This window comes from Clostridium sp. AM58-1XD (genome assembly GCF_003464085.1).
Taxonomy (GTDB): domain Bacteria; phylum Bacillota; class Clostridia; order Lachnospirales; family Lachnospiraceae; genus Lachnoclostridium_A.
Genome location: NZ_QSDR01000035.1, coordinates 1 through 40,394, shown reverse-complemented (window position 1 = coordinate 40,394; position 40,394 = coordinate 1). Strand labels below are relative to the sequence as shown.

34 protein-coding genes and 4 pseudogenes are annotated in these 40,394 nt (G+C 46.2%); 16 read left to right on the top strand and 22 right to left on the bottom strand.

All coding sequences use genetic code 11. From position 1 onward, the window contains the following. The 5 genes from DXA13_RS17600 to DXA13_RS17580 all read right to left on the bottom strand — a co-directional run. Nucleotides 1-973, bottom strand: a 973-nt coding sequence (locus DXA13_RS17600) for an AlwI family type II restriction endonuclease (protein ID WP_118246379.1), incomplete at its 3' end; no start/stop codon positions are given. Next, on the bottom strand, nucleotides 957-1,187 hold the full coding sequence (locus DXA13_RS17595) for a hypothetical protein (RefSeq protein ID WP_118246378.1): 231 nt from the start codon (nucleotides 1,185-1,187) through the stop codon (nucleotides 957-959). The genes DXA13_RS17595 and DXA13_RS17600, both read right to left, overlap by 17 nt. A gap of 23 nt (nucleotides 1,188-1,210) precedes the next feature. Further along, nucleotides 1,211-3,178, bottom strand: a complete 1,968-nt coding sequence (locus tag DXA13_RS17590) for a Dam family site-specific DNA-(adenine-N6)-methyltransferase (protein WP_118246377.1) — start codon at nucleotides 3,176-3,178, stop codon at nucleotides 1,211-1,213. Between the two features lie 98 nt (nucleotides 3,179-3,276). After that, nucleotides 3,277-4,266 (bottom strand): hypothetical protein, encoded by a 990-nt coding sequence (locus DXA13_RS17585; protein ID WP_118246376.1) that lies wholly within the window; start codon nucleotides 4,264-4,266, stop codon nucleotides 3,277-3,279. A 389-nt stretch (nucleotides 4,267-4,655) separates the two neighbouring features. Beyond that, complete coding sequence (locus DXA13_RS17580) at nucleotides 4,656-5,201, bottom strand: HD domain-containing protein (protein WP_118246375.1); 546 nt, start codon at nucleotides 5,199-5,201, stop codon at nucleotides 4,656-4,658. Nucleotides 5,202-5,667: 466 nt separating this feature from the next. On the opposite strand from DXA13_RS17580, the gene DXA13_RS17570 reads away from it, so the two are divergent. Then, the gene (locus tag DXA13_RS17570) at nucleotides 5,668-6,414 is read left to right on the top strand and encodes a hypothetical protein (RefSeq protein ID WP_118246373.1); all 747 of its coding nucleotides are present in this window, start codon (nucleotides 5,668-5,670) and stop codon (nucleotides 6,412-6,414) included. A gap of 115 nt (nucleotides 6,415-6,529) precedes the next feature. On the opposite strand, the gene DXA13_RS17565 is transcribed toward DXA13_RS17570, so the two are convergent. From DXA13_RS17565 to DXA13_RS17545, 5 genes and pseudogenes are all read right to left on the bottom strand, one after another. Then, complete coding sequence (locus DXA13_RS17565) at nucleotides 6,530-8,578, bottom strand: diguanylate cyclase (protein WP_181995730.1); 2,049 nt, start codon at nucleotides 8,576-8,578, stop codon at nucleotides 6,530-6,532. Between the two features lie 228 nt (nucleotides 8,579-8,806). Then, a pseudogene (malQ, locus tag DXA13_RS17560) lies at nucleotides 8,807-10,278 on the bottom strand (4-alpha-glucanotransferase). A 127-nt stretch (nucleotides 10,279-10,405) separates the two neighbouring features. Continuing rightward, nucleotides 10,406-11,248, bottom strand: a complete 843-nt coding sequence (locus tag DXA13_RS17555) for a mechanosensitive ion channel family protein (protein WP_118246371.1) — start codon at nucleotides 11,246-11,248, stop codon at nucleotides 10,406-10,408. Nucleotides 11,249-11,300: 52 nt separating this feature from the next. Then, the gene (glgB, locus tag DXA13_RS17550) at nucleotides 11,301-13,922 is read right to left on the bottom strand and encodes a 1,4-alpha-glucan branching protein GlgB (RefSeq protein WP_118246370.1); all 2,622 of its coding nucleotides are present in this window, start codon (nucleotides 13,920-13,922) and stop codon (nucleotides 11,301-11,303) included. A gap of 69 nt (nucleotides 13,923-13,991) precedes the next feature. Beyond that, the gene (locus DXA13_RS17545) at nucleotides 13,992-15,050 is read right to left on the bottom strand and encodes a DUF3810 domain-containing protein (protein WP_118246380.1); all 1,059 of its coding nucleotides are present in this window, start codon (nucleotides 15,048-15,050) and stop codon (nucleotides 13,992-13,994) included. A 287-nt stretch (nucleotides 15,051-15,337) separates the two neighbouring features. Here DXA13_RS17545 and lepB point away from each other — a divergent pair, with 287 nt between their 5' ends. Next, nucleotides 15,338-15,889: a signal peptidase I gene (gene lepB, locus DXA13_RS17540; RefSeq protein WP_118246369.1), complete on the top strand. Its 552-nt coding sequence runs from the start codon at nucleotides 15,338-15,340 to the stop codon at nucleotides 15,887-15,889. 122 nt (nucleotides 15,890-16,011) lie between these two features. Here lepB and DXA13_RS17535 read toward each other — a convergent pair. The 4 genes and pseudogenes from DXA13_RS17535 to DXA13_RS17520 all read right to left on the bottom strand — a co-directional run bounded on the left by DXA13_RS17535 (nucleotide 16,012) and on the right by DXA13_RS17520 (nucleotide 19,705). Then, nucleotides 16,012-16,874, bottom strand: a pseudogene (locus DXA13_RS17535) (NAD(P)-dependent oxidoreductase). Between the two features lie 186 nt (nucleotides 16,875-17,060). Further along, a pseudogene (gene rpiB / locus DXA13_RS17530) lies at nucleotides 17,061-17,506 on the bottom strand (ribose 5-phosphate isomerase B). A 21-nt stretch (nucleotides 17,507-17,527) separates the two neighbouring features. Further along, entirely contained in the window at nucleotides 17,528-18,646 is a 1,119-nt protein-coding gene (aroC, locus tag DXA13_RS17525) for a chorismate synthase (protein ID WP_118246368.1), read from the bottom strand. Between the two features lie 3 nt (nucleotides 18,647-18,649). Beyond that, nucleotides 18,650-19,705, bottom strand: coding sequence for a beta-propeller fold lactonase family protein (locus DXA13_RS17520; protein ID WP_118246367.1), 1,056 nt, complete (start codon nucleotides 19,703-19,705; stop codon nucleotides 18,650-18,652). A gap of 408 nt (nucleotides 19,706-20,113) precedes the next feature. Here DXA13_RS17520 and DXA13_RS17515 point away from each other — a divergent pair, with 408 nt between their 5' ends. Genes DXA13_RS17515 through DXA13_RS17500 form a run of 4 tightly spaced genes read left to right on the top strand, consistent with a single transcriptional unit; the run spans nucleotide 20,114 to nucleotide 24,508 of the window. Further along, nucleotides 20,114-20,647 (top strand): helix-turn-helix domain-containing protein, encoded by a 534-nt coding sequence (locus DXA13_RS17515; protein WP_118246366.1) that lies wholly within the window; start codon nucleotides 20,114-20,116, stop codon nucleotides 20,645-20,647. A gap of 36 nt (nucleotides 20,648-20,683) precedes the next feature. Then, nucleotides 20,684-21,760, top strand: coding sequence for an ABC transporter ATP-binding protein (locus DXA13_RS17510; RefSeq protein ID WP_118246365.1), 1,077 nt, complete (start codon nucleotides 20,684-20,686; stop codon nucleotides 21,758-21,760). Further along, a complete protein-coding gene (locus DXA13_RS17505; protein WP_118246364.1) occupies nucleotides 21,753-22,574 on the top strand; it encodes an ABC transporter permease in 822 nt (273 codons plus the stop codon). The genes DXA13_RS17510 and DXA13_RS17505 overlap by 8 nt, the downstream gene beginning before the upstream one ends. Further along, nucleotides 22,574-24,508: an extracellular solute-binding protein gene (locus DXA13_RS17500; RefSeq protein ID WP_118246363.1), complete on the top strand. Its 1,935-nt coding sequence runs from the start codon at nucleotides 22,574-22,576 to the stop codon at nucleotides 24,506-24,508. The genes DXA13_RS17505 and DXA13_RS17500 overlap by 1 nt, the downstream gene beginning before the upstream one ends. A 129-nt stretch (nucleotides 24,509-24,637) precedes the next feature. On the opposite strand, the gene DXA13_RS17495 is transcribed toward DXA13_RS17500, so the two are convergent. Next, complete coding sequence (locus tag DXA13_RS17495; protein WP_118246362.1) at nucleotides 24,638-25,219, bottom strand: LysE family transporter; 582 nt, start codon at nucleotides 25,217-25,219, stop codon at nucleotides 24,638-24,640. Between the two features lie 174 nt (nucleotides 25,220-25,393). Between DXA13_RS17495 and DXA13_RS17490 the strand changes: the two genes are divergently transcribed. Further along, on the top strand, nucleotides 25,394-25,945 hold the full coding sequence (locus DXA13_RS17490) for an XRE family transcriptional regulator (RefSeq protein ID WP_118246361.1): 552 nt from the start codon (nucleotides 25,394-25,396) through the stop codon (nucleotides 25,943-25,945). Between the two features lie 124 nt (nucleotides 25,946-26,069). Here the strand turns inward: DXA13_RS17490 and DXA13_RS17485 are convergent, their stop codons facing one another. Further along, nucleotides 26,070-27,089 (bottom strand): winged helix-turn-helix domain-containing protein, encoded by a 1,020-nt coding sequence (locus DXA13_RS17485; protein WP_147348052.1) that lies wholly within the window; start codon nucleotides 27,087-27,089, stop codon nucleotides 26,070-26,072. A 240-nt stretch (nucleotides 27,090-27,329) separates the two neighbouring features. Between DXA13_RS17485 and DXA13_RS17480 the strand changes: the two genes are divergently transcribed. From DXA13_RS17480 to DXA13_RS17455, 6 genes are all read left to right on the top strand, one after another. Further along, nucleotides 27,330-27,524, top strand: a complete 195-nt coding sequence (locus tag DXA13_RS17480) for an Ldh family oxidoreductase (protein ID WP_118246359.1) — start codon at nucleotides 27,330-27,332, stop codon at nucleotides 27,522-27,524. Nucleotide 27,525: 1 nt separating this feature from the next. Continuing rightward, nucleotides 27,526-27,750, top strand: coding sequence for an Ldh family oxidoreductase (locus tag DXA13_RS17475; RefSeq protein ID WP_118246358.1), 225 nt, complete (start codon nucleotides 27,526-27,528; stop codon nucleotides 27,748-27,750). Further along, nucleotides 27,729-28,403, top strand: a complete 675-nt coding sequence (locus DXA13_RS17470; RefSeq protein ID WP_118246357.1) for an Ldh family oxidoreductase — start codon at nucleotides 27,729-27,731, stop codon at nucleotides 28,401-28,403. Before DXA13_RS17475 ends, DXA13_RS17470 begins: the two co-directional genes overlap by 22 nt. A gap of 15 nt (nucleotides 28,404-28,418) precedes the next feature. Continuing rightward, nucleotides 28,419-29,741, top strand: a complete 1,323-nt coding sequence (locus tag DXA13_RS17465) for a 2-hydroxycarboxylate transporter family protein (RefSeq protein ID WP_118246356.1) — start codon at nucleotides 28,419-28,421, stop codon at nucleotides 29,739-29,741. Then, a complete protein-coding gene (locus tag DXA13_RS17460) occupies nucleotides 29,708-30,220 on the top strand; it encodes a transcriptional repressor (RefSeq protein ID WP_347559902.1) in 513 nt (170 codons plus the stop codon). Before DXA13_RS17465 ends, DXA13_RS17460 begins: the two co-directional genes overlap by 34 nt. A 101-nt stretch (nucleotides 30,221-30,321) precedes the next feature. After that, nucleotides 30,322-30,888: a 6-carboxytetrahydropterin synthase gene (locus tag DXA13_RS17455; protein WP_118246354.1), complete on the top strand. Its 567-nt coding sequence runs from the start codon at nucleotides 30,322-30,324 to the stop codon at nucleotides 30,886-30,888. Between the two features lie 73 nt (nucleotides 30,889-30,961). Here the strand turns inward: DXA13_RS17455 and DXA13_RS17450 are convergent, their stop codons facing one another. From DXA13_RS17450 to DXA13_RS17435, 4 genes are read right to left on the bottom strand one after another with little or no spacing between them, the layout of a single operon-like run. Continuing rightward, a complete protein-coding gene (locus DXA13_RS17450; RefSeq protein ID WP_118246353.1) occupies nucleotides 30,962-31,153 on the bottom strand; it encodes a hypothetical protein in 192 nt (63 codons plus the stop codon). Between the two features lie 28 nt (nucleotides 31,154-31,181). Next, nucleotides 31,182-31,904: an amino acid ABC transporter ATP-binding protein gene (locus tag DXA13_RS17445; RefSeq protein ID WP_118246352.1), complete on the bottom strand. Its 723-nt coding sequence runs from the start codon at nucleotides 31,902-31,904 to the stop codon at nucleotides 31,182-31,184. Then, the gene (locus DXA13_RS17440; protein ID WP_118246351.1) at nucleotides 31,888-32,556 is read right to left on the bottom strand and encodes an amino acid ABC transporter permease; all 669 of its coding nucleotides are present in this window, start codon (nucleotides 32,554-32,556) and stop codon (nucleotides 31,888-31,890) included. Before DXA13_RS17440 ends, DXA13_RS17445 begins: the two co-directional genes overlap by 17 nt. An 18-nt stretch (nucleotides 32,557-32,574) precedes the next feature. After that, the gene (locus tag DXA13_RS17435) at nucleotides 32,575-33,468 is read right to left on the bottom strand and encodes an ABC transporter substrate-binding protein (RefSeq protein WP_118246350.1); all 894 of its coding nucleotides are present in this window, start codon (nucleotides 33,466-33,468) and stop codon (nucleotides 32,575-32,577) included. Nucleotides 33,469-33,713: 245 nt separating this feature from the next. On the opposite strand from DXA13_RS17435, the gene DXA13_RS17430 reads away from it, so the two are divergent. The 3 genes from DXA13_RS17430 to DXA13_RS17420 are packed head-to-tail and all read left to right on the top strand — an operon-like array spanning nucleotide 33,714 to nucleotide 35,907. Continuing rightward, nucleotides 33,714-34,625: a polysaccharide deacetylase gene (locus tag DXA13_RS17430; protein WP_118246349.1), complete on the top strand. Its 912-nt coding sequence runs from the start codon at nucleotides 33,714-33,716 to the stop codon at nucleotides 34,623-34,625. Between the two features lies 1 nt (nucleotide 34,626). Next, complete coding sequence (locus tag DXA13_RS17425; protein WP_118246348.1) at nucleotides 34,627-35,445, top strand: polysaccharide deacetylase family protein; 819 nt, start codon at nucleotides 34,627-34,629, stop codon at nucleotides 35,443-35,445. A 21-nt stretch (nucleotides 35,446-35,466) separates the two neighbouring features. Then, complete coding sequence (locus DXA13_RS17420; RefSeq protein ID WP_118246347.1) at nucleotides 35,467-35,907, top strand: hypothetical protein; 441 nt, start codon at nucleotides 35,467-35,469, stop codon at nucleotides 35,905-35,907. 156 nt (nucleotides 35,908-36,063) lie between these two features. On the opposite strand, the pseudogene mfd reads toward DXA13_RS17420, so the two are convergent. Together mfd and pth are read right to left on the bottom strand one after the other, a co-directional pair. Next, a pseudogene (mfd, locus tag DXA13_RS17415) lies at nucleotides 36,064-39,623 on the bottom strand (transcription-repair coupling factor). An 11-nt stretch (nucleotides 39,624-39,634) separates the two neighbouring features. After that, nucleotides 39,635-40,201, bottom strand: coding sequence for an aminoacyl-tRNA hydrolase (gene pth / locus DXA13_RS17410; protein ID WP_118246346.1), 567 nt, complete (start codon nucleotides 40,199-40,201; stop codon nucleotides 39,635-39,637). Between the last annotated feature and the right edge of the window lie 193 nt (nucleotides 40,202-40,394).

Sequence of the window (40,394 nt, the reverse complement as noted above, 5' to 3'; positions counted from 1 at the left end):
AGTTGAGGCTGACGACTGCCGCTTTCTCAAATGCCGGTGAAAACAGCCGGCTCATCCGCCCCCGGAAAAAATGCTTTGGTACAATGTCGAATTTAACCATACCATCCTCGAACAGGACGGTATCCGAATTTTTAATATACCGTTTATTCAGATCCTGATAGTCCGATAACGTTGATTTAGCCTTGAACAGATGCATAGTTCTGAAAAACAAATATTTGAATTCCCTTTCGTCGGCCGCCTCCTGGAAACCATTCCTTTTCACGTGGCGGGCCGGATCCTTCTCAATGGCTTTTGCCGATGTGGTATCAAACAGCAGACGCCTCCACTGGCCTCCGATTTTATTCTGGAATGACGTCGTACTTTTATAAAGTTCTCCTGCCGATTTCATCTTTCCCTCAAAGCAGACTTCATAAAGCTTTCTGTAAAGCGGTTCATATGCATCGTCGTATGAGCGGCTCTTTCTGTTCATTCCCACCGTACGCAGCAGTTCCCGGTCCACTTCATTTTCAAGGAAAAGGGCTTCCGCCTTTCTGTAATTATCCATGCTCATCAGCACACGCAGTATCATATCATCGATACCGGCCGTATCGGTCAGACGGCCGTCTCCGCTTCTGGAGCCAGCTATGTATTCCGCAATCTTTAAGGTGGTTTCTTTATCTATACAGAGCGGCAGCAGATACGTATATTCATCAAATGTCAGGTTTCCAAGCCTGTCCAGAAGATACGATAGGACCAAAAACGGCCTTACATTCTTTCCGTCCATACTGCATGACGTCTTTAAAAGCTGTTTAAAATAGACATAGCTGTCTTTTGGAAGCTGAAGTACATTATCAGGAGCAAAACTTCCGGACTTACTGATAGCAAGCAGCACTTTTCCAACTTCCGTCAGCAGCCTTTCGTCTGAGATCAGCCCGATGTCCACCAGACCGGAAGTCGTCTCCCTGGCATCCTTAGATTTATTTTTTCGCTTCACCGCTCACCACCCCACGCGCCTTTATAAAGTCGTGATACCGGCTCTGCAGATCATTGTTCTTTTTCCATTTCTGATCCTGATTTTCTTTTTCTTTCCAAAATTCAGTAAGATATTCCAGCTGTTTTTCAATATTCTGGCTGAAATTCTTCGTACGAAAGCTGGTCGTTCCCAGACTCCAGCAATAACTTTTATATGAAATATTCTCGTAAGCCATATGCGTATCGCTCCCCTGGTAAATTAGGATTTTTTCCGCCTGGGAGGCTTATAATTGACAATCAGAACCTCATCGGCATCCGTACTTCTGTTTCTTGTCTGATAATTGGAATTGGCATAATTATAGTCCAGATGAATGACACGGTAACGTCCCTTATTCGCTTTCGCCCACTCCATCAGTATCTTATTTTTCTTCCCCTTGCTTTTCATCACATTGGACAGGGCAAACCGGATACCTCTCTGATCAGCCCTGTCCAGGAATTCCAGCAAAGCCCGTTCATCCTTGTCTCCCCATCCGTCCCTCTCATTATATGTAGCGCATGTGATCAGATAAGGAGGATCTGCATAGATAAAGCCGCCCTTGTCCAGCCCGTCCAGATCAAAATCCCTGAAATCTCCATTCACAAATGTATAATCCATATTCTGAATCCGTTTAATAAACTTAGAAAGTTTCTTCTCCATCCTCGGATTAAAGTCTCTCTTTCCTACCGGAAGGTTAAACTCTCCCGCTTGATTAAAACGAATCTGGTTGTTAAAGGAAAACAGGATCAGAACGTACATCATCAGATAATAGTCCTCATCCTCCGGCGTTTTGCAGTTAAAATCCGCTCTTAACTGCAGGTATTTTTCCTTATTATATTTTCCCAGTCCTGAGCTGCTGTTGCAGCCGTACCTGTCGTACCCATATTCGCCCGTTTTTGAAAGGCAGTAATGGGATATTGTTCGTCCGATATAATCGAATATTTCTTTCTCGTCCAACTTTTTGAACGTCTCATACAATGCGATCAGCCGTTCGTCCCTGTCGTGGAAAACGGCTCTGCTGCAGTCCACATTGATGCCCACGTTGCAGCCGCCGCAGAACAGATCCACAAACAGTTCCATATCTTTGGGAAACAGCGGAAGAATCTGCGGAAGAAGCTTGTATTTTCCCCCAATGTAATTGAGAGGCGACTGAATAACTTCTTTTTTTTCCTGCCTGCACTCACACAAAAACAGCCTTTCCTTATTTCCAGCAATCTGAGATTTGCCTGTAGTAAAAGCTTTATAATCCTCTGAAAAAACTTTTACCTTTCCCTTTTTTCCCAGTATCCTCATAATATCCTTATCCGATATCTTGGCATTGGAACGATCATTCCCTTTCTCTGCCATATTGTTATAGGACAGCATGATATATCTGGAATGAATATTTTCGATAAGGTCTTCAAATGCTTTGGCAGCATTGGATGTACAGTAATCGCTCTTAAGGGCCGTTCTGTCCATTTTCCTGGCTACGCCTTCCACCTTCGGTTTTTCCCATCTCGCCACATTTTCCAGTAAGTGATAGGTGTCACAGTACTGACGTGAATTATAAGGCGGATCAATGTAAACCATATCCGCTTCAATTTCCCGGACCAGTTCGTTGGCATCGCGGTTAAAGCAGCGGTTGTTTTCATTATTATGAACTTCAGGGAGCGGTACGGCAAGTTCCAGACTCTTTTCGAACTCCACGCCCTTGCGGTAGGCATCATAATGGCCGCATGTATTGGCAATCTTATCCATAGCGTATAAAAGCGCCGTAATCAGAATCGCCCTCTCTCTGCCGTTGATCTCTCCCTGTTTATATTTTTTCTCTATATCTTCCCTGATATGACCTATTTTCGCACAGTCCTTCCTGCTGAAAAAGGTATTCGCAAAGTTCTCTGTCATATAATTAGTTTCATCGGTATCCAGACAATTATAGCCGGCTACGATTTCCATTACCTTATCCGGGTCATATCCCTCTGCACCAAACCATGCAAAATTACAGATATAATTGCTGTACAGGATATCGTTTGTAATCACCTTTTTTCCCGGAAAAGCGGAGGCCACTACACCTGTTCCTGAAAAAATATCAGCTACAATATGGATATTCTTACACTCTGATTCCACCACTCTTTCAATAAATGGCAGAAGCTTATATTTACTTCCAAGATATCGTCTGCTGCCGATTTTCAAAGTCTTACAGGCTGTCATGAAAAATCCTCCCTACACTTGCGCGGGTGCGCGCCCGCTCTGCGGACATTGTACCGCTCCCACTGTGTGGATATTGTACCATAAAAAAACTTTCTTTTCTACTTTTTCTTATGGCTGGCGCAAGAAATCGCCCACAGCAGAACAGCGGACAGAATAAGAGGAACGCCCATCGCCAGGGTAATGCTTACCGTCTCTTTTATAAACCGTACTGTCCCTTTTTTCTTATCCTGCCTGGTATTCGTCTCCACTGCCGGCCGGCTGACGGTTCCAGACTCCTGAGGCGGTTCTTCTGCACGTTCGGCCTGGTTCGCTGATTCTTCCGTTTTTATCCCATCAGATGTCTCTGGTCCTTCTTTTTCCAGTTCATATACCGCCCGGAATCGGTAGGATGGTATTTCAGGATATACCACTGTTCCCTCATATATTACCTGATAATCCCTCACCCGTTTTCTGCCCTCTGCCTGTACCATCCGGCAAAGATAGCCGTCCGAACTTTTAAACACTTCCCCTTCCCACGTAATACTGCTGATTTCATAGTCCTCATCTGATATTCCAAGTCTTCGCAGAATCTCACGGCACGCCTCTTCGGGTGGCTCCAGCTCGTTATAAATAACAGGCTCTCCGTCTGGCAGATTCCGTTCATCTCTGCACAGATAACAGATCAGAGGGACTTTCACCCCCTCCATCCACCGTTCCCCGACAGGATCCATCCGTACCCTCTGTCCTTTTGCTGTAACCGTTCTCCCTGTTCTCTCATCCGTCCCGCTGACCGGGTAGAACAGGTCTGCTTCTTCGGGACCGGAAATCTCGTGGTAGTATACGGTTTCTCTTATATTCTCCTGCCTGGCCTCTTCCTGCATCTCTTCAATCTCCCAGAATTTCAGCTTATATACCGTACCATCTTCCCCATGCCAGACTGATTCCGGATCATCCATCTGATCCATATCATATACCGTTTCAGATGTGATAACGATTTCATCCTCTACTTCGGAGCAGACCTCTGCCCGTACCTGGGGAACCTGAATAAAACAAACTGTGAATGCTACGGCTACTGACACTTTTATGTATGCCTTTCTCCTTTTCTTCATTCTTTCTCTTATCTCCTTCCTTCAATCTCATCCGGAACGTTAATCCGGTGCTGCTTGTCCTCTGGCTCCAGATTTCTCATACAGCATAATATGCAGCGGCGATCATAGCCCGTATTCAGTTGTCAACGTACATACTTCGGGAAATTTCTTTGATATACGAATGATATGAAAGAGGCACAGCCAGATTGAATGGTCAGCAATCAAAGGGATTGGAATTTCATAATAGAATAATTGGAATTTGAAAAAGATATTAGAGAAATAGAATTGAATGAAAGAGCAGACCTGCTCCCATTTTAATTTAATAATATTGAAAAAACTGCTGCCGGCACGCTCTGGCTTATGCAGCAGTTCTGCATGGCTCTGCCAGTACCTTGTGTTATTCCTTCCTGTCAATACTGCCTGTAATCACCGAACACCCGTCTGCAAAGCTCTACGTACTCCTGGTACGCAGGATAAGATGATAATTCTTCCAGCCCTCTTGCCATCTCCCAATAATACCAGGCATGGCTCGATTTTTTCTTTTCATTAAAGCGTTCCCATATTTCTTCGCCCATTGCCAGATAATCCCTGGCCGTGCTCCTCATATTGCTAAGTTTGTCACCGAGAGTAAGAATTTTGATATCATGGCAAGCTGTACGTATATGACTGACTTTCTCCTGCTTTCTTTCCCTCCAGGTCTTTGTCTTGTCTTCGCTCTCTGCGAGTACCAGCTCCGCCACCCTGTCTCCAAAATGCGCGCGGATCTCTTCACCCGTTACTTCCGTATCTTCTACAACATCGTGAAGGAGCGCTGCTGCGATCATCTCCTCATCATCGGTAATAAGCGAAACTATAATAGCTGTTTCAAGCGGGTGAACAATATAGGGTACAATTGTGCCTTTTCTCACCATTCCCTCATGGGCCTTTTTTGCAAACGCAACTGCTTCTTCTATCATCTGCAGACCTTTCCCGGATTAATACGGCAGCTTTCCGATCTGCCTGTTCCGCAATTGGGAATCCAGTTCCCCTTTTTCCATGTGCCTTGAATCCATTTTGTTTCTTCTTGGCCACAGACCTCCGGCGGATCCCAGCGCCTGGCTTTCTGCGGCTTACGCAGAAACCAGTATGCGCAGGTATAATGTCCGTCTTGCGGACATTATACCATATCCTCTCCGTGTATATGGTGCCTCCGGCGGATCCCAGCGCCTGGCTTTCTGCGGCTTGCGCAGAAACCAGTATGCGCAGGTATAATGTCCGTCTTGCGGACATTATACCATAGATACCTCGTTTGGGACAAGAGGTGCGGATACTTACAATTAAATTAAATTTACTGCCGATAACTTGTAAGAAGAAACATTTTCTGATATGCTATTAAAAGCGCAAAACGCAATTGATCACCATACAAACTTCAGGAGGATACTTATGAGACAAACCAGGCCTTACAGGCATGAGCATAAAAATTCAAACGACACTGTGAGGGTGCTGCTTTTCTATGTACTGCCCTTTATCATTTTTAATACGATCTTGTTTCTTCTGGTCACTTCCCGGCCCAGATTCGAAATCAGTGTAGGAGAAACGACCGACTATCAGAGCACCGTTGTAACGATCACTCAGAAATCGCTGATCCCCGTAACGGAGATGGTCACATCGATGGATGGAGAGGTTCTGGAGCTTCAGAAAGTAGGTTCCCGCCAGTATGCCGCTTCGATTCATAAGAACGGCGCTCTGGAGGTTACGATGAAAGGTATGAATGGAATGACAAGAACTACCTTTGAACACATCAGTATTCTGGACGATGCCCCACCTGCTGTCAGTGATTCTTCAATTGACCAGGGAATTCTGACGGTAACATTTGAAGATAGCCAGGCGGGCCTGGATTATCAGTCAATTTATGCGGTAGATTCCATGAATCAGCAGATCTATCCCATCTCCGTCGATAAGGTAACAAATTCCGCCACATTCGCCATGGACTCCAACGGACTTGTCGTACATGCTACCGACTTATCAGGCAATGAAATGCAGGCAACGTTCAAGTCTCACAAAGAAGGCGATAAGGAAGTTCTTACCGACGACACCATGGAGGATCATGAGGAAAGCGAAGCAAATACCGAAGCCTCCTCTGCCGGTGGAGAAAGTGCGGAAAGCTCTGCTGGGGAAAGTTCAAACTGATCTATAAAATTGCGGCATCTATATACAAAGGAGGGTATTCCAAAAAGGAATACCCTCTTTTTCTGTTATAACGGTCTGTCATCATACCAGCTTCTGAAACCAGACTGCCGTTTTGTCATTGATCTACCGGAGACAGCACAGAAAGAAGGCTCTGCATGGAATCATCATAAAAACAAAAATGCCGTTTTCCGTCGCGTTTCGCCGCATAAAGAGCCTGATCGGAATGATGGAACAGCTCTCTGTAATCCGTACCGTTTTCCGGAGAAAGCGCAACTCCCATACTGACGGAAATTTCAAAATCCTGATACTGTCCGCTTATTGCCTGGAAAATGCGTTCGACCAGCACATCAATGCTGCTCTTATATTCCATAAATATAAGGAACTCATCTCCGCCGATTCTCGCTACAATATCGGAATCCCTGACTCCGCATTTTACCCGCTGCGCTACATCCTGGAGTACTCTGTCTCCAAACAGGTGGCCGTACTGGTCGTTTGCATTCTTAAAGAAATCCAGATCAAAGAGCAGCATGGCAAATTTTTTATTTTTACCATCTTTTAAAGCCAGCTCTGCCGCTTTTCGCGCATAAGCACGGTTGTACAGGCCGGTAAGCGGATCATGTCTTGCCATCTGTTTCAACCTGTCCAGTTCCACCTGTTCTTCGTGAATATCAATAAATTTTCCGATAATACCGGTCAGCTCCTCTGTTTCTTCTCCAATCCACAAAGGCCGGGCTACCAGTTTGTACCACCGCTGGCTCCCGTGGACATTGAGGCAGTACGTACCGCTCACAATCGGATTGTCGGGACTGGCGTCACGCAGATGTTCCAGCAGATCAATCAGGTCTTCTCGAAAAAACAAGTTTTTAAATTCCCCGCATTCTAAGGGACGGGCAATGATTTCGCTGATTCCAAGCTGTGCAGCTCCCCATTCGGATATTGTAATAATATCAGAATGATAAACATACTCAAACTGAATCTCCTTGGACATGGAGGCGAAAAACTGGTATTTCGTCCTCTCCTGTTCCAGCAGTGCCAGCGTCCGGTTAGAAGTACTTCCGCTCTTAATCAGACTCCTGGTGATATCCTGGAATTCGGTCTTGGTAATTCCACCGGCAGAGCGCACTTTCATCTCTTTTTTCAGAAACGGAGCTGCTTCCGCCAGGCACTCAAGCAGAAGAGGACTGAATGCGCCACACTCTCCGTTTAAAATCATCTCGATCGATTTCTCGTGAGTATACGGAGGCTTATAGACACGCTCACTCGTCAAAGCGTCGTAGACATCGGCCAAAGCTACTACCTGGGCCGATATCGGAATCTGTTCACCTGCAAGGCCATCCGGATATCCGCCGCCGTCGTACCTCTCATGATGCCATCGGCAGATCTCATGAGCGACCAATACCAGTTCTTCATTCTGATAATAGGGAATATTCTCCAGCATCTGTGCGCCGATTGCGCTGTGCGTTTTCATGGTCTCATATTCTTCATCGGTCAATTTTCCCGGTTTATTGAGAATTTCTTCTGGAATCGATATCTTTCCGATATCATGAAGAGCGGATGCGTTAGCAATCAGAGAAATGCGCGACGGCGTCAGATTATACTGATCTGTCATCTTTGCAAGCTGTTTGAGCAGTGTTTCTGCCATAACGCGGATATGCAGGACATGAAGCCCGCTTTCTCCATTACGAAACTCCACAATATTGCTGAGTATATCGACCATGAGCTTGTTGTTCTTTTCCTTTGCAAGAATCTGCTCCGTAACCATGTTCTCCAGCATTTTCTGCTTGGAATAGAGAATAATCGTATTCTTAACACGGCGCTTTACCATTTTTTCTTCAAAAGGACGGCTTATGTATTCCACAGCCCCCAGATCATAGGCGTGGTCTATATAAATGGCTGAGGTTTCTGCCGAAATAATGATCACAGGGACGCTGTCAATCAAACCACTCTTGTTCATAGACGCCAGCACTTCGAAACCATCCATCTCCGGCATAATAATATCCAGAAGTAGCAGTGAAATCTCCGAATGATACCTGTTGAGCTGTGCAATTACCTCCAGGCCGTTCGCGGCCTCCAGTATCTCGTATTCTTCGGAAAGCATATCTGCTAACATGGAGCGGTTAATCTCCGAATCATCCGCAATCAATATTTTGTTTTTCTTCTTCACTCCAATCCCCGCTTTCATTTTTTGGCTGTCTGTCCAGCCTCTATCAACAGGAGGGGCTGTAAGGAACCATATTCTTGGTGTGGTTATCAGATAATTATTATATCATCACGTTTCTGGTAAATCAACAATCTCTTGTATACAAAAAACACCGCCCCGCAGCCAAAATTGGTTGCAGGGCGGCAGATTGTTCAAATCCGGCAGCACGGCTTAATCCTGCTGTTGTTCCTCTTATCTGCAGCGGCCGAATACCCACGCCATGTCACGGCATCTTCCTGCCAGATCATGGGTGAATTCCCCTGGAAGCAGCCTCCATTTCCAGTTCAGTCCCAACGTAGACGGCTCGTTCATTCTCGCCTCTCTTCCAAGACCGAGGTAATCCTGCATAGGGATTACCGCCAGCTTCGCAACACTTGCCATTGCAAGTCTGATGAAGTCCCAATGAATTTCTTTTCGTTCTGTACGCCCATTTCCCAGATAGCGGATGGAGAAGTCTCTGTCCCAGGAAGGCATGTTTTCATACCAGCTCTGAAGCGTATCATTGTCATGAGTGCCTGTATACACCACACAGTTTTCTTTATAATGATAGGGCAGATACGTACTCTGTCCGTCCGCTGAAAATGCAAATTCCAGCACCTTCATACCAGGAAATCCCGTATCTTCCACGAGTTTCAACACACTGGGCGTAAGGAAGCCAGGTCTTCCGCAATAATATTCAGCTGACCCAGTTTCTCCCTGATTACTTCAAACAGTTCCAGTCCCGGCCCTTTCTCCCATCTTCCGTTAACAGCCGTCTCTTCTCCATATGGGATTGCATAATATTCATCAAAACCACGGAAATGATCGACACGAACCACATCATACAGCTTAAAGCTGTATGCCATCCGCTCAATCCACCAGCTGTATTCCGACTTTCTGTGGTATTCCCAGTTGTAGAGAGGATTTCCCCAAAGCTGCCCTGTTTCAGAGAACCCATCCGGAGGACAGCCTGCTACGCCGATTGGCATACGTTCCTCATCAAACTGGAACAGTTCTGGATGAAACCAGCTGTCTGCACTGTCAAATGCAACATAAATCGGTATGTCTCCAATAATTTTAATCCCCTTTTTATTGGCGTATGACTTCAGTTTCTTCCATTGTTCCTGAAATTTAAGCTGCTGGAATTCATAAAAGCGGACGTCGTCATCCAGTTCCTTTTCATATCTTGTAACAGATGAAAGTTTGCGGACACGGATATCTTCATCCCACTCTGCCCAGCATTTCCCTTTAAAATGATTCTTAACCGCCATATAGAAACAGTATTCTTCCGTTTCTGCACTCAATTCCTCTTCTGAGATGCTTCCCTTTACTTTCCAACGTTCAAACGCCAGCCGCAGAATACGGAAACGAGCCTCGTATACCTTCTCAAAATCAATGAATCTCGGATTATCCCCGAAATCCATGGAATTACATTCATCGCTGGTAAGAAGTCCTTCTTCAACAAGACTCTCCAGATCTATAAAATACGGATTACCCGCAAAAGCACCAAATGACTGGTATGGAGAGTCTCCATATCCCGTCGGTCCAAGAGGGAGAATCTGCCAGTACTGCTGCCCTGCCTCTGCCAGAATATCGACAAATTCGTACGCCTCTTTTGAAAATGATCCTATCCCAAAGCGGGAAGGAAGGCTGGAGATCGGTAATAAAATTCCGCATTCCCGCATTTTTTTTTATCTCCTCTTTTTTTATTTCATCTGTTTCTCCGCTTCATAAAAGCCGGCGAAAACCGCCTTAACCTCTTCGGCCCGGCCACGGCAAACAGTTGCGTACGTTTCAAGCGCGCAACTGTTTTTACTTTTCTTTCTCTTCTATCATGTGGACATCCATCTGCTGGAAAGGAATCTCGATTCCGCCTTCATCGAATGCAAGCTTTAAGGCCTCTGTAATTTCCCATCGTACCGTCCAGTAATTTTCCGTATCCGTCCAGCCTCTTCCGCCCAGCATTACGGCGCTGTCCGCCAGTTCGTCTACAAAAACATCAATCGGATCATCCTGGCGTACCAGTGGATGGTTCCGGTATATTTTCCCCATGATTTCTTTTGCTTTCTTTAAATCTGATGAATATCCAATCCCCACTCGTATGTCCACACGTCTTTTTTCCTGTGAAGTCACATTCGTCAGAGGGGAATTAGACAGGCTTCCGTTCGGGATCACCGTCCGCTTGTTATCCGCCGTCTGAAGCGTCGTATAGACCAGCCCGATCATGGACACAGTCCCTTCTCCTTCATCACATACGATATAATCGCCTACTTTAAACGGCCGCATCAGGAGTATCAGCACACCGCCCGCAAAGTTAGAAAGACTGCCCTGCAGCGCAAGACCTAAAGCGAGGCCGGCAGATCCAAAAATTGCTATAATCGATGACGATTTTATGCCAACCTTTTCTGCCGCCATGAATACGATAATTCCATACAGCAGAAACTGAATCAGAGAAAGCAGAAACTTTCTCAGACTCAGTTCCATGTCAATCCTTTCAAACGAACGGGCGGCCATTCTGCGGACAATCTTAACAATCCGAAAGCCGATTATGACGATCAGCACGGCAATCAACAGCCTGACTCCAAATTCAATCAACCCGGGCTGCCAGCTTTTCAGTAAATCCATCAGCATGTTCGGGGTCAGTTCTTCTGTCATTCCACTATCCCGCCTTGTCTGTTATTCTTTTTCGTTTATTTTTATATTTTACCTATTTGTGATCTTTTCCTGTGGTTCTTCTTCCGGAAGTCTTCTCCTTCTTTTCTGAATCCACGACTCTCAGTTCTGCCTTCTTCTTAGGCTCAACCACCTTTACTTCAGCCTTTTTCCTTGGTTCAACTACCCGGACTTCAGCCTTCTTTTTTGGCTCGACCACACGGACCTCTGCTTTTTTCTTAGGCTCCACGACTCTCATCTCGGCCTTCTTTTCAGGCTCCACGACTCTTAAGTCCGTCCGTTTAGCAGGCTCTGCGGCTTTTGCATCCGCCGTTTTCCCCACCGGTTCCTTCACAGATTCTGCACCGGAAGAAACTGCCTCCTTAACAGCTGCTTTCTTAGCTGCCGTTTTCCTGGCCGCCGCTTTTCGCGCCGCCGTTTTATCCGGAGTGCACGTAAACATACAGACGCTCAACGGAGGAAGCGTGATCGTAATGGAGTTCGGACGCTCATTCACCTCTTCCTTTCTGGAAGCCTTTGCCCTTGCGTTCAGCCTTCCCTGACCGCCGAATTCCCTGGCATCGCTGTTGAGAATCTCTTTATACTTACCGGCAAAAGGAACTCCGACTTTGAATTTCTCATGGGCAACCGTATCAAAATTACATACAATCAGAAGTGTCTCATCCCTTCTTCTCGTCTTTCTCAAGAAAACTACGATACTTTCCGGAGCGTCGTTGCTCTCAATCCATTCAAATCCTTCCGGATGGTAGTCCATTTCATAAAGCGCAGGGTAAGAGGCATACAGCTTATTGAGCGTTTTAACATATTCCTGCGTTTCTTTATGGAGCGGGTACTGAAGAAGATCCCATTCCAGGCTTACATTTTCATTCCATTCATCCAGCTGTCCGAATTCCTGTCCCATAAACAGGAGTTTCTTCCCTGGATGGCCCATCATAAATCCATAGGCCGCTCTCAGATTCGCATACTTATCTTCCAGTACGGTTCCCGGCATTTTGGACGCCATGGAACCTTTTCCATGAACGACTTCATCGTGGGAAAATACGAGTATAAAGTCTTCACTGTAAGCGTACAGGAGGCTGAATGTCAGCTCCCCATAGTGGTGGCGCCTAAAATATGGATCGCACTGCATATATCCAAGAAAATCATTCATCCAGCCCATATTCCATTTATAATCAAAGCCCAGTCCGCTCTCTTTTACATCGCCTGTAATCTTTGGCCATGCCGTGGATTCTTCCGCGATCAGAATCGCCCCGTCTTTCCTCTTCTTAAAAATGGAATTTAAGTGCTTCAAAAATTCCACCGCTTCCAGATTTTCGTGGCCGCCGTAAATATTCGCTACCCACTCACCGTCATTCTTACCGTAATCCAGGTAAAGCATAGAAGCAACTGCATCCATGCGGATGCCGTCTGCATGGTATTTCTCAGCCCAGAACAGCGCATTTGCAATCAGGAAGTTCACAACCTCCGGACGGCCGTAATTATAGATTAAAGTGCCCCAGTGAGGATGCGAGCCCTTCCGTGGGTCTTTATGCTCATATGCACATGTACCGTCGAAAGCCGCCATCCCCCATGCATCTCTTGGGAAATGAGCCGGCACCCAGTCAAGGATTACGCCGATTCCCTGCTGATGCATATAATCCATGAAGTACATAAAGTCATCTGGCGTTCCGTACCGGCTTGTCGGCGCATAGTATCCGCTCACCTGATATCCCCATGAGGCATCCAGAGGATGCTCCATGATCGGCATAAGCTCGATATGAGTATATCCCATTTCCTTTACGTATGCAGCCAGTTCAGGCGCAATCTCCCGGTAATTATAAAATTCAGAGCCGGTGATCTCTTTCCCGTTTTCGTCGAGAGCAATTTCTTTCCGTTTCCATGAACCGAGGTGAAGCTCATATATCGACATAGGCTTTTTCTTGGATTCCGTCTTAGCCCTGGCTTTCATCCAGTCTCTGTCGGACCACTGATAGCCGCTGATATCCCATATCACAGACGCTGTATTCGGCCTGAGCTCCGCATAGTTTGCATATGGATCCGCTTTTAAAATCGGATCACCGTTCATCTTTTTAATCTCAAACTTATAGATATCGCCCTGCTTCAGACCTGGAATAAACAGCTCGTAGACCCCATAGCCTTCATGAAGCTTCATCTGGTGACGCCTTCCGTCCCATAAATTAAAATCGCCCACTACGCTGACACGCATAGCGCACGGCGCCCATACGGCAAACAAAACGCCGGCAACTCCGTTGACTGTCATGGGGTGGGCACCCATCTTTTCATATACCTGATAGTTAATACCTGAAGCAAATTTCTTCAGGTCAGACTCTGTAAATTGCGGCGGGAATGCATAAGGATCATTGATCTCCGCCTCTGTGCCATTATCGTATGTTATCAGCAATTTATAATCCACCATTGTCTTTCTCGGAATAAGGGCCGCAAAGAACCCCTCATCGTCAGCCATATCCATAGGGTACGTCTTTCCTGTAGAGGTAATCTTAACCTGTACTGATTCTGCAGTCGGAATAAACGCCTGAACCAACAGGCCTTCCTCCACGATGTGCTGTCCCAGAAGATTTTCCGGATGCCTCGCTTCCGAGTAAACCATCTCTTCTATTCCTGCCCAATCCATCAAATCATACAAAATTTTGTCCATATACAAACCCCCTTGATTTGAAAATCTTGTTTCTATTTTATCATTTTAGGTATAATAATACAATGGAATTCATGATTTCTTTTCCATCTTTCTATAATGGGCAAGCATTAAATCTACTACTCTTCCATAGCTTTTTACCCCATCCTCCTGGTCATTCATCTTCAGGTATGTATCATTTACCTTATCCGCCGCCTTTGCAACCCTGCCGTCATAGCGGTTCCAAAACGCGCTGTTTTCTCTGAGATCTTCTTTAATTCTCTCATCCAGTTCTCCGTACAGCTCCACATACCGTTTCATATCTTCCCCAGCCAGCGCATTGGTTGCATAGATCCAGCCCAGCATATAGCCACTATACTGAAATTCTCCTTTTTCCGATTCTATACACGCTAAATAACCGATAAAATTGGCCTCATCTTCTCTCATAAAGCCTTTTAGATGAGATAATTCGTGACAAAGCGTATGGGGAATATTATAAGATACCATATCCCTGTTATAGTTGGCTTCTATTGTAAATGGAGAATAAATGCCGGAGAGCTGCTGAACCGATAATACCCACGAAATCCCCAGTGCCTTCGGCCTGGGATAAAATCCTCCCAGAACAGGATATTCCTCGCCAAGCTTACCCATGGCGCGCACACCTTCCCTGCCGTATTCCCTGGTTGAAAGCATTTTACCCGCATAATCCCCGTATTCATTCACCTTTGCCGTCAGATACTCACAAAATTCAAAAAGCTCCTCCCCCGATGATTCTCTTCGTTCCATACCGGCATAAGCAGAAAAAGGCAGGCGGTAGTAATTGACGCCGCAGTTTGCCATATAAGAGAACAGAAGTATTCCTACGAAACACAGGGTCCTCGAAATCAGTCTGGCCGGCTGTTTTCGGAACATGATGCCATAAATAATACAGGCGGCAATCAGAATGTAAAGTCCTGCTTCCGATACCGAAAAAGGCAGGACTCCGGCTGCCGTGCCGATTATCCGGACAAGTACGGGATAAACCGTCTCTGCATACAGATTGCCAAATCCATCGATTTTTCTTGCAGCTAATCCAAGCGCCCCGCTGCTCAAAATCAGTACTATGCCTGCCGCTGCATATTTTTTATTACGACTGCTTTCCTTCCCTGTCATTCTCCTTCTCCCCTCTTTCTTTTTCTGTCCTATTATTTTACCCGTTTTTCCGTTTATTTTCATTACTTATTTTCTGGCTAATTTCTTACTTTTTTCGAAACCCCTTGCATCTGCCGGAAATCTCATATAAACTAGGTAAGATGAAAAGTTCCTGAGTGGTTGCGCACAGAAAGGTGCAAAACTATCCGAAACGATTTACAGCCGACTGACCTACTGGCCAGGGAGTTTCCTACCCGTTTGTTCGAAAGGAGACTCCGGCGAAATAAAAATATAAGGGGTTGTTTTTTATGTTTGCAGGAAATAATAAAACCCTGGCCGGCGAAATTATCAGCTGGATTCAGGTTATTGTTGTCGCAGCTTTTATTGCTTTCGTTCTAAATACGTTTATTATAGCCAACAGCAGCGTTCCCACCGGTTCTATGGAATCTACGATTATGGCCGGCGACCGTGTCATCGGCTCCAGGCTTTCCTACCGGTTCTCTGATCCGGAAAGAGGCGATATCGCAATTTTTGTCTGGCCCGATTCTCCGGAAGGCAAAAAAATTTATTATGTTAAAAGGATCATCGGCCTTCCCGGCGACACCATTGACATCATCGGCTCCCATGTATACTTAAATGGTTCCGATACTCCCCTCGACGAACCTTATCTGAATGAAGATATGGACCCCGAGCCCATTCCCCTTCATTTTGAAGTGCCGGAAGATTCCTACTTCATGATGGGAGACAACAGAAATTATTCTTCCGATGCCAGACGCTGGAAAAATCATTATGTCAAACGTGAGAAAATGGTAGCAAAGGTATTCTTTAGCTACTTCCCCAAATTTAAAATTCTAAAATAGCTCCCTTTTATTGCGGTTTACAGGAGTACAGAAAAAAGAAGCACGGTTTTGAACCTGATTCTGTTTCACAGCTTATGGCGTGAAACATCATCCCAGGTCGGAACTGTGCTTCTTTTTATATTTTACCAGTTATAATATTTTACCAGCGCCTGCATTCCCACTTCATCCATGCCCTGCTCCTGAAGTTCCCGGTACATAGAAAGCACCGTCTCCAGAACTTTAAGTTCTACGCCTGCTGCTTTTGCTTCCTCATCGGCCAGGCCATATCTTTGACAAAGTGTTTAATAAAAAATCCCGGTGCATAGTCTTCTGCCAGAATCTTAGGCGCCTGAATATTCATCTGAACGCTTCCTGCCGCGCCTGTGCTGATTGTATCAATCATGAGAGAGGGGTCCAGCCCCGTATTTTTGGCGTAAACAAGCGCTTCCGCAATACCTGCGAGCGTTCCTGCCACAGCAATCTGATTGCACATTTTCGTATGCTGTCCGTTTCCTGCCTTTCCTTCGTATACAATCGTCTTCCCCATCTTCTCAAAAACAGGCAGGCAGGCCTCGAACGCTTCCCTGCCTCCTCCCGCAAGAATAGTCAGAGTTCCTTCCTTCGCGCCTCTGTCCCCTCCTGTCACCGGAGCGTCCAGCGCAAATAATCCCCGTTTCTCTGCCTCTTCACTAATTCTGACAGCCAGTTTTGGACTGGTAGTCGTCATATCCACAAGATATGTATCACGATCCGCATTTTCAATTATTCCGTCTTTTCCGAAATAAACCTCTTCCACATCCTTTGGCGTTCCGATAATTGTAATAACCATATTCCGCCCTGCGGCACATGCTTTAACAGAATCACACCATTCTGCACCTTCTGTGATCAGTTCGTCTGCTTTTTCCTTCGTCCTCGTATATACAGCCACCTGATATCCTGCCTTCATCAGATTACGGGCCATCGATTTTCCCATAATACCGATTCCGATAAAACCTATTTTTTTCATACATAATCTTCCTTTCCTCGAATTCGAAAGGCTGCCGCACAAGTTAATAATCAGCTGCGGCAGCCTTCTCACTCAGATTCTTGATTGATTCGTTCCGCGCTTCATAAAGTGCGGGAACCGCCTTGACCTGACGGTCAAGCCATAACAGATAGCCCGTCGTTTTCCACGTCCGAACCTATCGTTTTATTATTCAGCCTGTTTTTCGATCTCCATAATCATGTCCACACGTCTCTGATGCCTTCCGCCTTCAAATTCTGTTTTCAGCCACTCTTCTACGATCATCTTCGCCAGTTCGCTTCCAACTACACGGGCACCGAAGCAGAGAACATTACAGTTGTTGTGAAGCCTGGACATCCTTGCTGTATACGGCTCGCTGCACACGCATGCGCGTACCCCCTTCACCTTGTTGGCCGCCAGAGATATGCCAAGTCCCGTACCGCAGATGGCGATGCCAGATCAGCTTCTCCGGTCACGACTGCTTTCCCGACCTTTTCACCATACGCAGGGTAGTCACAGCTCTCCGTGCTGTTTGTACCCTGATCCAGGACTTCATATCCCTTTGATTCCAGGAAAGACTTAATCTCATTTTTCATTTCAACAGCTGAGTGATCATTTCCAATTGCAATTTTCATAATCATTCTCCTTTATTTTAATCATTTCTTTTCATGCAGTTCTTTTATGATATCCACAATTCTGTCGGCTCTTGAAGCCAGAGAAACCAGAAGCAGGTCCGCCGCCGACAAAGCCGCCATAGCTTCCACGACAACCACCGCCCGCGGAACGATAATCGGATCATGACGTCCTTTAATTACAATGTCTTTCTCTTCTCCGTTCCTCGTAACCGTCTTCTGAACAGACGCAATCGATGGCGTGGGCTTAAATGCAGCCCGGAATACAACATCGCTTCCGTCGCTGATTCCGCCGAGAATTCCGCCCGAATGGTTCGTTTCCTTCCTTATGCCGCCGCTTTGATTATAGCGGAAAACGTCATTATTAACAGAACCTTTTGACCTGGCCGCTTCAAATCCATCTCCTACTTCAAAGCCCTTTACGGCTCCGATGGAAAAAACAGCCTTTGCCAGATTCGCATCCAGTTTATCAAAAACAGGTTCCCCTATTCCGGCCGGTATGCCGGTTATCACACATTCCACCACGCCGCCGGCAGAATCTTTTTCCGCCATACACTGTTCCAGAAAACGTTCTGCCTCCTTCGCGGCCTCTCTGTCCGGCATGTAAAGGCGGTTTTCATCCATTGCCGTAATATCGAAACGTGCTTCATCCACCGCTATGGGGCCGATGGACTTCGTATATGCCCTTACCTTTATTCCCATGGTTTCCAGAAATTGGACAGCCACTGCTCCGGCTGCAACTCTTCCGATCGTCTCCCGTCCGGAAGAACGTCCGCCCCCGCGGTAATCCCGGAATCCATACTTCTGATCAAACGTATAGTCCGCATGGCCCGGGCGGTATATATCCTTAATTTCGCTGTAATCATGGGAACGCTGGTCCGTATTTTCCACCAGAATGGAAATCGGCGTTCCTGTGGTTTTTCCTTCAAAAACGCCGGAAAGAATAACCGCTTTATCACCTTCCTGTCGGGCGGTCGTAAACCTGCTTTGACCAGGCTTTCTTCTGTCGAGATACTTTTGTATGTCTTCCTCACCAAGAGGAATTCCTGCCGGGCAGCCGTCTACAACAACTCCCAGCCCTTTTCCGTGGGATTCTCCCCACGTAGTAATTCTGAATATCGTACCTAATGATGATCCTGCCATATATTAATTCACCTTTACAATTACGCAGCTGTTCGGTTCATTGACGCGTACGGACTTTCCGCTCATTACAAGGAGTCCTTTTTCATAATCCACATGGAAGAACGTAATGCTGCCGTTCTCATGATTGATGGAAGCAATATGCTGGTCATCCGGGAAGACAGCAATATCTTTCGGGTAGTCCCCGCTGATCGGCAGACAGCAGATCAGTTCCAGAAGGCCGTTTTCCGTGTCTCTCCTGTATACGCTCACAGTATTATCCCCTGCGTTTCCGCAGAAGAGATATTTCTCATCTGATGAAAATCTCATGGAACATGCCGCGGTCAGCTGGCTCAGCCTCTTCGGGCCTGTCGTGGAAATCGTCTGTATCTTCTCGATCTTCGGATTGCGTTCGCCGGTCTCATATGTATAGACCTCGATCACATTCTTTAATTCATAAAGAAGATAGAAAAATTTGCCGTCTGAGCTGAAACGGAAACATTTAGGCGCAGACTCTCTTTCGCAGCGAAGGGCATCCACGAGAACAAGCTTCTCATCGCACTCGTTAAAACGGTATATCTTTACCTGGTCGATACCCAGATCGGATACCATCACGTACTTGCCGTCAGGCGTCCTTCTGGAACAGCTGACATGGGGACGGAAATTACGTTCCGCCACGCTTCCCAGCCCCTTGTGGAACACATGGTCCACAATCTCGCCTATACTCCCGTCTTCATGCAGCCGGAGCACTGTGGATTTGCCGTCATGATAACCGGAAACAAAAAGATACTTGTCCTTTGCATCCGTAGACAGATGGCATCCTCTCATCCCCTTGATTCCTGCAGAGTTCAGACGGGTAATACTTCCATTCTCATGGATTCGGAACGAAACCACGCCCTCATCAGCAATGGAGTATAGTGTCTTCGTATCACTGGATGCGATCACATAAGAGGAGTTGTTCACCTCTTCTTCACAACGGGGAATAAATATTCCTTTTTCCACATCTATATCGTAGACTGTTATTCCTTTGGCCTTTCCCGTATAGGAATACGAGCCAACATATGCCATATATCTGCCTTTCATACCGCTCATGTCCTCCTGTATAATTACTCGCCGTAAGCTAAAAATATCATATCACAAAATCAATAAAAAATCTATTGACAGTATAAGTTTTTTCTGTATAATTAAGTTTGCCGTTTGTTTATTATTACTAAACTTTTTTATTATATATATTAACTGTCCATAACGGCGAAGCGCCAGGCGTAAGAACCTGTGTCAAGCTCGCTTGTAAGCAGGTTTTTACGCCTGGCGCTTCATCGGAGGAACCTCCGATGCTTCTTGTGCGGCTGAAAGACGTACAAGAAGATACGCCGTGATAAACCAAACAGGCCAGGACAAGAACCTGTGTCAAGCTTGCTTGTAAGCAGGTTTTTACGCCTGGCGCTTCATCGGAAGACTATATAAACAAAATTCAGGCAGGAGCGTGTGCTTATGAACATCGGAAACCGATTAAAGGAACTCCGTATTTTAAAGGGACTTACCCAGGAAGAACTGGCGGACCGAGCGGAGCTGTCCAAGGGATTCATTTCCCAGGTAGAGCGCAATCTGACATCCCCTTCCATCGCCACACTGATGGACATTCTCCAGTGTCTCGGTACATCGATCGGAGAATTCTTTAATGAGTCACCGGATGAACAGATCGTTTTCGGCCGGCAGGATTATTTTGAGAAATATGACGCAGAATTAAAAAATGAGATCAAGTGGATTATTCCAAATGCGCAGAAAAATTGTATGGAGCCGATTCTCCTGACACTGGAAGCCGGAGGTTCTACGTATCCCGATACGCCCCATGAAGGCGAAGAATTCGGCTATGTCCTTCAGGGCAGTATATCTGTGCATTTAGGCAGCAAGACTTATAAGGCGAAAAAAGGGGAATCCTTTTATTATACCGCGGATAAGCAGCACTTTCTGACAACGAAATCAGGAGCTGTCCTCATCTGGGTGAGTTCGCCGCCAAGTTTTTGATCGATCGCTACACCTATTACACAGGAGGAATTCAAAATGGAGCAGCCATTAATTAATTTGATTGACATTACCAAGAGCTTTGACGGCACTGTCGTTCTGGATGAACTGAACCTCTCGGTAAGGGAAAACACCTTTGTAACTCTGCTCGGTCCCAGCGGCTGCGGAAAGACAACCACCCTGCGCATTATCGGCGGATTTGAAAAGCCGGATAAGGGAAGGGTCATTTTTGACGGACAGGACATTGCCGCTCTGCCGCCAAATAAACGGGCTCTGAATACCGTTTTTCAGAAATACGCTCTGTTCACTCACATGAGCATCGCTGAAAATATCGCCTTTGGTTTAAAAATCAAGAATAAACCGAAACCGTATATCGAAGATAAAATCAAGTATGCCCTGAAACTGGTCAACCTGGACGGTTTCGAAAACAGGAGCGTTGCTTCCTTAAGCGGCGGCCAGCAGCAGCGTATCGCAATTGCCCGCGCGATCGTCAACGAACCGCGTGTACTGCTTCTGGACGAGCCCCTTGGCGCACTGGACCTGAAGCTGCGTCAGGACATGCAGTATGAGCTGATCCGGTTGAAAAATGAACTGGGCATTACCTTTATATACGTTACTCATGACCAGGAAGAAGCTCTTACCATGTCGGATACAATCGTGGTTATGAATCAGGGCTATATCCAGCAGATGGGAACTCCGGAACAGATTTACAACGAGCCGGAAAACGCGTTTGTTGCCGATTTTATCGGCGAAAGCAACATCGTGCCAGGTTTGATGATCCACGACGAACTGGTAGAAATCTTCGGTGCCAGGTTTGACTGTGTGGATAAGGGGTTCGGTAATAATCGTCCTGTCGACGTAGTGATCCGTCCGGAAGATATCGAACTGGTGAAACCGGAAGACGGAACACTGGTCGGCGTCTGTACACACCTGATCTTTAAGGGTGTTCACTATGAAATGGAAGTTACCACGCCGGACGGCTTCGAATGGCTTGTCCACAGCACCGGCATGTGCCCTGTTGGTCAGCGGGTGGGAATTCATGTAGATCCGTTCAATATACAGATCATGAATAAACCTGCTTCTGAAGACGAGGAGGCGGTTGGAGTCAATGAATAGTTCTTACAAAAAATATCTGGCTTCCCCATATATCGTATGGATGATCGGTTTTACCATCATCCCGTTAATGATGATTTTCTTTTACGGCTTCACAGACAGGAAGGGCCATTTCACAATGGACAATGTGGCCGCGATTGCCACGCCGGAGCATGCTAAGGCGCTCATTCTGTCCCTTGTACTGTCTGTAATCAGCACAATGATCTGCCTGCTTCTCGCCTATCCTCTGGCTCTTATCCTGAGAGAACGAGGAGTCGGAAAGGGGAGTTTTATCGTATTCATTTTTATCCTCCCCATGTGGATGAATTTCCTTCTCCGTACGATGGCATGGCAGACCCTCCTGGAAAAAAACGGCGTAATCAACGGAATACTCAGCTTTCTTCATCTACCGAAATTAGCCATCATCAATACCCCTGCCGCTATTATTCTCGGCATGGTGTATAACTTCCTTCCGTTCATGGTGCTTCCGATCTACAATGTCCTGGTTAAAATTGACGACAGCGTCATCAACGCGGCCAAGGACCTGGGCGCCAGCAATTTCCAGGTCATAACCAGAATCCTGCTGCCTCTGAGCCTTCCCGGCATTATCAGTGGCATTAACATGGTATTCGTTCCGGCCCTCACTACCTTTGTCATCTCCACCCTCTTGGGCGGAAGCAAAATCCTTCTGATCGGCAATATCATCGAGCAGGAATTTACCAAGGGAAGCAACTGGCATCTGGGGTCCGGCCTCTCCCTGATTCTCATGGTGTTCATTTTAATCAACATGGCACTCACCGCCAAATATGATAAAGAAGGGGAGGGCACTGCGTTTTGATGAATGGAGAACAGTCACGTTTTAAACGTTTTATTCAGAATTTTTATCTTGTATTTATATTGATTTTCCTGTACGCTCCAATCTTAATTATGATGGTGCTGTCCTTTAACAGTTCCAAATCGCGTACACAGTGGGGCGGCTTTACCTTAAAATGGTATTCTGAAATGTTTCAGAACGCCACAATCATGGATGCTCTGTACAATACGCTCCTGATCGCTTTTATTTCCGCGCTTGTGGCCACGGTCATCGGAACGGTAGCATCCCTGGGAATAAACGCCATGAAACGCCTTCCAAAAACGGTCGTTTTAGGAGTAAACAACATCCCCATGCTCAATTCAGAAATCGTTACAGGTATTTCCCTGATGCTGACCTTTATCGCATTCGGAATCTCTCTTGGCTTTAAAACGATTCTTCTGGCCCACATTACCTTTAACATCCCGTACGTCATACTGAGCGTCATGCCGAAGCTGAAGCAGACGGATAAATATACGTATGAAGCAGCCATGGACCTGGGTGCAGGTCCGGTACAGGCATTTTTCAAGGTCGTCTTTCCGGATATCATGCCGGGGGTACTCTCCGGATTTCTCCTTGCATTTACCATGTCTCTGGATGATTTCATCATCACCCACTTCACCAGAGGCGCCGGAATCAATACCTTGTCCACCCTGATCTACAGCGAGGTAAGACGCGGCATTAAGCCGAGCATGTACGCACTTTCCTCTATTATCTTTGTAACTGTACTGGCTCTGCTCCTGATTACGAATTTTTCTCCGGAAAAGTCCGGGAAACGGCCGCCGGCAGGGATGCCCGTTCCGGAAGAAGTCAGAAAACGGCGGAAAAATATGGAGACCTTCCGAAAGGGCCTGCTCGTGGCAGCGGCATTCTTCATCGTGGTTTCCGTTTCCTTTACGACATACAAGCATTACATCAATTCCAGTTCCAATGAGTTGTACGTGTATAACTGGGGAGAATATATTGACGAAAGTGTCATCGATCAATTCGAACAGGAAACGGGCATTCAGGTTACATATGACCTGTTTGAGACAAATGAAGAAATGTACCCCGTTATCGAAGCCGGCGCCGTGCAATACGACGTTGTCTGTCCGTCTGATTACATGATTCAGAAAATGGCGGAAAACGGACTCCTGGCGGAAATTAACTTTGAAAATGTTCCAAATATAAAAGAAATTGATCCTGTTTATATGGACCGATCGAAAAGTTTTGATCCTGAGAATAAGTATTCCGTCCCTTATACTTGGGGAACCGTAGGCATTCTTTATAACACGGAGCTGATCAAGCAGCTTGGCGTGCCTGCCCCTACGAAATGGGCCGATCTCTGGGATGAACGGTATAAAGGCGAAATTCTCATGCAGGATTCGGTGCGCGACGCCTTTATGGTAGCGTTAAAGGAGCTTGGATATTCCATGAATACGAAAAGCCCTGAAGAACTTGCCAAAGCACGTGATCTGCTCATCCGCCAAAAGCCTCTCGTACAGGCCTATGTCATTGACCAGGTACGCGATAAAATGATCGGTGAAGAAGCCGCAATCAGTGTCATCTATTCCGGAGAAATGCTTTATATCCAGGAAGAGACGGCCGGTTCTGACTTTACACTTGAATACGTTCTTCCAGAAGAAGGAACAAATATCTGGATCGATTCCTGGGTCATTCCTGCCAATGCGAAGAATAAGGAAAATGCGGAAAAATGGATTAATTTTCTCTGCCGTCCTGACATCGCCAAGAAAAATTTCGAGTATATTACCTATGCCACGCCAAACAAGGGGGCCTTTGATCTTCTGGATCCGGAGGTTCAGGAAAACAAAGCCGTTTTCCCTGATGTGAGCAGACTTCAGAACTGTGAAGTCTTTAATTACATGGGCGACGAAACGGATTCCATATACAACGAAATGTGGAAAGAGGTCAAATCCAACTAGGCAGAATGCCCAATGTTCTGTCCGGAATAATAAATGAAAATAAAAAGAGTACTCTATGGCTAAGCGCTGTGTAAACCGACTGCCATGAGTACTCTTTTTATTTCCGTCCAGCTGCAGTCCCCTTTCAGATCATAAAAACAGCGACACCGCACAGTATACAAGCAGGCAGGCCATTATGAGATTTACAGCTTTTGTATGTCTGGAAAAGAATCTGCAGAAAGCTGCTCCAAATAAAGCCCATACGAACGAACCGGATGCTCCGATCAATGACAGGATAACCGTGAATCCTGCCAGTGCACCGGCAGACTGATAAATAGGCAGTATATAAAGTGACATTGCAGTTATTGCATAAATATAGATTTTAGGATTTGCAAACTGCAGAATCATGCCGGAAAGAAAACTGGCCTCTTTTCCACCATCCGCACTTAAATCCGCAGAGCTTTTCCACACCTTCCAGGCAAGATATAGCATATAGGCCGCTCCCAGAATCTGCATGACCATCTTTAATCTGGGCAGAAGTGAGTACAACGTTGCGCTGAAAATCGTACAAATCGTCATCACAACCGAAAAACCGGCTAATATCCCAATATTAAAGCGGACACTGCGGCGGAATCCGAGCCTGATTGCGTTGCTCATGGAAAGCAGATTATTTGCTCCAGGTGTGTACGCAGTAATAAAACAGTAAATTAAAAAATCATATAAGTGGAACATATCAGACCTCCTTACCCCTCAGGATTAAAACTGAGGACTTCATTTTGAATTTTTCTCCTCTTTACAAACAGAACGTAAAATTATATAATAATACAAAACAGATATTATATTGCACATGTACAATATAATAATACATTTTGTTCTTTATATTGTCAATAGGGAGGTGTGATTATTTTGGATCCGATGAATATGATCGTTGCTAAAAATATCAGAAGGCTGCGCGAAGAGAATAAACTGAGTCTGGACGAGCTCTCTAAACTAAGCGGAGTCAGTAAAAGTATGCTGGCCCAGATTGAACGGAGTGACGGAAATCCGACCATATCGACACTGTGGAAAATATCCAACGGTTTAAAGGTGCCTTTCGACGCCCTGACTGTCCGCCCGGAAAATCCGTATGAAATCGTAAAAATATCTGAAATCCAGCCTCTGCTTGAAGACGGCGGAAGAGTTAAAAATTATTCGATCTTTCCGGATGATGAAAACCGCCGGTTTGCCGTGTACTATCTGGAACTGGACGGAGAAAGCTACTGGGAGTCGGAGCCCCACTTGAAGGGAACCGCCGAATTCATTACCATCTCGGCCGGCGGAATTGAAGTCACTGCCGACGGCCATGCGTTTCATGTTAAAAAGGGAGAGAGCATTCGTTTTAAAGCCGATACGGCACATTCCTATCGAAATACAGGAAAGGAAACGGCAGTTCTGCATATGATCCTCTACAATCCTTAACCCTGCCAACAACAGGATTTCTCTTTAAAAAAAGCGTGCTGAAAAAAGATCAAGGCCATGCCGTCGGCATGGCCTTTTAGAGGTCTGTAATTTTTCTCCGCCTGAGGCGGTCTTTTCCCCTGTATTAAAATTCGATTCCATACCGTTCATTGCTTTTTTCTTCTGCCAGACGTGAAATCTCATTGTCAATCGCCTTTGACGAATCCCTGTCTATGTAGTGTTCAAATATAATAATTTTTCCTCCTCTTGCCTGAAACTGCTGAACCATTCCCTGGTACTGCATGCGTGAAAAGATGCTGCACATCGGCTCTGCAATCAGCACATCATGCTGAAGAAAGAATTCTTCCAGAAGGCGTATATTATTCTGATTGATCACCTGAAGGTTTTTGTATGATATATTAAAATATTTCAGCATGCTTTTTGCCAGTGCAACTGTTTTAACGCTAGAATAAATCACTCCCACAGAATCTTGAGATGTGATCTTGTGTATTTCCGTCAGCGTTTTCTGGCTCCATAAAGTGATAATTTCAAGCATTCTGGATTCCAGCGACGGGTAGAGCCTGCAGATATCATAGTAATGGGAAGCCGTCGTCAGAATCAGATCACAAGATTCTGCCTGCATCAGCAGTTCCGGAACTGCAGTCAGCTCATCCAGCACAAAAAAGTTAAATTCAACGTCCGGGTATCCGGAAAAAAAGCGTTCAAATACATAGTATACATCTTTTCTGCATTCAATCACCCCAACCATAATCTTGTCGTCGCGATTCAGTATTCTGGTAACGCCCTTTCCCACAAACTGAGAGATTTCCCGTGGTGTCAGGCCAAAGTCCATCAGCTCCTTCAGCATCTGATCAATCATCCGTGCAGCCCTGATTTCTCTGTAACCTGATCGTTTATCAGCTCCTGATACATAATAATTACCGCCTTTTTTGGAGATCACCATGCCCATGTCTTTCAGATACATATATGCTTTTCTCACCGTTCCCCTGGATATCCCCATGCGTTCAGACAGCTTTCTTTCAGGCATCAGACAGTCACCATTCTTCAGCTCACCATAATCAATCATTTTAAGTATCCCATCACTCACCTGCTGATACATGGGAATCTTTTTATCTTTTTTTACTTCAATACCTCTGACATCCATAAAAATTCCTGCCTTTTCAATTTTTTCCGATAGCCACAATTGGTATAATATTCACCTCAAATTATATACCATATTCCAAAATTGGTATATAGATATTTCACATTTTTTCCATATAAAATCATACCGATTGTACAATCTTTACAACAACATCTTGATCTATTGATTATAATATGATACATTGCACACAAATAATATACCAATTATTTTTTATTGGTATACAAAATTAAAGGAGGTAATTTTATGTCAGACTACACATTCGATAAAACGCTTACCCTCCCCTTTGAAAAGGTCCTTAAGTGGCAGAAAGCAATATATATGGGAGCCGGGATGAGCGCAGCCGATGCGCAGTGCGTTGCGGATCATCTGGTCACCGCTGACGCCAGAGGCGTGTATTCTCACGGTATCATGAGAACATCCATATATACCAGCGCCTGAGATGCCGGGGAACAGATCCGTCAGCCAGACCGGAAATCATCCGTCAGAAGGGGCTACCGCCCTCGTTGACGGCCATAATGCCATGGGCATGGTAAGCGCCTGCTATGGAACAGAGGTGGGCATCCGCCTTGCCCGGGAATATGGTTCTTCCACCGTCTCCATCACTGGAAGCAACCACCTGGCACATGTGCCTATTATGCAGAAATGGCTGCCAAAGCCGACATGATCGGTTTCTGCTGGACAATCAACTGCGGCAATATTATGGCGCCCTGGGGAGGGAGCGAACGGCAGCTGGGCAACAATCCCTTTGCCATTGCAGCTCCATGCCTCACCCGGCCCAATGTGGTACTAGACATGGCCACCAGTGTTGTAGCCCGCGGAAAGATTGTCATGGCCCGCAAGACCCACACCCCTGTTCCAAAAGACTGGGCTTTCGATACGAACGGCAGGCCTACGACTGACGCGGAGGCAGCATACTGGGGCACGGTCCGTCCCTTTGGTGATTACAAAGGATACGGTCTTACATTTATGAATGCAATTATTTCAGCCGTTTTAAATGATTCCTGTTTCGGTCCTACGATCAGCGATTTCTACGAAGAACCTGAAATCGTTCAGAATACCGGTCATCTGCTGCAGTTCATAGATATCAATTCCATTGATGATGCTCTGGCTTTCAAAAAAAGGATGGATGACGCGGTATCTTATCTCAAATCCGGAAAAAAAGCGGAAGGAGTAGAAGAAATTTACGTGCCGGGAGAAATCGAAGCGCGAACGATGGAACGGCAGCTGAAAGAAGGCATTACATATCCTGTCGAAGTGATTGAAGAAAACCGGCGTATTGCTAAAGATTATAACGTCCCTGTTGAACTCTGTCTGTAGAAAAGGAGAGTATATATGGATCATAAAAAAACATTAAGCGTTTCCGGAATGCCGATTGCATGGTTCTTATGTGTCCTGGCGGTCACCCTTACCGCCGTTTATTTGGAAGTTCTGCCGGACAAAATGATGGGTGGTTTTACGATCGCCCTGATTCTGGGCGTCGGCCTGAACTGGCTGGGCGATCAGGTCCCTGTATTAAAAGATTACGGCCTCGGAACAATTCTCGCAGTTCTTCTGCCTGCCATTCTTCTTTACTTAGGCATACTGCCGGAAAGCGCCGGAGCCATCAGCAAGAACTTTTTCAGCGGCTACGACTATACTTCATTTCTCGTACCAAGCCTTCTTGTGGGCAGCATTCTTGCCATGGACCGAAGGGTTCTTATAAATGCAGGCGCACGCTTCATTATCCCAATGGCTGGCACGATCATCCTGGCAACGTTATTATCGGGACTTGTCGGCATGGCTATGGGATACGGTCTTCTGGAGACGATGCTTTATATTGCCGGCCCGATTCTGGGATCCGGAGTCAGCGCCTCCGCCGTTCCTCTTTCAGAAGTATACGCCAGCTACAGCGGCCAGACGGCCGATTACTTTCTGACCACGCTGACTTCATCTGTTATGATCGCTAATATACTGACCATTCTCTCTGCCTCCATCCTGTCCGCCATCGGCAATAAAAATCACGACTTCATTGTAAAGGGCTTTGCCGGTTCGGGAGGCAATGATCTGCTCCGCTCCAAAGGGATCATAAATATTACGGATGAGCAGAAAAAAGAACTCGTATCCGATCCGGATTCTACTACGTTTACATCCCTGCGCGTCGGCTTTATGCTGACCTGCGGCTTCTACGCATTCGGTCAGATCGGAGCTCACTTCGTTCCGTTCCTCAACGCCTATGTGTGGATGATCGTCCCCGCTATCCTGTTTAAGGTCATGAATCTTTGCCCGGAATGTATCTGCAGTCCATCCGGTGCCTGGACCAAATTCATGGCCAAGGTTCTTACTCCGGCAGCTCTTGCTGCAATTTCTCTAGGCGTGCTGAACCTGAACCAGATCGTCGGCCTGCTGAAAGATCCGACTTACGTCATCTTATGTGTGCTCTGTGTACTGATCACTTTAATCGTATCCGGAGTACTGAGCTATCTTTTCGGTTTTTACTTCATGGAAGGTTCTATTATGGCGGGCCTGGGGCTGGCAGATATGGGCGGTACCGGCGACGTAGCCGTACTGGCTGCGGCAAAACGAATGGAGCTTCTTCCGTTCCTCACGATCTGTTCCCGCATCGGCGGTTCCATCAATATGGTATGGCTCACCTTCCTGGCCGCCAGATTTCTTTAGTGAAAGCAGGAAAATTATTCCAATACTCGTTGACTCATGTTCGTTATTGTGATACAATCTCATTAAGGATAAAATATCAAAAAGGAACCGACCGAATTATGATTAAGCGTAACACAATCCAATGTTCTTTAGTCTTAGATGCCGTCAACAAACTGCGCTGTCATGCAACCGCGGACGAAATTTATGATGCGATTGTTAAAGATTATCCTACAATTGGCAGAGGTACGGTTTATCGTAATCTACAGCGGCTTACTGAAGCCGGTAAAATCCGTAAAATAGAAGTGCCCGGCGGGCCAGATCGTTACGACCATCAGTGTCACGACCATTATCATATAATATGCATACAATGCGGCCGGCTCTTTGACGTGGACATGGAATATTTTACAGATCTGGAGAAATCTATCAGGGATACCCACGGTTTTCAATTTACCGGCCATGATATTATTTTCAAAGGCATCTGTCCGGAATGCCGCAAATGATTCATATATTACGCCTGCAGAAATCCAGCAGATCGCGTTACAAGACGCATACGGACGTATAGTATAACCCGTAAACATAGATTAAGAAAAGGAGAACAGCTATGAGAAGTATTACAACACTGGACCTGCAGTATGCACACAGATTTTACAGATTTAAAGGTGAGGCACAGTATTTACACGGACACACAGGAATTCTTACTATTGAAGTTGAAGATTCTGTTGAACCCGGCGTCAATATGGTATTCCCCTGCAATGAGATTCAAAAAACTGCATGGGATGTTCTGAAGAACTTTGACCACGCCCTGATTTTACGGGAAGATGATCCCCTGCTGCCTGCAATCCTTAAAGTATATGAAGAACAGGGAATTAAGGACGGAGCGCCTAACAATAAAATGAAGGGTCCGGCTTTCAAGACAGAGCTTGCAACCGCATATCCGGAATGCCGTCTGGTAGTTACAAAAGAGACTATGACCGTTGAAGGCATGATTAAGATTGTGTACGATCTTCTGAAGGACAAGCTGAATATTGCCAAAATCACCTTCAGCAGTGGTGTTAATGCAGCTTCAGAAGAATTTGTAACTAAAAATAATATCGACCGCTGTCCGCTGTGCGGTATTGCGCTTAACGAAAATGGTGTTTGTCCTAAATGTGGATATAAAAAAGCATAAGCTTATCAAATCGTGTAAATATTAAAAAATGTACATAAAGACAGAAAATAGCTGCCCCGTAAGTCCTAACGACTTACAGGGCAGCTATTTTCTGCCGCTCATATTCCAGAACCCAGTCCCTTTCAGCTTCCACGACCGCCTCGCGGCATAAAATCCCGTCCTCTGCCACTTTCACGACCACCTCGCGGCATAAAATCCCGTCCTCTGCCGCTTCTGCGACCGCCTCGCGGCATAAAAGCCGGTCTTTTGCGACTTGCCACTGCATCGGAACAAAAGACCGGCTCTTTATGCCTTTACAACACCTTCTCCAGAAAAGATTTCGCTCGTTCTGTTTTAGGATTTTTAAAGAATTCATCCGGCGTTGCGTCTTCCAGAATCTTTCCTTCGTCGATAAAGCAGATCCTGTCGGATACCTCTCTTGCAAACCCCATTTCATGGGTAACAAGCGCCATGGTGATTCCCGTATGGGCCAGGCCTTTGATAACCTCCAGCACCTCTTTTACCATTTCCGGATCCAGTGCGGAAGTCGGTTCATCAAACAGCATTATTTTCGGCTCCATTGCCAGAGCGCGGGCAATTGCAATACGCTGTTTCTGGCCTCCGGACAGTTTATTGGGATATGCATCCGCCTTTTCTGTCAGCCCAACCAGCTTCAGGAGTTCCGAAGCCTTCTTTTCCGCCTCTTCCCTAGACATCTTATTTACCTTGATCGGAGCGTATGTCATGTTCTCCATAACAGTCATATGAGGAAAGAGGTTAAAATGCTGAAATACCATCCCGATATCCTTGCGGATTGCCTGAATGGCCACTTTCGGCAGAGTGATATCATTGCCGTCGATCAGCACCTGCCCTTCCGTCGGTCTCTCCAGAAGATTGATACAGCGGAGAATCGTGGATTTACCGGAACCGGACGGTCCGATCAGTGTAACGACCTGACCCTTTTCTATAGAGAAATTAACTCCCTTGAGAACCTCCAGATGACCAAAGCTTTTATGTACGTCACGAAACTCTATCACTTCTGTTCACCCACCTTTCCAGACGGTTTGCAAATACCGACAAGATCATTACCAATACATAATAGATTAATGCGATTACAAGATACGGTTCAAAGAAACGGAAGCTCATTACCGTAATCTGGTCCGCCGCCCTTAAAAGCTCCACCGCTCCGATATATGAAAGGATGGATGACTCCTTTAAAAGGGCGATCGCCTCATTTACAAGGCTTGGAAGGACATGCTTAATCGCTTGCGGAATAACGATGTCCTTCATCATATCCGTATATCCGATACCAAGGGACTGGGCCGCTTCATACTGTCCCTTATCCACACCCTGAATGCCTCCGCGGAATATTTCAGAAATATACGCTGCTGAATTCAGAGAGAATGTAAGGATACCTGACTGTGTTGTGGAAAATGTAATCCCGAGCAGCTGGGGAAGTCCAAAATGCACGATACACAGCTGTACGAGAAGGGGCGTACCCCTGAAAATTGATGTATAGAACCGTCCAAACCATACGAGCGGTTTCCATTTGCTCAGCTTAATCAGGGATAACAGCACACCCAGTATAAAACCGAGAACAGCACAGATTGCTGTCATCTTCAGTGTAAGAATTGCCCCATGATACAGGAACGGCCAATACTGCCATACGCAGGAAAAGTCAAGTTTCATCTATGCTGCCCCTTTTCTTTAGTCTAAAATAAACTGTTCACTCAAGTGATTTGCAATGATTTCATCCAGCTCGCCGTTTTCCATCATCTCTTTTAATGTATTGTTGAACGTCTCGTAGTATGGAGATTCCTTCGGGAATCCAATCGCAAAGCAGTCCTCTGTCTTATCCAGAAGGCTCATTTCCAGGCCTTCATTCTGCTTTAAAAATTCTGCCGCACCAGCACCGTCGATAATGCATGCGTCTGCTCTCTTGCTCTTTACTTCCTCGATGCACGCCGGGCTTCCCTGAATTCCTACCGTTTTGGCACCGTCTACACTCTCTGCTACCTGCTGGTAATTCGTTCCGAATACATAAGCAATTGTCTTGCCCTGTAAGGAATCCAGATCAGGATATGTATCGCCGCTTCTGTATACGATGGCATTTCTCGGATAGAAAAAGATTTCAGAGAAATCCAGTGTCTTTTCTCTCTCTTCTGTCGGCTGCATTCCACCGCTGCAGAAATCGATCTGACCAGCCTGAATTGCCGCCATAAGGCTCTTAAACGGCATGTCCTGGAATTCTACGGTGCCGCCGTTTTTCTCAACAATTGCCTTGATCATATCGATGTTCATACCTTTATAAGCCTTGCTGCCGTCAGCAGCCATCTCGATAGATTCGTAAGGAACAAATGTAGCTGAACAGCCCACTTTCACAGTCTTTCCGCTGAATGGATTCTCCGCGGGAGCTTCTGCCTTTTCGCCTTCTGCATCTGCTGTTTTATCATCTGATGATTCGGCTTTCTCTTCTGTGCCGCCTGCCGCTTCTGTCTGTGCCTTGGTTGTTTCCGCTGCAGTTTCCTTACTTCCGCCGCCGCAGCCTGCCAGAGCAGCAATCGTCAGCGCTGTGCATAAAAATAACGCGATCTTCTTCATAATTAAGTCTCTCCTTTTTCATAATCTTTCCAGTTCCTATAAATGGAAAAAGTGGCGCAATGCCACAATTAATCAATACTATAGCATAAATATGCAATGGAATCAATGTGTTTTTTCAGGTTTTAAGCAATTTTAACTTCCTTGCAATAACAGCAAATAATGTTATACTAAAATTAATGTGTAACTGTTCAGACGTATCTTCCTGGAGAGTTGCATCACGCACTAAAAGAAAAGGAGACTGATTTATGCAGCTTAAGATTGACGGAAAAACGAACGGCCCATCGATTTCCTGGCCAGGCGGTAAACGGATTGCCGTCATGCTCACATTTGACTTTGATGCAGAATATCTGAGGGCATCCCGGGCAAAATCAAAAGGGACGTCCATTGGCTTTACTGATTACTCCCGCGGCCAGTACGGACCGCATGAAGGTCTCTCCCGCTGCCTGTCCATGCTGGATACGTTTGGAGTAAAGGCGACATTTTTCGTACCGGGAATCGTTGTGGAACAATATACGGACTGTGTCCGTGATATTCATGCCCGCGGCCATGAACTGGCATATCACGGTTATATGCACGAATCTGAACGCGGAATTTCCATGAGCGAAGAAGAAGTGCTGATGGAAAAGAGCGAACAGCTTCTTTCCTCCATAACAGGAAAACGCCCGGTAGGGCACCGCGGTCCGGAAAGTATAATCCACCCATTTACTCCCGAGCTTCTTGTAAAAAGAGGTTATCTTTACAGCTCTTCCATGAAGGACTGTGACTGGGCCTATTTATGGGAAAAAGATGGGAGGGAACTACCTCTCGTAGAGTTTCCTTGCGATATCACTATGGATGATTTTACATACTATTACTTTACGTTCAGTGATCCTGCCGTGCGTTCCATGTACACCAATCGGGAGGTAATCGGCAACTGGAAAGCTGAATTTGACGGCCTGGCTGAAGAGGGCGACAAAATATTCGTTCTGAAACTCCATCCCCAGATGATCGGAAGAGCCAGCCGGATCACTGCTTTAGGAGAATTCATCGGCTATATGCAGAATCACGGCGCCTGGATCGCTACATGTGAGGAAACAGCCCGCTATGTTCTGGAAAAAAGCTGTCGGATGCAGGAACGGAATTCAGGCAGCTGTCCTGACGAAAGGAGGTGTATATAAGATGATAACATGGCCAAACGGAAAGCGAATCGCCGTCATGATGGCATTTGATCTGGATGCAGAAACGATGTGGACCACAAGAGGAGACGGAAACAGAGACCATATTACCAACCTTTCCAGAGGTGCCTACGGGCCGAAGCAGGGAGTTCCCCGTATCCTCAGCATGCTGGATACATGGAATGTAAAGGCTACGTTTTTTATTCCCGGGGTCATCGCAGAAAAATATCCTGAAGTAGTGCGTGAAATCAGCAGCAGGGGGCATGAAATCGGATTTCACGGATATGAACACGAGGAATTTACCACAACTACATACGAAGAAGAACACGCTACCATGCTGCGCTCCGAAAAGATCATTTATGATATCTGCGGGCAGAAGCTGGCAGGACACCGCGCTCCCGGAGGCGTCATCCATGATTACAGCCTCCGCCTGTTTCTGGAACACGGATATATCTACAGCTCAAACTGGCGGGACAGCGACGGTCCCTTTTTCCATCAAATCAACGGTCAAACGGTGCCGCTGGTGGAACTGCCCAAAGACTCTATTTTCGACGATACGGCCTACGATTTCTATACGGACAGTGCTCCTGAACGGTACGAGCTGAAGTCTCCCGGAGAGATGTTTGAGATCTGGAAAGATGAATTTGATGCGCTGGCTTCTGAAGGCAGAATGATAAATTTCGTACTCCATCCGCAATTTATCGGCCGTGTCAGCCGCGTCAACATGCTTGGAGATTTGATCGGATACATGCTGTCCCGCGGCGCATGGCTGGATACAAATAAGGCGGTGGCGTCTCATATCCTGAAACAGAAGGGCTTTTGACGGAAAGGAAGGCGGCTTAATATGGGAACAGATACGATGCTTATTACTCTGATGCAAATACTTTCCTGGGCAGTTCTGACTCTGGCCGATTATATAGAAGAAACTACATCAAATGATTTCCTGTATATCACAGAGTTTGCACTGCCTGCCTTGATGGCTGTCATGTACATGATATTTCAAACCAAAATACACGGCACTTCCCAGTCCAGAGTGAAAAACGCCTTATCTGTACTGGGATTATGGACCATAGAAAATATCTTACTGGGAATTCTCATTATGTCTTTTGCGAATAATAACCGATGGCTGGTCCATCAGAAAACAGGGGGATTTGAAAACTTTCTGAATGGCATTGAATACGGGATCTTCCCGTTCTTAAACATCATGGAACCTCTGATTATTTTCCTCCTTTGGGGCATAGCAGGACTGATTTATAAAAAAATCAATTCCGTGAATCAGCAGTAATATTCCCGTGTTCCGTCATAGAGGAGGTCAGGAAACCAAAAAGCCATGCCTTCGTCACCGGATTGCCTTCCAGGTCAGTGATATAACTGCTGCCTTGGTGCGGATTCTGGTGTCGTGGCATGGCTGATTTTATTTTTGGAACATTTTCCTGCTGTTTCAGCTGTTCTTTGAATTTGACTGTGCCTCATCTGTGATGCCGATGATTTGTTCAAGAATGGCCTTTGTTTTTTCTATCATTTCCGTACAGTCTTTATTTTTATTTCTTTGGTCTATATAAAGAAAATAGGGAATCTCAGCAGTGGCCTGGAACTTCAGATCACCTCTGTATTCCGCCACCAGCTCCGGAATGCGGGAAACATCCAGCTTTGCCCGGGCAAACATGGTCAGCCTTGCTTCCTGGCGGTTAATCGTCACTTCCGTTACATAAGCTTTATGGGCGAGAGCCTTCAGTGCCGCTACTTTCAGAAGATTATCAACGGGACGCGGTATATCTCCAAAGCGGTCCATCAGTTCATCCTGCATATCCATGTACTCTTCCTCATCTTCTATCCCCGATATCCTCTTATAGATGTCCAGCTTCTGATATTCATTCTTAATATAAGAGGTAGGGATATATGCATCGATATCGCAGTCCACCACAGTCTGGTATTCCTCTTCTTCCGGTTTTTCTCCCTTCAATGCCTGGACAGCCTGATTCAGGAGTTTACAGTAGAGATCATACCCCACCGCTTCCATATGTCCATGCTGTTCCGCACCCAAGATATTTCCTGCGCCGCGGATTTCCAGGTCTCTCATGGCGATCTTAATACCAGAGCCCAGTTCCGTGAATTCCCTGATTGCCTGAAGCCTCTTTTCCGCCTCTTCTCTAAGGAGCTTGTCGCGGCGATACATCAGGAATGCATATGCCGTTCTGTTGGACCTCCCGACCCTTCCTCTCAGCTGATACAGCTGGGAAAGCCCCAGCCTGTCGGCATCGTGAATAATCATGGTGTTCGCATTGGAAATATCCAGACCTGTTTCTATAATCGTAGTAGAAACGAGCACATCAATCTCTCCATTGACAAAAGCCAGCATGATCTTTTCCAGCTGATGTTCTCTCATCTGACCATGAGCAAATACCACATTCGCTTCCGGCACCAGCTGTGCGACATGATTCGCCACCTCGTCAATATTGCTCACCCGGTTATATACATAGTACACCTGACCGCCCCGGGCCATCTCCCTCTGAATCGCTTCGCGGACCATTTCATCATTGTATTCCATAACATATGTCTGAATCGGCACACGGTCAACAGGTGGCTCCTCCAATACACTCATGTCGCGGATACCGATCAGGCTCATGTGAAGCGTTCTCGGAATCGGCGTTGCCGTCAGCGTCAAAACGTCCACGTTTTCTCTCAGCTTCTTTATTTTTTCTTTGTCTGAAACGCCAAATCGCTGTTCTTCATCAATAATCAGAAGTCCCAGATTTTTGAACTGAATATCTTTGGAAAGCACTCGATGGGTACCGATCAGAACATCCACAAACCCTTTTTTCAGATCTTCAATGGTCTTCTTCTGTTCTGATGGTGTTTTAAATCGAGACATCAGTCTACACGCACGGGAAAATCCTTCATTCGCTGAACGAATGTATTATAATGCTGCTGAGCCAGTATCGTTGTCGGCACGAGGTAGACGACCTGCCTGCTTTCCTGCACCGCTTTAAACGCCGCTCTCAAGGCAATTTCTGTCTTACCGTATCCTACGTCTCCACAAATCAGGCGGTCCATAATTTTACGGCTTTCCATGTCCGCCTTTGTCGATTCAATCGCCTCCAGCTGGTCTTCCGTCTCTTCATATGGAAACATTTCTTCGAATTCTTTCTGCCATACCGTATCCGGCCCGCATACAAAGCCTTCGGTCTGCTGTCTGGCCGCATAAAGGCGGACCAGGTCCTTTGCTATTTCCCGAACAGCCCCCTTAACTCTGGTCTTTGTTTTCTTCCACTGCTCGCCGCCCAGCTTGTTAAGCCGGGGCGCTTTTGCGTCAGACCCGGCATACTTCTGTATTCCCTCCAGCCTGGTTGCAGGCAGATACAGATTTCCTCCGTCCCCATACTCAATTTTTATATAATCCTTGATGATATGATCTTGTTCAATCTTTTCTATTCCCCGGTAAATTCCAAGCCCATGGTCCTCATGAACGACGTAGTCTCCCACAGCCAGCTCTGAAAAGCTCTGAATCTTCTTTCCTTCATAGGAAGTCTTTTTTCTCTTCTTTTTTTTCTTTTCAGAGCCAAACATGTCGCCTTCTGTAATAACGACAAATTTAATAAGGGGATATTCAAAGCCCCTGTGAAGATTGCCGTAAGTCACCAGAATTTCTCCCGGCTGCACCCTCCTCTCGGCATCGTCGGTGCAAAAGGCGCTGAGTTCGTATTCTCTCAGGTCCCCCGCCAGCCTGCTGGCCCTCGTTCTGGATCCGGACAGCAGTACTACCCTGAACTTCTCTTTTTTCCATCGTTTGAGGTCCTTAATCAGCACTTCAAAGCTGGTCTGGTAAGAATTCACATTGCGCGCTTCAATATGGTACTTCTGCTTAACTGTCATGCCGGGCAGCTTCTGTTCCAGCGCTGTAATAAATACCGTCCTCTTATTCTGTGCTCTGGCCAGAACCTCCTCCGCAGGATAGAGCAGTTCTGCCTGTCCCGGCAGCAAATATCCCTTCTCCAGCCTGTGAGCCATGCTCTCTCTAAATTCCAGCTCTACCGTCTCGCCCTTTTCCCTCAGCCTGGCCGGTTCATCCAAAAAGATTACCGTATTATCTCTGGGAAAATAATCGAGAAAAGACACCGTGTCCCTGCAAAAATACTGAAGGAACCCGTCCAGTCCCCTCACATGCCATCCTTCTCTCAGCCCGTCCAGTACTTCCGAAACCGTCATATGGAGCCTGTGAGCCTCTTCCGTCTTCATCTGGTCACGAAGAGCCTTATAATATTTTTTTTCTTCTTTTTCTATCCGATCGATTCCCTGGCTGATCTGCTCCTTCGTCACAACCATTTCCGCCGCTGGATAAATAGTCACGCAGTCTAGCTGCTCAACGGAACGCTGGCTCTCCGTATCAAAGGTACGGATCGAGTCTATTTCTGTATCCCACAATTCGATTCTGACCGGAAGTTCTTCCGTAAGGGGAAATATATCAATAATTCCGCCTCTGACAGAAAACTGTCCCATACCGTCTACCTGCGGAAGACGCTCATATCCCATCGCCGTAAGCTTTTCCGTCCAGACCTGCGTATCCATCTCGTCCCCACAGGTTATTACGACAGCCTGGGATTTCATCATCTCCAGCGGAAGCAGGTGATCCATAAGGCCGTCCAGAGTCGTAATCACGACTCCTCCTTCATTTTCCAGAAGCCCCTTGAGTACTTGAAGGCGCTGTTTTACCATCAGATTTCCCTGAATATCAGCGCTGTAAAACAGCAGATCCTTCGCCGGATAAAGCCATGTATTCGGTTCAAAATAGTGAAAGTCATCATACAGCTCCCTGGCTCTGGTATCATCATATGTGACTACCAGCTTCCACGGAATGCCTGCCGCCGCTTCATGCATCAGATGGACTCTCTGGGAATCCATACATCCGCTCACCTGAACAGGGCCCCGGCCCTTTACGATATCCTGGTCCAGATCTTCAAATTCTTTTAATTCAGTTAATGGATTTGCGAAAACATCACTCATTGTAATTTCCACTATTTCCTTCCGTTAAAACGGTTCATAGCCGTATCGGTTCCTTCTTCAACGATCGTTACCGCCGCCTGCGCCGCCGCCTCAAAGGCATCTTCCATCACCTGCTTTTCCACCTGAGGAAAACGTCCCAGCACATAATCAGCCAGATCCATTCTGTCCGGCTTTGCGCCTACTCCTACGCGGACTCTGGGGAATTCCTGTGTTCCCAGATGAGCAATTATACTTTTGATGCCATTGTGGCCGCCGGCACTGCCTTTGGCTCTGACTCGCAGATGGCCCGGTGCCAGGTCTATGTCGTCATATATTATAATAATATTCTCCGGTTCGATTTTATAGAAATCAGAAACTGCTCTAACGCTCTCCCCGCTTAAATTCATAAATGTCTGTGGTTTTAACAGAATTACCTTCTCACTACCGGCCATTCCCCGTCCAATCAGCCCTTTATGTTTATTTTCATTCACGCTGATGCCCAACTTGCCGGCCAGTACATCAATGACAGAAAATCCCGCATTATGGCGTGTTCCTTCATACTGTTTTGTAGGATTTCCAAGTCCTGCAATTAAATACATTTCATGTCCCTCCAACCCTTCTTCTCAATATCACAATGTTCCTGTTATATAATACCCGCTTCGCGTCATTATTCCATTCCCGCTTCGCGGACATGGGCCTCCGGCGAATCCTAAGCGCCCGGCTTTCTGCGCGAGCGCAGAAACCGGTATGCGCTGATATAATGCCGCTTCGCGTCATTATTCCATTCCCGCT

What these genes read in the sequence shown, in the direction of transcription:
- DXA13_RS17595 (WP_118246378.1), bottom strand. Translation starts at nt 1,187, where the DNA reads ATGGCTTACGAGAATATTTCATATAAAAGTTATTGCTGGAGTCTGGGA.
- DXA13_RS17590 (WP_118246377.1), bottom strand. Translation starts at nt 3,178, where the DNA reads ATGACAGCCTGTAAGACTTTGAAAATCGGCAGCAGACGATATCTTGGA.
- DXA13_RS17585 (WP_118246376.1), bottom strand. Translation starts at nt 4,266, where the DNA reads ATGAAGAAAAGGAGAAAGGCATACATAAAAGTGTCAGTAGCCGTAGCA.
- DXA13_RS17580 (WP_118246375.1), bottom strand. Translation starts at nt 5,201, where the DNA reads ATGATAGAAGAAGCAGTTGCGTTTGCAAAAAAGGCCCATGAGGGAATG.
- DXA13_RS17570 (WP_118246373.1), top strand. Translation starts at nt 5,668, where the DNA reads ATGAGACAAACCAGGCCTTACAGGCATGAGCATAAAAATTCAAACGAC.
- DXA13_RS17555 (WP_118246371.1), bottom strand. Translation starts at nt 11,248, where the DNA reads ATGACAGAAGAACTGACCCCGAACATGCTGATGGATTTACTGAAAAGC.
- glgB (WP_118246370.1), bottom strand. Translation starts at nt 13,922, where the DNA reads ATGGACAAAATTTTGTATGATTTGATGGATTGGGCAGGAATAGAAGAG.
- DXA13_RS17545 (WP_118246380.1), bottom strand. Translation starts at nt 15,050, where the DNA reads ATGACAGGGAAGGAAAGCAGTCGTAATAAAAAATATGCAGCGGCAGGC.
- lepB (WP_118246369.1), top strand. Translation starts at nt 15,338, where the DNA reads ATGTTTGCAGGAAATAATAAAACCCTGGCCGGCGAAATTATCAGCTGG.
- aroC (WP_118246368.1), bottom strand. Translation starts at nt 18,646, where the DNA reads ATGGCAGGATCATCATTAGGTACGATATTCAGAATTACTACGTGGGGA.
- DXA13_RS17520 (WP_118246367.1), bottom strand. Translation starts at nt 19,705, where the DNA reads ATGAAAGGCAGATATATGGCATATGTTGGCTCGTATTCCTATACGGGA.
- DXA13_RS17515 (WP_118246366.1), top strand. Translation starts at nt 20,114, where the DNA reads ATGAACATCGGAAACCGATTAAAGGAACTCCGTATTTTAAAGGGACTT.
- DXA13_RS17510 (WP_118246365.1), top strand. Translation starts at nt 20,684, where the DNA reads ATGGAGCAGCCATTAATTAATTTGATTGACATTACCAAGAGCTTTGAC.
- DXA13_RS17505 (WP_118246364.1), top strand. Translation starts at nt 21,753, where the DNA reads ATGAATAGTTCTTACAAAAAATATCTGGCTTCCCCATATATCGTATGG.
- DXA13_RS17500 (WP_118246363.1), top strand. Translation starts at nt 22,574, where the DNA reads ATGAATGGAGAACAGTCACGTTTTAAACGTTTTATTCAGAATTTTTAT.
- DXA13_RS17495 (WP_118246362.1), bottom strand. Translation starts at nt 25,219, where the DNA reads ATGTTCCACTTATATGATTTTTTAATTTACTGTTTTATTACTGCGTAC.
- DXA13_RS17485 (WP_147348052.1), bottom strand. Translation starts at nt 27,089, where the DNA reads ATGGATGTCAGAGGTATTGAAGTAAAAAAAGATAAAAAGATTCCCATG.
- DXA13_RS17480 (WP_118246359.1), top strand. Translation starts at nt 27,330, where the DNA reads ATGTCAGACTACACATTCGATAAAACGCTTACCCTCCCCTTTGAAAAG.
- DXA13_RS17475 (WP_118246358.1), top strand. Translation starts at nt 27,526, where the DNA reads ATGCCGGGGAACAGATCCGTCAGCCAGACCGGAAATCATCCGTCAGAA.
- DXA13_RS17470 (WP_118246357.1), top strand. Translation starts at nt 27,729, where the DNA reads ATGGCTGCCAAAGCCGACATGATCGGTTTCTGCTGGACAATCAACTGC.
- DXA13_RS17465 (WP_118246356.1), top strand. Translation starts at nt 28,419, where the DNA reads ATGGATCATAAAAAAACATTAAGCGTTTCCGGAATGCCGATTGCATGG.
- DXA13_RS17460 (WP_347559902.1), top strand. Translation starts at nt 29,708, where the DNA reads ATGGCTCACCTTCCTGGCCGCCAGATTTCTTTAGTGAAAGCAGGAAAA.
- DXA13_RS17455 (WP_118246354.1), top strand. Translation starts at nt 30,322, where the DNA reads ATGAGAAGTATTACAACACTGGACCTGCAGTATGCACACAGATTTTAC.
- DXA13_RS17450 (WP_118246353.1), bottom strand. Translation starts at nt 31,153, where the DNA reads ATGCAGTGGCAAGTCGCAAAAGACCGGCTTTTATGCCGCGAGGCGGTC.
- DXA13_RS17440 (WP_118246351.1), bottom strand. Translation starts at nt 32,556, where the DNA reads ATGAAACTTGACTTTTCCTGCGTATGGCAGTATTGGCCGTTCCTGTAT.
- DXA13_RS17435 (WP_118246350.1), bottom strand. Translation starts at nt 33,468, where the DNA reads ATGAAGAAGATCGCGTTATTTTTATGCACAGCGCTGACGATTGCTGCT.
- DXA13_RS17430 (WP_118246349.1), top strand. Translation starts at nt 33,714, where the DNA reads ATGCAGCTTAAGATTGACGGAAAAACGAACGGCCCATCGATTTCCTGG.
- DXA13_RS17425 (WP_118246348.1), top strand. Translation starts at nt 34,627, where the DNA reads ATGATAACATGGCCAAACGGAAAGCGAATCGCCGTCATGATGGCATTT.
- DXA13_RS17420 (WP_118246347.1), top strand. Translation starts at nt 35,467, where the DNA reads ATGGGAACAGATACGATGCTTATTACTCTGATGCAAATACTTTCCTGG.
- pth (WP_118246346.1), bottom strand. Translation starts at nt 40,201, where the DNA reads ATGTATTTAATTGCAGGACTTGGAAATCCTACAAAACAGTATGAAGGA.